Source organism: Bacillus sp. B4EP4a (genome assembly GCF_006680105.1).
GTDB classification, from domain to species: Bacteria; Bacillota; Bacilli; order Bacillales; family DSM-1321; genus Peribacillus; species Peribacillus simplex_E.
Window position 1 is genome coordinate 1 of record NZ_VHIK01000034.1, and the last position, 48,361, is coordinate 48,361.

General features: G+C 38.4%; 39 protein-coding genes and 1 pseudogene. 32 read left to right on the forward strand and 8 right to left on the reverse strand.

What is annotated here, in order from left to right:
- Positions 1-281: 281 nt before the first annotated feature.
- From FNK51_RS17300 to nhaC (FNK51_RS17315), 4 genes are all read left to right on the forward strand, one after another.
- Positions 282-1,064 carry an SDR family NAD(P)-dependent oxidoreductase gene (locus tag FNK51_RS17300; protein ID WP_098372749.1) on the forward strand — a complete coding sequence of 261 codons (783 nt, stop codon included), beginning with the start codon at positions 282-284 and terminating at the stop codon, positions 1,062-1,064.
- Between the two features lie 270 nt (positions 1,065-1,334).
- A complete protein-coding gene (locus tag FNK51_RS17305; RefSeq protein WP_141994118.1) occupies positions 1,335-2,519 on the forward strand; it encodes an acetyl-CoA C-acetyltransferase in 1,185 nt (394 codons plus the stop codon).
- Between the two features lie 1,538 nt (positions 2,520-4,057).
- Positions 4,058-4,375, forward strand: a complete 318-nt coding sequence (locus FNK51_RS17310) for a hypothetical protein (protein ID WP_141994119.1) — start codon at positions 4,058-4,060, stop codon at positions 4,373-4,375.
- Between the two features lie 220 nt (positions 4,376-4,595).
- Positions 4,596-6,017: a Na+/H+ antiporter NhaC gene (gene nhaC, locus FNK51_RS17315; protein ID WP_141994120.1), complete on the forward strand. Its 1,422-nt coding sequence runs from the start codon at positions 4,596-4,598 to the stop codon at positions 6,015-6,017.
- A gap of 95 nt (positions 6,018-6,112) precedes the next feature.
- On the opposite strand, the gene FNK51_RS17320 is transcribed toward nhaC (FNK51_RS17315), so the two are convergent.
- Positions 6,113-7,372, reverse strand: a complete 1,260-nt coding sequence (locus FNK51_RS17320; RefSeq protein ID WP_141994121.1) for a TroA family protein — start codon at positions 7,370-7,372, stop codon at positions 6,113-6,115.
- A 105-nt stretch (positions 7,373-7,477) separates the two neighbouring features.
- On the opposite strand from FNK51_RS17320, the gene FNK51_RS17325 reads away from it, so the two are divergent.
- On the forward strand, positions 7,478-8,587 hold the full coding sequence (locus FNK51_RS17325; protein ID WP_141994122.1) for a mandelate racemase/muconate lactonizing enzyme family protein: 1,110 nt from the start codon (positions 7,478-7,480) through the stop codon (positions 8,585-8,587).
- A gap of 14 nt (positions 8,588-8,601) precedes the next feature.
- Positions 8,602-9,330 (forward strand): GNAT family N-acetyltransferase, encoded by a 729-nt coding sequence (locus FNK51_RS17330; protein ID WP_141994123.1) that lies wholly within the window; start codon positions 8,602-8,604, stop codon positions 9,328-9,330.
- A gap of 544 nt (positions 9,331-9,874) precedes the next feature.
- Here FNK51_RS17330 and FNK51_RS17335 read toward each other — a convergent pair.
- The gene (locus FNK51_RS17335; RefSeq protein ID WP_141994124.1) at positions 9,875-11,062 is read right to left on the reverse strand and encodes a helix-turn-helix domain-containing protein; all 1,188 of its coding nucleotides are present in this window, start codon (positions 11,060-11,062) and stop codon (positions 9,875-9,877) included.
- A gap of 503 nt (positions 11,063-11,565) precedes the next feature.
- Between FNK51_RS17335 and FNK51_RS17340 the strand changes: the two genes are divergently transcribed.
- From FNK51_RS17340 to FNK51_RS17385, 10 genes and pseudogenes are all read left to right on the forward strand, one after another.
- Positions 11,566-12,078: a flavin reductase family protein gene (locus FNK51_RS17340; protein ID WP_098372765.1), complete on the forward strand. Its 513-nt coding sequence runs from the start codon at positions 11,566-11,568 to the stop codon at positions 12,076-12,078.
- 82 nt (positions 12,079-12,160) lie between these two features.
- Positions 12,161-13,624, forward strand: coding sequence for a 4-hydroxyphenylacetate 3-hydroxylase family protein (locus FNK51_RS17345; RefSeq protein ID WP_141994125.1), 1,464 nt, complete (start codon positions 12,161-12,163; stop codon positions 13,622-13,624).
- Between the two features lie 28 nt (positions 13,625-13,652).
- On the forward strand, positions 13,653-14,243 hold the full coding sequence (locus FNK51_RS17350) for an FAD synthetase family protein (protein WP_141994126.1): 591 nt from the start codon (positions 13,653-13,655) through the stop codon (positions 14,241-14,243).
- Between the two features lie 30 nt (positions 14,244-14,273).
- Entirely contained in the window at positions 14,274-14,705 is a 432-nt protein-coding gene (locus FNK51_RS17355; protein ID WP_141994127.1) for a RidA family protein, read from the forward strand.
- Between the two features lie 43 nt (positions 14,706-14,748).
- Positions 14,749-15,489 carry a DUF1028 domain-containing protein gene (locus FNK51_RS17360; protein ID WP_286178754.1) on the forward strand — a complete coding sequence of 247 codons (741 nt, stop codon included), beginning with the start codon at positions 14,749-14,751 and terminating at the stop codon, positions 15,487-15,489.
- A gap of 54 nt (positions 15,490-15,543) precedes the next feature.
- Positions 15,544-16,785 carry a M20 family metallo-hydrolase gene (locus tag FNK51_RS17365; RefSeq protein ID WP_141994128.1) on the forward strand — a complete coding sequence of 414 codons (1,242 nt, stop codon included), beginning with the start codon at positions 15,544-15,546 and terminating at the stop codon, positions 16,783-16,785.
- Between the two features lie 231 nt (positions 16,786-17,016).
- Positions 17,017-17,365 (forward strand): annotated as a pseudogene (gene aspA, locus FNK51_RS17370) (aspartate ammonia-lyase); the annotation flags it as partial.
- Between the two features lie 384 nt (positions 17,366-17,749).
- Positions 17,750-19,210 (forward strand): Na+/H+ antiporter NhaC, encoded by a 1,461-nt coding sequence (gene nhaC / locus FNK51_RS17375; protein WP_098372771.1) that lies wholly within the window; start codon positions 17,750-17,752, stop codon positions 19,208-19,210.
- Positions 19,211-19,381: 171 nt separating this feature from the next.
- A complete protein-coding gene (locus FNK51_RS17380) occupies positions 19,382-20,761 on the forward strand; it encodes an aminotransferase family protein (protein ID WP_141994129.1) in 1,380 nt (459 codons plus the stop codon).
- Positions 20,762-20,850: 89 nt separating this feature from the next.
- On the forward strand, positions 20,851-22,332 hold the full coding sequence (locus FNK51_RS17385) for an aldehyde dehydrogenase family protein (protein WP_141994130.1): 1,482 nt from the start codon (positions 20,851-20,853) through the stop codon (positions 22,330-22,332).
- 275 nt (positions 22,333-22,607) lie between these two features.
- Here the strand turns inward: FNK51_RS17385 and FNK51_RS17390 are convergent, their stop codons facing one another.
- The 4 genes from FNK51_RS17390 to hppD form a co-directional block, all read right to left on the reverse strand.
- On the reverse strand, positions 22,608-23,765 hold the full coding sequence (locus FNK51_RS17390; RefSeq protein ID WP_098372774.1) for a homogentisate 1,2-dioxygenase: 1,158 nt from the start codon (positions 23,763-23,765) through the stop codon (positions 22,608-22,610).
- A gap of 50 nt (positions 23,766-23,815) precedes the next feature.
- On the reverse strand, positions 23,816-25,111 hold the full coding sequence (fahA, locus tag FNK51_RS17395) for a fumarylacetoacetase (RefSeq protein ID WP_141994131.1): 1,296 nt from the start codon (positions 25,109-25,111) through the stop codon (positions 23,816-23,818).
- Complete coding sequence (locus FNK51_RS17400; protein WP_141994132.1) at positions 25,108-26,049, reverse strand: hypothetical protein; 942 nt, start codon at positions 26,047-26,049, stop codon at positions 25,108-25,110. Before FNK51_RS17400 ends, fahA begins: the two co-directional genes overlap by 4 nt.
- A gap of 63 nt (positions 26,050-26,112) precedes the next feature.
- Positions 26,113-27,234 (reverse strand): 4-hydroxyphenylpyruvate dioxygenase, encoded by a 1,122-nt coding sequence (gene hppD, locus FNK51_RS17405; protein ID WP_098372777.1) that lies wholly within the window; start codon positions 27,232-27,234, stop codon positions 26,113-26,115.
- 241 nt (positions 27,235-27,475) lie between these two features.
- Between hppD and FNK51_RS17410 the strand changes: the two genes are divergently transcribed.
- From FNK51_RS17410 to FNK51_RS17465, 12 genes are all read left to right on the forward strand, one after another.
- Entirely contained in the window at positions 27,476-27,721 is a 246-nt protein-coding gene (locus FNK51_RS17410) for a DUF1450 domain-containing protein (RefSeq protein ID WP_179891145.1), read from the forward strand.
- Between the two features lie 182 nt (positions 27,722-27,903).
- The gene (locus FNK51_RS17415) at positions 27,904-28,545 is read left to right on the forward strand and encodes an Ntn hydrolase family protein (protein WP_181762288.1); all 642 of its coding nucleotides are present in this window, start codon (positions 27,904-27,906) and stop codon (positions 28,543-28,545) included.
- A 357-nt stretch (positions 28,546-28,902) separates the two neighbouring features.
- Positions 28,903-29,577, forward strand: a complete 675-nt coding sequence (locus tag FNK51_RS17420) for a GntR family transcriptional regulator (protein WP_098372780.1) — start codon at positions 28,903-28,905, stop codon at positions 29,575-29,577.
- Positions 29,578-29,594: 17 nt separating this feature from the next.
- Positions 29,595-30,479, forward strand: coding sequence for a hydroxymethylglutaryl-CoA lyase (locus FNK51_RS17425; protein WP_098372781.1), 885 nt, complete (start codon positions 29,595-29,597; stop codon positions 30,477-30,479).
- A 129-nt stretch (positions 30,480-30,608) separates the two neighbouring features.
- Positions 30,609-31,772 (forward strand): CaiB/BaiF CoA transferase family protein, encoded by a 1,164-nt coding sequence (locus tag FNK51_RS17430; RefSeq protein ID WP_141994134.1) that lies wholly within the window; start codon positions 30,609-30,611, stop codon positions 31,770-31,772.
- Positions 31,773-31,972: 200 nt separating this feature from the next.
- A complete protein-coding gene (locus FNK51_RS17435) occupies positions 31,973-33,304 on the forward strand; it encodes a CitMHS family transporter (protein WP_141994135.1) in 1,332 nt (443 codons plus the stop codon).
- Positions 33,305-33,525: 221 nt separating this feature from the next.
- Positions 33,526-33,876 carry a gamma carbonic anhydrase family protein gene (locus FNK51_RS17440; protein WP_286178755.1) on the forward strand — a complete coding sequence of 117 codons (351 nt, stop codon included), beginning with the start codon at positions 33,526-33,528 and terminating at the stop codon, positions 33,874-33,876.
- Between the two features lie 497 nt (positions 33,877-34,373).
- Entirely contained in the window at positions 34,374-34,679 is a 306-nt protein-coding gene (locus FNK51_RS17445) for a YerC/YecD family TrpR-related protein (RefSeq protein ID WP_141994136.1), read from the forward strand.
- An 876-nt stretch (positions 34,680-35,555) separates the two neighbouring features.
- A complete protein-coding gene (locus FNK51_RS17450) occupies positions 35,556-37,004 on the forward strand; it encodes an amino acid permease (RefSeq protein ID WP_141994137.1) in 1,449 nt (482 codons plus the stop codon).
- Between the two features lie 147 nt (positions 37,005-37,151).
- Complete coding sequence (locus FNK51_RS17455; protein ID WP_141994138.1) at positions 37,152-37,619, forward strand: RidA family protein; 468 nt, start codon at positions 37,152-37,154, stop codon at positions 37,617-37,619.
- A 544-nt stretch (positions 37,620-38,163) separates the two neighbouring features.
- Positions 38,164-39,573, forward strand: a complete 1,410-nt coding sequence (locus FNK51_RS17460; RefSeq protein ID WP_141994139.1) for a processed acidic surface protein — start codon at positions 38,164-38,166, stop codon at positions 39,571-39,573.
- A gap of 1 nt (position 39,574) precedes the next feature.
- Complete coding sequence (locus FNK51_RS17465; RefSeq protein WP_141994140.1) at positions 39,575-40,210, forward strand: class D sortase; 636 nt, start codon at positions 39,575-39,577, stop codon at positions 40,208-40,210.
- Between the two features lie 77 nt (positions 40,211-40,287).
- On the opposite strand, the gene FNK51_RS17470 is transcribed toward FNK51_RS17465, so the two are convergent.
- A complete protein-coding gene (locus FNK51_RS17470) occupies positions 40,288-40,695 on the reverse strand; it encodes a DoxX family protein (protein ID WP_141994141.1) in 408 nt (135 codons plus the stop codon).
- A gap of 489 nt (positions 40,696-41,184) precedes the next feature.
- Positions 41,185-42,339, reverse strand: a complete 1,155-nt coding sequence (gene xylR, locus FNK51_RS17475; protein ID WP_286178756.1) for a transcriptional repressor XylR — start codon at positions 42,337-42,339, stop codon at positions 41,185-41,187.
- A gap of 241 nt (positions 42,340-42,580) precedes the next feature.
- Here xylR and xylA point away from each other — a divergent pair, with 241 nt between their 5' ends.
- The 4 genes from xylA (at position 42,581) to xylE (ending at position 48,200) form a co-directional block, all read left to right on the forward strand.
- Positions 42,581-43,918: a xylose isomerase gene (xylA, locus tag FNK51_RS17480; RefSeq protein WP_141994143.1), complete on the forward strand. Its 1,338-nt coding sequence runs from the start codon at positions 42,581-42,583 to the stop codon at positions 43,916-43,918.
- Positions 43,919-43,976: 58 nt separating this feature from the next.
- Positions 43,977-45,479: a xylulokinase gene (xylB, locus tag FNK51_RS17485; protein ID WP_141994144.1), complete on the forward strand. Its 1,503-nt coding sequence runs from the start codon at positions 43,977-43,979 to the stop codon at positions 45,477-45,479.
- A 48-nt stretch (positions 45,480-45,527) separates the two neighbouring features.
- Positions 45,528-46,574: an aldose epimerase family protein gene (locus FNK51_RS17490; protein ID WP_141994145.1), complete on the forward strand. Its 1,047-nt coding sequence runs from the start codon at positions 45,528-45,530 to the stop codon at positions 46,572-46,574.
- A gap of 204 nt (positions 46,575-46,778) precedes the next feature.
- On the forward strand, positions 46,779-48,200 hold the full coding sequence (gene xylE, locus FNK51_RS17495; protein ID WP_141994146.1) for a D-xylose transporter XylE: 1,422 nt from the start codon (positions 46,779-46,781) through the stop codon (positions 48,198-48,200).
- The last annotated feature ends 161 nt before the right edge of the window (positions 48,201-48,361 follow it).

Here is a 48,361-nt window from a genome sequence, read left to right on the forward strand (position 1 = left end):
ACTATGAACATTGCGCGGCTGAAGGAATTGAACCTATTGATGTGACTAAATTTTGATAATTTGATTAATAAAAAAAAGAGAAGTCCGGCGTCCACTTGACGAAGAGGCTTCTCTTTTTTCTTGGCTTTTTCATTTTTAATATTAATCATAATAATTTACAAATTAATATTTTTAATTTTATTTTATTAAAACTTATAAGTATAATCATTAACATGATAATGTTTTCAAAATTTTTAATATTCAAATTTAACAGATAATAATGCTGGGAGGGATAATGATTAATGACAGCAAAGACGGTTTTGATTACTGGTGCTACAAAAGGGATCGGATATGAATTCACAAAAGTTTTTGCAGAGCATTGTTATAACTTGGTATTAGTTGCCAGAGATTCGGCGTTGTTGGAACAACAAGCCGAGAGTCTAAAAAAGGAATATGGCGTGCAAGTGAATACTTTTGCCGGCGATTTGAGTAGCCATACAACGGTAGAGAGCTTGCATCGATACTTGAAAAGCGAAAGAATCGACATCGATATATTGATTAATAATGCTGGAGCTGGCGGATTAGGGTTGATGACGGAATTGGATATTCAAAAAGAAATGGAATACCTGCAGCTCAACATGATTTCGCTCACGTATTTAACTAGACTTATTGCGGATGACATGGTGAAACGAAAGCAAGGTAAAATTTTAAACGTGGCTTCAACAGCGGCCTTTCAGCCAACTCCACGGATGTCGATGTATGGGGCCAGCAAATCTTACGTCTTATTCTTTACGGAAGCAATTGCGGAAGAACTTAAAGGAACCGGAGTTCAAGCTTCTGTATTATGTCCCCCTTCTACCAAAACGCCGCTCACGCAAGGCTTGGCCTCAACAAGAACAAAAATTTTCATTAAGAACTTAATTGAACCGCAAGCTGTTGCCAAGTGCGGATTTGAAGGGTTAATGAAGAATAAAACGGTGATCATTCCAGGCTTTAAAAATAAACTCATGGCTAAATCTGTGGGATTGCTGCCAAGGAAATGGGTAACCATCTATACCCGAAAGCTTATCGAACAAAAAGTGTAAATAGCATTAAAGTTCTATCCTTGAAAGGGTTGGAGTTTTTAAAAGTATTATCTTTATAGATTTACGATGGCAAATAGCTTACATAGTTTTTCAGAAGATATTTTGTTTGGAATAACAAAATCAAAAAAGGGGACTAAAGGTTATAGGACTGCACTTTTTCAATCCAGTCCTTATAATGGTATAAAATTAGAGGGTGAAATAAAGAAATGGAAAAGATGTTTTCCATCCATTAAATCGAATCAAACAACCTTCAATAAAGGAGAATGAATTATGAGTCATGTTTACATTTTAGGTGGAGCTAGGACGCCATTCGGAAGTTTTGGAGGGGTATTAAAGGATGTTTCTGCCATCGATCTTGGAGTGATCGCAAGTAAAGGAGCCATTGAAAAAAGTAATATTTCAGTTGAAGAGGTTGAGCATGTTTTTGCAGGGAATGTGATACATACTTCGAAAAATGCCTCCTACTTATCCAGGCATATTGCTTTGAAAGCTGGGATTCCAATCGAGAGCCCCGCTTTAACTCTCAATCGTTTATGCGGTTCTGGATTGCAAGCGGTCGTATCGGCAGCTCAGTCGATCATTTTAAAGGATGCTGAAGTCGCCCTAGCCTTGGGAACCGAAAATATGAGCCAATCTCCTCACGTATTACGAGATGTCCGCTTTGGTACGGGTTTACAGTCTCCACAAATGGACGACATGCTTTGGGCGACTTTGAGCGATGAATATATAGGGTGCGGGATGGGAGTAACAGCGGAAACTCTTGCTGAAAAATATGAACTAACCCGAGACGATCAAGATAGTTTGGCTGTCAAATCACACCAAAAATCAGCAAAGGCCCAACTGACGGGGCGATTTCAACAAGAGATTTCCCCTGTCACGATATTCACCAAAAAAGGAAAGGAAATAACCATTTTAGAAGACGAACATATTCGCCATAATACTTCAATGGAAGGATTAGCGAAACTGAAACCAACCTTTAAAAAGGATGGGACCGTAACGGCAGGTAATGCCAGTGGTATTAATGATGGGGCAGCTGCCTTAATACTTGGAAGTGAATCCTTCCTTCAAACCAATCACAATGTGAAGCCATTGGCAAGAATTATATCCTGGGGGATTGCTGGTGTAGACCCAAATATTATGGGCATTGGACCAGTTCCTGCTAGTCAATTAGCTTTACGGAAAGTAGGACTCAATATTGAAGATATCGATTTGTTCGAAATCAATGAGGCATTCTCTGCCCAGTATCTTGCAGTAGAGAGAGAGCTTGGTTTGAAAAGGGAAAAAGTTAACGTCAATGGTGGAGCAATCGCATTAGGTCATCCAGTTGGGGCTAGTGGAGCTAGAATTATATATTCCTTGGCCCTAGAGTTAAGGAATCGAGGAAAGAAGTATGGACTAGCCTCCCTCTGTATTGGAGGAGGACAAGGAATCTCAGTAATCATTGAGGCTCTTTGAACATGTGTATAAAAAGAAAACGAGGTGATGGTTATGAAGAGTTTACAGCTACCGGTTGTGCAGCTTTCTAAAGAAAATGAATCTTTAAGACGGAAAATCGAAACAAGTTTGCGAATCCTTATGTTGCCGCCTCTCATGGGATGGTGATGACGTGATTGACTAGAGATACAATTACGACTGCAGCTCCGGAGCTCCTGAATTCTCAAATGGATTGTTTTTAGTATCTGGTAACTTAGGGGTAACAACGGGCACGTCAGTAGGTGGATTAGTTATATAAGGAATGGGTACACAGTACGTCGTAATAGGAGGATTCCTATTCTTGATTTGAGTTTAGTATTTATTTTACTGAGATACCACATGTATAATTCCATAAATCAATTTTCTGGATAGGAATTAATTCAATATTCTATAAAAGTTGCCTATCATTATTGATTTATTATCCCTGTCATATTTTCTTTGATAGGAATGCCAGGTGTCATGTGATAACAAGCCAAAAGAAGAACCAAGAAAACGGTAAAGATTGACCATGCTGAAATTTTTTTATGGAAGGTTATATATAATGGCAACTCGCGTTAGAGGTCCAATCCCAGTTCCTACGGTCTATCCTTGACCGTTAAAGTACCTACTGCCAGTGAAGCGAACCTTGTAGAAGCTGGGGCTACATTATCTTGGAACAATGTAGTAGCTTATTCAGCGGCTTTAACTGATGATGGAGCCTAGCAAGATATGGTTGCCAAGCATTCTATTACAGATCCGTTCACTCCGTAGGGAGTCCATGTATTTAATGCAAGTCGTGTAGAGGTTTTTGATAATGTAGGAAAAGTAAAGAACAAATGGAACAGTTATAAAATGGGCAGAATTGTTGGAGTCGAGAATGACCGATATTACATTGTGAGATTTAGCTGTGTAAGAAAAATGTGGATTAGGAAAAATTAGATTTTGTTTTGATATTTAGAAAGGCTCCCTTTGGGGAGTTTTTTATTTTTTATCCTAATCCACCATAAAATTAAATTTAGCGCATGAGTTCTTTAGGAACATCACTATAAGTATATTTCCTTTCAATTTTCTGAAGTTCATCTGAAATTCCAAATAAGGTGTGTAATACGGCCGTTTGAATATATAGATTCATATAATTATCATTGCTTTTCTTCTGAAAAGATAAATCATGTTTTTCGTCAATTATTTGAGTTATACATTCATTGATTTCACTCCACATTTCTTTCTTTTCTTCTTAGTATCTATCTCCATAATCTACCAATATTTTTTATTAGTTTATCCACTCTATTAAAATCTTATACATATTTTCAGAGATTCTAAAAAATATCCCAATAAGGTACTCCAAATGGGACAGTATGAAAATGCCTGTAAAATCTATGATCGCACTGTTCCAAAAGTATAAATGCTTTTGGGTACGTGAGGGGTTTGACCAAAGAACAGAATTTGTAACGGTCAACTGAACAAGCAGGATGCCAAGTTATCTATCGACAAACAAACTGGCGCGAATTTAGATAGGGTAGAATTACAGTAGCTACTTTCACGTGTTTCCTATAAAATCTAAATCTTATCCTGATATCGTGATGGTTTCAAATCAATTAGACTGTAACACAAAGGTAGGATATCTGTATTATGTAGATAATGAAGAAATAGTATCAGTAAAGAGTGCTTTGTCCTATACTTTACCACCAAGATTTAATGAGAAAAATGAGTTAGAAACAATGAATTATTACAATATGGAAGGTTTACCTTGGGTTTTAAATACTTATGAATTGGATTTAAAGAGTAATTCATTGAAATTAATAGTTAAGAAATCTTTGTCGTTTGAGGAAGGACTAGAGATGAAAAATAAATGGCAATGAAATCTTTGAGGAACTACAGTTATTACTGTAGTTTTTTTAGTAACTGTAATGGATTTCTAATGGTTTGTTAAAGAGAGCTAACTTTCAAAATATTAATTGACTGTTATTCGTAGAAATATTATGATAATTCTATTAACGGCTATTTAGCGACATGTCATTCGTTTTTAAATAGTCATCAAAATAATAGAGTCATGAAAATTAATAACAAAGGGGATGCTTTATGAAAAAAGAAATGTCATTCGGTGTTGCAATGATACCGCTCATCGTCATGATTGTAATGATGGCAATGACGGTGGTCTGGCTGGAACAAGGTCCGCATATTCCGCTTATTGTAGGCACATCAGCTGCTGCTATTGTTGCTTGGAGTTCTGGATATAAGTGGAATGAAATTGAAGAGTCCATGTACAAGGGAATACGTCTCGCTCTGCCAGCAGTCGTCATCATTATTCTAGTGGGGATGACAATCGGGGCTTGGATGGGAGGAGGAATTGTTGCGACCATGATATATTATGGTCTTGAAATCCTCACTCCTTCATTTTTTCTTGTTAGCATCTCGGTTATTTGTGCAGTGGTATCATTGGCAATCGGCAGTTCTTGGTCAACGATGGGGACAATCGGTGTTGCTGGGATGGGGATTGGTCTAAGTATGGGAATACCAGCACCAATGATTGCGGGGGCTATTATTTCAGGCTCATATTTTGGTGACAAAATGTCACCGCTTTCAGACACGACCAATCTTGCATCCGGACTGACAGGGACGGATTTATTCGTGCATATTCGCCATATGCTTTACACGACGATTCCAGGATTTATCATTGCCTTGGTTATTTACGCCTTTCTTGGGAAGGATTTTGGTAAAGGAGATATGAATGCTGAGAATATTGAACAAACGATGCGTGTTTTGCAGGATAGCTTTGTCATTTCTCCGTTTCTATTGATCATTCCGTTAATCGTCATTATTCTAGTTGCTAAAAAGGTTCCAGCCATTCCAGCGTTGATTATAGGGGTCCTGCTCGGCTTCTTATCCCAAATTTTCATTCAAGGAGGCAATATGGCTGATGCAATAGCAGCTTTGCAAAGCGGCTTCGTGATTGATACGGGCAATAATATGGTCGACAAGCTGTTTAACGGCGGCGGATTGGATTCAATGATGTACACCGTGTCCATGACGATTGTTGCAATGACATTTGGCGGAATCCTTGAAAACACAGGCATGCTTCAAGCGATCGTAAAGCAAATATTAAAATTCGCAAAAACATCGAGAAGCGTCGTTGCGTCAACAGTTTTATCATGCTTTGCGACGAATGTAACATGCTCAGAACAATATATTTCCATCGTCATTCCTTCACGTATGTATGTAAAAGCTTACCGAGATAAAGGACTTCACTCGAAGAACCTATCCCGTGCACTTGAGGATGGCGGAACATTGACTTCAGTTTTTGTTCCTTGGAATACTTGCGGAGTATTTATCCTTGCAACACTTGGTGTGCATGCATTCGATTATGCACCATATGCGATTCTGAATTTTATCATCCCAGTTATTTCTATCATTTATGCGATGACTGGCTTTACCATTACGAAATTGACAGAAGCCGAAATTCAGAATATCAAGAAAGAAGAGGAAGCAACTTTACCTATATGAAAAACTTGCCAAATTTTAAATATGACCTGCAATAAAGCAAGAGACCTCTAGCGAAGAAAGGTTCCCTCCAAAAGAACCTTTCTTTACATTTAAATCTAGTATACTGGCAAATTAAGTTCATAAACAGCTCTGGGGCGTCCCTTCGAATAGGTCATTTCTTCGCCGACGATGGTGACATGCCCATGATCGGATAGCTTTTTTAAAATTCTTTCTGTAGTACGACGGGTCACCTGTAAATAATCCTCTAGTTCAGCAGCTGTGAATTGGACGGATTGGCGGGAATGACTAAACTGGATGATTTTAGATATGTTTGCAGGACTCAATTTTGTCTGTTTGGCAACCTGAAGTAGTTCGGGATGATCGTTTTTCAAGCGTTGCTGTTTGGTTTGCTGTGGAAACGGTCCAAGCAAATCTTTGTCTTCCGTGAGAATGTATCCGCATTTGTACTCACTATGTTTTTCAGCAAATCCGAGGGCAATCTTTGCATGACGATCTGCATCCATAATGGTTGAACCATATCCGAAACCAACTTTACTTTTCTTCTTGAATTTGTCAAAAAAATAATTCAGGCCGTTTTTCTTTATCAACGATTCGATTTCACCACGAGTGCTGTACAGGATGAAGTGGAAGTCTTCAAGAAGCTGGACCGAGGCTTGTATTTCATGTGCTAAACCATCTACCAGTTCATGAGCGTTCGCTTCATCCGATATGACATAGCAAACGGCAATCTGTGAAGATCTGCTTTTAATTAGTTCTGTATTGGCTTTAATATCCTGCAGCGCTTTAAAGATGGAGCTTCGAGGATCAACCATGCGCATGGCAGGTACCCCAATAAGTTGCAGTTGATCAAATACAGAATGGATGCTTGTTAATGCAAGATCTATGAAACCCTCCTTCCAAAGTTCATGATGGTAAGAAGTGATCAGTGAAATATCAAATGAGTCATTCAGCATCTCCTGATAATCCATGATATAGCTCGGGTCCATCTCGATTTCGAGGTCAGTTAATACGTTCTTTACGATCAAGGCGTTGCTAACATCGACGGAAATTCGATGAGGAGAGATTTTTTTATGATAAAGCACGGATAGTAAGGAAGAAGCGATCGACATTTCATCTTGTGCTAAATAAAAAGAAGGAATTGGAAGGTGCTCATGATATTTTTTTGAAAAGTAGTACGGCAACGCCCCGGAGAACAACACAGCATCACACGGCTTGAGTTTCTTAACAAGCATACCAGCCTCAGTAGGTTTCTCATATACATAGGCGTCGAAATCAATTTCAGCAATTTCGGATGTGATGGATTCAATTCTTTCGATAAATTCAGTGGAACCAATGACAGCAATTCTTGTATTCATTGTTAACCTCCAAGTGAAACAGCTAATGTATTCTTAAATAACGGTTTATTAACGACAACTATATCAAACTCGTACAATCTTGTGAATCGAAAGGGAGTATTAGAAATGAAAATTACAGCGATCCACCTTTATGCAATCCATCTGCCTCTTAAAGAGCCCTTTGTGGTTAGTTATCATACTTACGAATTTATGCCATCGATCATTGTCAAAATAGAGACGGATGAAGGGTTTGTTGGGTACGGGGAAGGTGTGGCAGACGAACATGTGACTGGTGAGATTCTGGAAGGGACCTACCAAGTGTTGAAAAATACGTTGGGACCCATACTGTTAGGCAAGAATCCATTTGAAATCGAAAGGCTTCATGATTTGATGGACAAAGCGATTTATGGAGCTCCTACAGCTAAGGCGGCCATTGACATTGCTTGCTTTGATATCATGGGAAAGAAGCTGGGGCAGCCAGTCTACCAGTTAATCGGGGGACGTTATCATGATGAGTTCCCAATTACCCATGTCTTAAGTATAGCCCCTCCTGAAAAAATGGCCGAAGAAGCGGCAGTTATGGTCGAGCAGGGCTATCAGTCATTTAAAATGAAGGTTGGCACCAATGTCAGTGAAGATGTGGCACGCATTCAAGCTGTCCGAGACCGTGTAGGTGATAATATCGCTATACGTGCAGATGTTAATCAAGGATGGCGGAACAGTGCGGTAACTCTTGTAGCGATTGATCAATTGCGTGAATGCCAGCTTGATTGGCTTGAACAACCGGTAGCTGCCGATGACATCGATGGGATGGTTGAAATAAAATCGAAGTCTACGATTCCGCTGATGATTGATGAGGGATTAAAAGGCCCACGGGAAATGCGCGAAATTATCCAGAAAAGAGCAGCCGATAAAGTGAATATTAAATTGATGAAATGCGGTGGTATATATCCGGCAATAAAGCTAGCCCACCAAGCAGAGCTTGCTGGGTTAGAATGTCAGATTGGCTCGATGGTAGAATCATCCATTGGTTCTGCAGCTGGCTTCCATGTCGCATTTTCAAAAAAGGTGATCACAAGCGTGGAACTCACTGGTCCATTGAAATTCTTCAGGGATGTAGGGAATCTTTATTATGATGTACCATATATTAGGTTGACTGAAAAACCAGGATTAGGTGTAGCGATTAATGAAGAAACGCTAGTTGATTTAACAGTTTTTCAGGATGTCATTCAATAAAAGGGGGAGCAACTTTGGAATTGATTTATGAGGGTACCATCAGTAAGGATAAAAATCATAAATGCTATGAGGTCAGAAAATTAGTGTTGGAGGATTTAACCGATATTTTGCAAGTTCAAGAACAGGTCGTTCACCATTTGACCGATAAAGGTGTACTTCAACCGCTTACTAAGGAAGAGTTTCAATATATTCTAGAAGGAAATGGGCTCATGATTGGAGCATTCGTTGGTGAGGAACTCATTGCATTCCGGGCGTTGCTAGCTCCGCCTATTGATGAGGAACATCTAGGGAGAGATTTCGGAATGATGGAATACGAGCTGTCGGAAGTGATTTATCAGGAAATTTCAAACGTACTGCCTGCATACAGGGGAAACAAACTGCAACAGACACTTGCAACGTTGATCATGAAGGAGTTGAACAAGCAGGAGTCGCCTTACAGATATGTATGCTGTACAGTTGCGCCTTTTAACATTCCCAGTTTAAAAGATAAATTTGCCCAAGGAATGGAGATTGTGGCGTTAAAAGAGAAATATGGAAGGCAATTACGTTATATATTTGTCAAGGAATTGTCTGTAGTGGACGCATCTCCATGGCAGGAAATCCAGATCATTGAGATGAATGATATAGCATCCCAGCAAGGAATTATTGCAAAAGGTTGGCGTGGATTTAAAATGGAAGAACAGGAAGGAAAACAGTTAGTCTTTTATGGTAGTAAGCATAATAGGAAAGCTGCCAATAGCTAGCGATTTATTATAATGTCTTTGAGTCGGAAAGAGCAAATACATTTGCTTTTTCTTATTTTGGACAAACTTTGCGAACATGACATTATTTGGCTACCCTAAACTATCAACTTTAAAAGATAATCGGAATTAGATAGGTGGGGGGATTAAGTTGTTTTTACCTACCAAAACCCAGTAGGTAATTTTAAACGCCCTAAATGGCATTTAAAACTGTAGACAAAAGTGGGTCTATCTAAAAGTTAAAACAAAGTTGATTGGATCGCACGCGGAAAGCGAGTGCCTGGAGGCAACGTTCAAATTGGACAAACCGTTAAAAAACTGTAGACAAACTCGATTTTCATCGAGTTCGCCTACAGGCTGAAACGCTCTAAATGGCGTTTTGTTAATGGTAGGGTTTATCTACAAGATTTCCTGAATCTGTAAAAATACAACACACAAAACTTCCGAATTACCCTTTGAAAGGAGCATTTTGCTCCTAATCTAATTTGAAATGTGAGATGTGGGAATTCCACACTTAGGAATTTAGTGTCCTCTACTTTTAATCGGTCTATTCCGTTTTAGTCTCCAATTCACTATTAACTCGATATATCTTTCTAGGTCTTCCTTTAGCTGTAGGTGCTTCTTCACCAATTATTTCGGCAATCTCCTGCTCGACTAAACCATTAAGAATTCGCCGTGCGTTCCGGGGTGTCATTTTTAACCATTCTGCAAGAATTGATGCTGTTATAGAGTGGTTCCCTGTTCTTTTTTGTACAGACAAAATCTTGTTAAGTGTTGTAATAGTGACGCCACACTGTTTAAGTTTTTCACTTATTTCCTTATTCTCCGTTCGATAGCCAAAAGAAATGCTTTCTTGTTCTTTAAGAGGACCTTCAATAATCCCTCTATCATCAACAAGGAATGCACAAAAAGAATCGTAATTTTGTGCATGATTTAATGCGAGTCTTGCATTTTCCTCCGCAGCCAGTGCAGTTTCTCCATAGCCGATCCCAACGTTCGATGGTAATTCCGAAATTAGAGCTAATTTTTCCAGAAGATCTCCAATTTGTTGCCCTGTTTCTTTTATGGAACCTCTCGTGGAGAAAACCACAAATGTTCCAACCCCAAGAGGTACAAAAGTGCCGAAAATTGATTCGGAAAAGTTTAATACAGCATCTTGTACTTTTAAGTTCAAGCGATGTAGATCGTAGGAAATGGTGTGGTGATTCATGTTTGTATCCATGTTCTCTACTTTGATAAATATAGCAGCAATTTGTGATTGTTTAAAATGAAGGGTTTCCCATTTTTGAATCGCTGTTTTTAGCGTTTCACGTATGTTGCTGCGTGTAGGGGTTACTCGATACACAGGAATCCCTTGTAACCTCAATTGTTCGTATACAAAGTATAGACAGGTAATGCAAATATCAACTTGTCCCTCTTTAAATAGTTTTTGATGAAATGAAAGAAGATCCTGGAGAGAAGTATCATGAAGATATTCATGAACATGAATATCTTCATATGAAATGCCGAGATCATGATATGTCTCATATACATCACTTTCTTTAAGCAAATCAATACTCATCCGATTGAGGCTTTTAGAATCTTTATAACCCACTTCCACCAACGTTTTTGTTAAGCTTGCCCCATCTAAGTTAAGATAAAAAAAAGGTTGTTTGGAACCGCTTTTTTCTACAAAAGGATAGAGGGCTGGGCCTGCAAAAATCCAAAGGTCGACCAACTGTTGATTTTGTTTCACGATATTTGTCGCCTCTTCAGCATTTTGATATCCAAATGGAATCGGGTACAGTCTGTCGGAGTATTCTTTTGCAATATCGCATATAATCTGTACATAGTCACTTGGACCAACAATTCCGGCTTTTATTTTCATAGTCGAACACCACCTAATAGAATAACTTGCAAATTTTCCAAAAACATTATGTATTATTTAGGGAAATATATTAATTAATTGATTAGTTCCTTCAGTTTTGCTTACTAATCTTAAGTTTTCTTTTCGGATATTCTCTAATCGATTATAACAATTATAGTAAACATTAGTATATATGTTGAATGAATTGCTCTATTGCAACAAGCAGTATTTCTTCCTTTAAAAGAAACGGACCTTTAATAGATGATCAAGAAAAATAAAATAATAAGAATTGTTAGAAAATTCAGTTGACAATCCGCTGGATTTTTTTTATGATTTATTTAAGGAACACATTAAGAATAATTCCTTAAATAAAAAAGGGGGATGCATTTTATATGAGTAATATCTCTTCTCGAGATAATCAATCGTTACAGTTAGTGAGTCCTGAATCATTTAGAAATGTAATTAGTCATTTCACCAGTGGAGTATCGATAATTACAGTAAGGGAAAGTGAAATAGATTATGGGATTACTGCCAGTGCAGTTAGTTCCGTGTCTCTTGAGCCTCCAATGCTACTTGTATGTGCCAATAAAAATACAGGTACATGCCATGCTATTTCGAAAGAAGGTTCATTTACTGTAAACATTCTTGCTGAAAACCAGGGGGAGCTTGCGATGCAGTTTGCCAGGTCGAACACTGAGAAGTTCAAAGGTGTGGAAATGTCCTATGGCGAACTTGGTAACCCTGTTTTAAACAACACACTTGCCCAGATTGAATGCCGGGTGGTCGAAGAAGTAACAGGAGGTACTCATTCCGTCTTTCTGGCGGAGGTTCAAAAAGCCCATGCACTCATAGGGGATCCGCTCGTGTATTTCAAAGGAGAATTTGGTTCGTTCAAGAAAGCTTAAAACTGAAGGTAAAACAAGCTGTTTGTCTAAGTCCTTTCAAAATGAAAATTAGATAACAAATCATCTAAAAGGAGGAAATAGTATGGCTTTAATGACTGGTAAGCAATATCGTGAATCATTGAATGACGGCAGGGAAGTATTCATCGATGGGGAAAGGGTCACAAATGTAGCTGAACACCCATCGTTTAAACCGATAGTTGATGTGAAAGCAAGAATGTATGACATGGCCTTTGAACCTGAAAACAAGGAGAAGTTAACAACTCGATTGGAAGATGGCGAAGTCGTTTCCCGAGCGTATAAAGCTCCAAAGACTAAAGAAGATTTAACTGGAATCCGCAATCACGTGGAAACTGTGCTTGATGATCTTGGCGGAGTTGTATACCGTGTTGGTGATGAAACGATAGGTGAAATGTGGTCCTTATATGACGCGCAGGATAAATTAAATGAAATTAACCCTACTTATGCGAAAAATATTGCGAATCATATCGATCGAGTGGCAAGGGAAGACTTGTTCCATGTTTCCGCTAATACGGATCCAAAAGGTGACCGAAGCAAACTTTTTAGCGGAAAAGATGGCGGAACCCTGTTGCATGTTGTTGAAGAAAACGATAAAGGAATTGTCGTAAAAGGTGCGAAGTTTGAAACGGCTGCCGCTTATGCTCACCAGGCATTCGTTAAACCGACTATCTTGAACTGGGAAGCCGGTGAAGAAACAATGGCGCCATTTGCTTGTGGATTCATAGCTGATATGGGAGCTCCTGGATTAAAGCACATTTGCCGTACGTCCCTCGGGACAGGAAAAAATGATACAGATTATCCGATTTCTACAAAATTTGAAGAAATTGATACATTGCTAATATTCGATAACGTACTTATTCCATGGGAAAACGTTTTGTTCCATCGTTCTTTGGCCTCTGCTGCGTACATTCGTTCCACACTGCATCGGTATTCTGCTTTTAACTACGTCCTTAGAGTATTGCGCAGAGCAGATTATTTGCTAGGAACGGCTTTATTGAACGTTGAACAAACAGGTCTGACAAAGCTGCAGGCAGTAAGGGAAAAAATATCTCAGCTTATTAATTATCGTGAAGGAATTAATGCTCATTTAACAGCTGCTGTTGCAAATGCGGAAGTCAGCCCCGGCGGTTTAATGATGCCAAACCAATCTCTTCTTTACACTGGCCGTGTATTTGCACTATCTAATTTCCCGGCGATGGCGCATTTAACAAGGGAACTCGTAGGAGGGCAACTAGCCGTTACACCAGATTCCGAAACGTTTGCAGATCCAGCGATTCAAGAATATGTGGATAAGTACTATTCCGTTGGTGAGTGGAGCGCGAAAGAAAGAGGAAAATTACTATACTTTGCGAGAGACCTCTTGAATTCTTCTTATGCAGGACATAGAACTACCTTTGAATTGTTTGCTCAAAGTCCTCCATTTGCTCAACAGATGTCAGTTTTCAATAGCTTCGATATGGAAGCACAGCGCGAAATGGTTCGTAAAGCAGCGGATTTAAAATCAGCTATTACTGTTACTAATCAGTAATCTTGAATATAGAAAGGGGAAGTTTTCATTGGAAATACATACACAAGGTACTTTACAGCTTTCTGCATCGGTTCTATCGATTGGTGCACTCGACGGCATCCACAGGGGGCATCAAGCATTGCTATTAAAGGCAAAAGAACGGGCCATGAAGCTTGGAGTTCCTTTGGTTGTATATACTTTTGATCCTCCTCCAAAAGTCTTTTTTAAAGGCTGCCAACTGTTAATGTCAGTGGAAGAGAAGCTTCAGCGCCTCGAAATGCTAGGAGTTGACCATGTAATAGTCGGTCCATTTGATGAAGCGTTTACTCAAAAGGAAGTTCCGGTATTCATTGAAGAATTAAAAGAAATAAATCCCATTGAAATCTGGGAAGGCCCTAACTTCTTATTCGGAAAAAATAGAAAGGGCACTATCGAAGTATTACGCCGCTATTTTAAAGTAGAAGTGGTAAAGCCCCTGACATGTGAACGAGGTGAAATGATCTCTTCTTCACGCATTCGCAAGCTTTTGCAACAAGGAAACTACCCTCAGGCAAAAAAGCTGCTAGGGGCCGAGTGTTTTACGATGATTTCAATGTGTGAGAACCCATATGCCAGAAAAAATAGGTTGGAAATTCATTAATATAATAAGAAGCAAGGGAGAATTAAGAAAATGGAAATTAAAAGATACCGTAAATTTGAAACGAATAAATTTTATCCAGCTGATATGGGGGAGGAATCTCATCACGTAGCAAATGAGTTTTCTATGGTTGTTCGTGCTGGAAACCGTATTTTTATGAGAGGGCAAACTGCATTTGATCTGGAAGGTAATTTTCACGGGGAGAATGATGTTACTGAACAGACAGAGAATGCTTGTCGCTGCATCAAGCAGTTGCTTGAAGAAGCAGGGGGGAAAATGGAAGACGTTTGCAAACTCACAACTTATGTTACTGATCGTTCCTATCGAAAAGAAGCCTACGCTGTTATTGCTAAGCATTTTAAAGGCGTATATCCAGTTAGTACAGGACTTGTCGTCAATGGGCTGGCTCTTCCTGAAATGCTGGTGGAAATAGACGTCGAAGCAATTATTAGCAGTAAGGAATAAGGGGATATGACGAATATAAATTAAACGAATGGAGCAACAACTATTGAAAAGAATCATGTTTGTTGCTCCTTATTTTCTCAAGGGAGGATTAAAAATGAACATTACAAGTACGTTTTCCGTGGCAGGACGTTGCTCTTCAACAGGAGCTTTAGGAGCTATTGTCACTTCCAGCAGCCCCGCTGTTGGGGCAAGATGTCCCTGGGTCAAATCAAATATAGGTGTCATCCTGACGCAAAATGTCACAGATCCCAGACTAGCGGACATAGGACTTTCAGCTTTGGAAAAAGGTTACAGCGCCCAAGCGTCAATTCGGACAATGGTTGCTGCCTCAGACTTTCCTGATTTTAGACAGCTGGCTGTTGTCGATGCCAACGGGGAATCAAGCGTGTTTACAGGTGAAAAAGCGCTTGGAGTACACGGGGACTATTATGCAGATAATGTTGCCAGCATAGGTAACCTGTTAAGCAATCCAGAAATCCCAAAAGCAATGGGCCAACATTTTCTTGAACGGAAGGACCTTTCTTTACCTGAGCGGTTAATTTCAGCTCTTGAACTCGGTTTTAACATGGGGGGGGAGCTTGATCAAGAACATTCTATTGCACTCTTGGTCTATCATCCGGATACTCCGTTTGCTTATGTAGATCTGCGTGTTGATTATAGCGATGATCCACTAAATGATTTGAAAAAACTATGGGAGATTTATAGTCCGCAAGCAGAAAATTATAAATCTAGGGCAATTGAGCCGGATCTCGCACCTTCCTATGGGGTAAAAGGTGACGAATAAAAGGTAACGCTAACCAGTTTGGAGTTCCTAGGGGAAAGGTGGCAGTGAACAGCTATGAAAATCAATATTGACCGATTATTGTCGGACATCAAGGAGTATGCTGAATACGGAAAAAATGATCAAGGAGGAGTGACAAGGCCCAGTTTTTCACAAGCCGATCATGAAGTGCGTGCAAGGTTTATTAAGGAATTAGAGGATATGGATTTAAAGGTCACTATTGACGGGGCCGCTAATATTTGGGGAAGGCACAAGGGGAATGGAAAAAAACAAGGCAGTATTGTCATTGGTTCACACCTTGATTCCGTTCCGAATGGAGGCAAGTATGATGGCCCGTTAGGTGTTATTATGGCGAAAGAAATTATTAAAACAATAATTGAAAATAACGTGATTCTTGACCATGACTTGGAGATCGTTTCATTTACGGCTGAAGAATCTAATGATTTTAACTTATCAACGTTCGGAAGCCGTTCTTTCGTCGGCCGCTTGAAAATCGAGATGCTGAAAGATGTCTTTGATTCCACAGGTGCCCGGCTTAGTGATGAACTGATTAAAGCTGGGGGAGGCCTTGATAAATTCCCAATGATGAAGGAAATGGGAAAAGACAAAAGGGCTTTTATTGAACTGCACATTGAGCAGGGACAGCGGTTGGAAAGTAAAAATATATCCATGGCGGTCATCAACAGAGTTGTCGGAACTTATCGAAGTAAAGTAAGGGTTATCGGGCAGTCTAATCACTCCGGTACGACAATGATGGAACATCGGAAGGATGCATTAACTGCTGTAGCTGAAATGATCCTAGAAGTGGAACGTCATTGCCAAGAAAGCAGCAGCAGTGTAGTTGGAACAGTCGGCAAATTGACTGTTTTTCCGAATGCGGCAAATATTATTCCAGGACGAGTTGATTTTATCTATGAAGTCAGAGGAGAAACAGAAGAGGGAATTCAACATAAGATCAACGTAATACAGGGCGCTTGGGAAGAAATCGCCAGGAAAAGAAAGGTGGACATTCAGCATCAGGTTTTTCTTGATCAAAAACCAGTTGTTTTAGATGAGGATATTGTTCATATATTACTAAGCACGGCTCAGGAGATGGAAGAACCTTTTATGACGTTCCCCAGTATGGCAATACATGATGCAGCTCATATGGCAATGATTACAAAATCAGCCATGGTCTTCGTGAAAAGCATTGATGGGAAGAGTCATTGCCCAGAAGAATACAGTCTGCCTAAGGATATTGAAAAAGCCGGTAACTTAATTTTGCAGGGAATTATGAACATTGATCGGGAATTGACGTAGAATTCCACAGTTTATGAGTCCAAGTTTTTAAATAGTATAGCCAGCTTAACATGATGGCTCCAATTTTTCATGAAGGATATTTACATTTTTGAATAAATAAGCTCCTTGCTGTTTTTTTCTAGAAATATTGCTCCGTACGTTACCTTTTACGGAAAATGATAGAGTTTGCCCTCTATTTTTTAATTATGGGACAAGGTGGTATCAGCATGTTTAAGGAATAGCTTCCAGGAAGATCATACCATCTGTCTTGCTTTAGAAGCTGGCCAATTTGAATAAAATGCTCCAATCAATCAGTGTGATGAATAATGGGTTCCGTGTATTTACCGGATATTGTCTTTCAGGTATTGTGGCAAATGAAGATCGCCTTAAAGGGTATGTAGAAAAAAGTGTAGGCATTTTTACCGCAGTAAATCCCCATATTGGATATGAGATTGCAGCACGTATCGCGAAAGAAGCATCGAAAATGGAAAATCCGTTCGTGAATTTTGCTCTAACAGAGTAAGAACCAGATCTGATTTTAAACCCTTTCGAAATGACCGAACCGGGGATTGCTGGTGCTGCACTGATAGATTTAGACTAATCCAGGATTGACATCCATTCATTTCCGAATGATTGCTAACTCTCAGCTGTTCCTATATTTGATGGATAGAGGAATTAACTTATGAAATAAGTATATTTGTCGGTTTATCGATCTTCTTAATTCATGAGAGTGCAAAACAATATGGAAATTTCATAATCGGATAAATAAGTATGGCTTTAGAGATTAAATAGAGTTAAATTCTATTATGGTAGCTTTTTAATTACAAAAGCCAATTTAAAAAAGTCAGGGGGATTGATTAATGGCATTTTTAACTGACAAACGCTCATTTTAACCGCTTAAGATTGTAAGCGCTATCAAATTTTAAAAAATTCTTAGATAGTGATCGAAACTTGGAGTTAAAAAGTAAACGGGGAGTGAAAATGAGTGAAACAGGATAACAATGTGAATGTGGTAAAAACCCCTTCTAAATGGCTTGCTTTAATACCAATCGTGTTTATGGCATGTGCCCTGGCAATTGGAATTGGTGTTTATGGTGCTGATCCACATGTACCCCTTTTAATAAGTACGGTCGTTGCAGTGATCGTCGCTTTGAAGCTTGGTCATAATTGGCATTCAATTGAAGAACACTTAGTAAAAACAATTAGTGTATCAATCAAAGCCTTACTGATACTAGTGATAATTGGGGCCTTCATTGGAGCTTGGATGGCATCTGGAATTGTGCCATCGATGGTTTATTATGGATTAGGGGTTGTATCTCCAACGTATTTTCTTGTTACAGCCTGCATCATTTCTGTTCTTGTCAGCATCGCTGGAAATGCCTGGTTTGCTGCTGGTACGATTGGAGTCGCGTTAATGGGAATTGGGCATGGCTTGGGTGTTCCATTACCGATGGTTGCTGGTGCAGTCGTATCGGGTGTTTATTTTGGTGATAAGATGAGTCCTTTATCGGATGTGACGAACTTCACCTCGGCGGTTGTGGGTGTAGACCTTTTTGAACACATTAGGAACTTAATGAACACTACATTCCCCACACTTATTATATCGCTAATGTTGTATGCATTTCTCGGGTTTAAATTTCGTGGGGAAGGTGCAGATTTGTCACAGGCTGAAAAGATTCAAGGAATTCTTTCAGATCAATTTGTTATCTCGCCGTTTTTATTAATTCCGTTACTATTTATTGCGCTAATTTTCATTTTGAAGATACCGGCCATTCCTGGCTTGACTGTCGGGGTCCTTATTGGTGGGGCTTGTTCCCTATTTGTCCAAAAAACTTCGTTAGGTAATATGATTAACATCATGAATAATGGTTATACTGCCGAAACGGGTTACAAAGTCACGGATGAATTGTTAAACCAAGGTGGGATTCAAGATATGATGTATACGGTTTCTTTAATCCTTATTGCTCTATCATTTGGCGCTATTCTCGAAAAAGCAAAAATATTGGAAACTCTTCTTGGGTCGCTGCTTCGGAAAGTAAAACGGACAGGCAGTTTAATCACAGCGACTGCTGGTACGTGTATCGCTTCAAACATCGTAGGGTGTGACCAATTCATGTCCGTTATTATCCCTGGACGCATGTATTTGAATGAATATAAAAAACGGGGGCTGCATCCGAAATTGCTCGGACGTACATTGGAAGATTGCGGAACAGTGACAGCAAGTCTTATCCCATGGACCACTTGTGGTATTTTTATGTTTTCTGTTCTAGGTGTTTCTCCAATTGAATATGCTCCGTATGCATTCTTTTGCTATATTAGTACTTTTGTAGCTATCGCTTTTGGATATTTAAATATAAAAATTAACCGTTTAGAAGTAGAAGAACTAGTTGGAACAAGAGGTGACAATAAAGGTAAAGATCTCGAATCTTCTTTTCCAATGGAATAAAAATATAAAAAAACAACTAGATTGATTATTCAGATTATTGACAATAGTCTAAGTATGATATATATTTTATTTAAGGAATTATTCCTTATTTATTCTCAATATACTAGGTTAATAGTGAAAGTGTTTCATTTTAGGGATTTTAAATAGTTATTACATTGGGAGGTATGGAACATGGTTGTTTCTAAAACCGAGTCGAAAATCGAAAAATTAATTGAATTAGACAAAAAACATTATCTTCATCCAACGACTGTACCTAAATTGTTTATTGAAAATGGCCCGAAAATAATTTTTCAAGAAGGAAATGGGATCCGTGTAACAGACATTAAAGGTGATACATATATTGATGGCGCTTCCATGCTTTGGAATGTAAATTTAGGACATGGAAACAAGGAACTTGCGCAGGCTTCATATGACCAGATGTCTACTCTTGCTTACAGTTCTTCATTCTATGGCTACTCAAATGAAAAAGCTGTTCGCTTGGCCGAAAAAGTAGTTTCCGTTGCACCTGGTGATTTAAGTGCTATCTTTTTCACATCCGGTGGGTCGGAATCAAACGATACGGCTTTTAAATTAGCACGTTTTTATTGGAATTTAAAAGGTCGTCCAACAAAGAAAAAAATCTTATCGATAAGCCGTAGCTACCATGGTGCAACGGTTTCTGCTGGAACAGCAACTGGCATAGATGCTTTCCATAGTTTTGCAGGTTCAAGAGATGCCGATATGGTGAGGGCAAAATCACATTTGACTAATTGTGAGCTTGGCGATAAAAATGATCCGAACTATGAAGGATGCATTCGTGATGTCATCGAAAAAGAAGGAGCAGAAACCATTGCTGCCCTTATCCTTGAACCAATTCAAGGTGCAGGAGGAGTTCACGTTTCACCTGATGGTTATTTAAAAGCAGTTAAAGCCTTGTGTGAAGAAAATGATATCCTGATGATTTCTGACGAAGTCATTTGTGGATTTGGCCGTACCGGAAAAATGTTCGGTGTCGATAACTGGGACGTTGTGCCTGATATCATGAGTGTAGCAAAAGGGATTACGAGCGGTTATGCCCAGCTTGGCGGCGTGTTGGTTAATAAAGAAATCAGAGATACAATCGTTCAATATGATCAAATTTTAGGTCATGGATTTACGTATAGCGGACATCCAACAGCATGTGCCGTTGGATTGAAAACGATTGAAATTCTCGAACGCGACAACATTCTTGAAAACGTTAACAAAATGGAGAAGGAGCTGAAGAAAGGGTTTGACTACTTAACGGATAAACACCGGTATTTCACGAAATCAAGAGCGGTCGGCTTGCTTGCCGGATTTGAGCTTCAGCAGGACCGTGACTTGGATGTACCATTTGCAGAATCAGTCAAACCAGCTTCGTTTGTTGTTGATCAATGCTTCAAACGCAAATTGATTTTAAGAGCTGCAGACTTTGAAAAGGGCAAGGATATTGTTGCCATTGCTCCGCCGCTTATCATTAATAAACAAGAAATTTCGGAAATGATCAATATCATCGATACAGCAGTGACTGAATTTAATAAAACCATTAAATAAATGATTGGATTCATACAACATGCTAGAGAGCTTGAAGGCTTAGCGGCTCGATCTCTGGCATGTTTATTTTTAGAATGGAGGAACCAAGAATGGCGAACCAAACACTTGAAATGAGCAATAAGGTGAGGGAGTTTTTAAAAGGTACGAAAAAGTTGTACATCGATGGAAAATTTGTGGAATCGTGTTCTTCAAAAACATTTGAAACAATTAATCCAGTTACTGAAGAAATATTGGCAACAGTCTATGAAGCGGAAGAAAAAGATATAGATTTGGCAGTTAAGGCAGCAAGGAAAGCATTTGATGAGGGACCATGGTCAAAGATGAGTGCCGCTGAAAGAGCAAAACTCATCTTGAAATTAGCTGACCTTATTGAAAAACATCAAGAAGAGCTGGCACAATTAGATACTTTGGACAATGGAAAGCCAATAAATGAAACACGGGCCGTCGATGTACCAGGTACGATTGAAACGTTCCGGTATTTTGCTGGTTGGGCGACAAAGAATATGGGGCAAACAATTCCTGTTTCCGGTCCATTCTTAAACTATACTCGTCACGAACCAGTCGGAGTGGTTGGACAAATTATCCCTTGGAACTACCCTATTAATATGGTCTCATGGAAAGTGGCTCCGGCTTTAGCTGCAGGCTGTACGGTTGTTTTGAAGCCCGCTGAACAGACTCCGTTATCGGCACTTTATTTTGCTGAACTTGTTGAAAAAGCAGGGTTTCCTGCAGGTGTTGTTAACATTGTTCCTGGATTCGGTGCGAAAGCCGGTCATGCAATAGTGGATCACCCAGATGTAAATAAAGTTTCGTTTACCGGCTCGACGCCTATCGGGAAGCAAATAATGAAACAAGCCGCAGATTCAATGAAACGGTTGACGCTGGAGCTTGGGGGAAAGTCGCCTAATATTATACTCCCGGATGCGTACCTTTCAAAAGCGATTCCCGGAGTGTTCAACGGCATTATGTTCAACCAAGGGGAAGTTTGCAGTGCTGGGTCGAGAGTATACGTTCATAAGGATCAATTCGATGAAGTCGTTTCCGGTATGGTTTCCCTAGCTGAAAACGTTAAGCTTGGAAATGGATTGGATACAGATACAACGATGGGGCCTCTTGTTTCTAAAAAACAGCAAGACCGCGTGTTTGAATTTATTAACATTGGTAAAGAAGAAGGAGCAAAGGCAGTAACAGGCGGAAGAAAATCGGATAAAGGTTTCTTTGTTGAGCCGACTATTTTTATTGATGTAGAAGAGTATATGACGATTGCAAAAGAGGAAATCTTCGGACCAGTCGTCGTTGTCATGCCTTACAATACGGTGGAAGAAGTAATAGAACGTGCGAATAACTCTCCTTACGGTTTAGGTGCGGGTATCTGGACAGAGAACGTGAAAATGGCACATACAGTTGCTAATCAATTAAAATCAGGAAATATATGGATTAATTGTTATGATGTAATAGATCCAGCCTCTCCTTTTGGGGGATATAAACAGTCTGGATTTGGTAGAGATTTAAGTGCCTATGCTTTAGAAAGTTATACCGAGGTGAAGAGTGTTTGGGTAAATTTGGAGTGAACATAATAAGTTGTGAAATCACGTATCAAGCCGTATTTAAATATATCTATCGATAAGAATAAAGATATAAAAGAAAACCAGTTTACAGATTTGTTTTTTGCCTGAAGATCTATATTTACAGTCATCGGTTTTTTAGAAAAAAAACTAAAGGAAAAATTGCTTATTGCGAAGAACTATTATGACAACAAAGGCGCCGGAGCTAGTGGAATTCTGGCTCCGGCTTTATTTCATAATATAGAGATGAACTGATCTGCCGAGGGGGGAAACCTCAGTTATTATTTTGGCAGCCAGCTGCTCATATACGCATCATCTTCAATAGCGTGTGCTTCTTTTACGATATACAGCGGACGGAATGTATCGACCATGACTGCTAATTCACGCGTTTCTTTTTTACCGATACTTGCTTCAATTTTACCTGGATGCGGTCCATGAGGTAAGCCGCTTGGATGAAGGGTAATAGATCCGGTTTCAATGCCGCGGCGGCTCATGAAGTCTCCGTCCACATAATATAGCACTTCATCACTTTCCACATTGCTGTGGACATAAGGAGCAGGGATGGCTTCCGGATGATAGTCATACATACGTGGTACAAATGAACATACAACATAATTATGTGCTTCAAACGTCTGATGTACTGGCGGTGGCTGATGAACACGTCCGGTTATTGGTTCAAAATCATGAATGCTGAACGCATAAGGGAAGAGGTAACCATCCCATCCAACCGCATCAAGCGGATGAAAATCATACGTATAGGAAGTGATCATGCCTTGTGCCCGCACTCTGATTTCATATTCCCCTTTTTCATCTTTAGGCTCCAATTTTTCTGGTGTCCGGAAATCACGCTCGCAATAAGGTGAGTGCTCAAGAAGTTGGCCAAACTCATTACGATAGCGTTTTGGTGGTACAATTGATGAACTCGATTCAAGGATGAAAAAGCGAGCTTCTTCTGATTCCAAGACGACGCGATAAGTGGTGCCAATCGGAATGATGAGATAGTCACCTGGCCAAAAGCTTAGTTCACCGAAAATACTTTCGATTTTGCCTCTTCCTTCATGGACAAACAACATTTCATCACCTTCACCGTTTCGATAAAAGTAATCCATTTGCTGGTTAGGGCGAGCAACGCCAAGTGCAACATCATCGTTTGCCATGAAAATTTTGCGAGCTTCAAGAAAATCGCCGCCAACTTCCGTATTCCATGTCCGGAAATGACGATGTTTTAATGCATCTTTTTCTTCATATTCATAACGAACATCACGAATTTTTTGTGCTTTTTTTACTTGTGTTGGTTGATTGATATGATAAATGAGTGACTGAATACTCGAGAAACCTTTCGTACCCATCAATTGCTCATAATATAGGTTTCCGTCCTCCTGGCGAAACTGAGTATGACGTTTATGGGGAATGCGGCCCATTTTAACATAATGTGTCATTGCCTAAACTCCTTCCATGTAACTGTCTTTTACATTTAGTATATTAGTTGCTAAATCTTCATTTTTTGATTGCCTAAAATCTGTGCCTCCGAAAGGGCTGGCAAAACTTGACCGCTTACTTGACCAAATCCAATTCGATACCCATCTCCTTGACACCACCCGCTGATAGTCAACTTGTCCCCATCTTCAATCCAGCTTCGTTTACGGCCGTCGTTAAGTTGAAGCGGTTCTGTGCCGCGCCAAGAAAGTTCAAGGAGGCTGCCTCGTTCTTCACGGCTTGGACCGCTGATAGTTCCAGATCCATGCATGTCACCAGGACGTATATTACAGCCTGTAATGGTGTGGTGAGCCACTTGCTGAGCGATTGACCAATACATATAGCTAAAGTTGGTATTCGTAATTCTGGTTGCTTGTTCTGTATTTTCTGGTGTCAAATGAACTTCAAGGTTAATATTAAATGCCCCATCTTTTGTTTGCTGCAAGTAGGGAAACGGCTCTGGATCCTGTTGCGGTCCAGCAGTACGGAAAGGTTCCAGCGCTTCTAGCGGCACAACCCATGGGGAAATGGATGTTGCAAAGTTTTTTGAAAGAAAAGGGCCAAGAGGCTGGTACTCCCATGCTTGGATATCACGTGCACTCCAGTCATTTACGAGAACGAGCCCGAAAACATGATCTTCAGCCTGATTAACTGGAATTGGTTCTCCAAAAGGGTTGCCAGGTCCAATAAACCAGCCCATTTCAAGTTCGAAATCAAGCTGTATAGATGGACCGAATACTGGATAATCTGCATCCTTTGGTTTGCGTTGTCCCGAAGGGCGACGCACATGGGTACCACTTGGAACGATGGAACTGGCCCGTCCATGGTAACCAATCGGCAAGTGTGTCCAGTTTGACATGAGGGCATTGTCTTTCCCTCTGAAAATTGTACCCACATTGGTCGCATGCTCTCTTGAGGCATAGAAATCTGTATAGTCTCCAATATTTGCAGGAAGAAGCATCTCTACATCTGTCAATGGGTGAAACGCTTTCAAACGAAGCTCTTCATTATCTCGTAAATCAGGCGTTTTCGAATCCAAAAGGTATTGAAGTTTGTTACGGACAGCAGTCCAGACCGGACGGCCAAGTGACATAAATTGATTAAGCGAGGAAGAGGAAAAAACTTTTTTTTCTTCTGCACCGGTCCCACTTAGCAATCCAACTTCATCGATTACAGATAAATCAAGAACATAATCACCGATGGCTGTACCGGCACGGGGGCTTTGACCTTTTTTTTGGAAAATGCCGTATGGCAAGTTTTGAATTGGAAAATGTGACTCTGGCGTTGTCTCAATAAAGGAATGTTTCATCGTATTGCCTCCCCATGAAAAATAGTAAGCTCTCCTAGTTCTTCCCGAGGCTCATTAAAGCTGCAGCTTCCATATGAAGCTGCAAAGAAACTGCGCGCTTTGATGATATCGGCCGAACTGACAGTAAAATCGCGCCAGGAAAGCGAGTCTGTTGTAAATGAAAAATTTGTTGGGTCTTCATCAAGCAAAATGGCTTGAATGGTAGCTGTATTGACAGAACGGCTATATGCCATAATAGAAGCGGTAAATACGTTAACAAAACCATGCATGCGTGTTTCCACTTCTGTTCGGTACTGGCGTATCGGATGGTGCAGTCCAGCAGTGAATTTAAGTGGCAGTTCTCGTTTCTGGCATTCGTGAATAACGAATGTTACTTGATTGACAGAAGGAAACAAATTAGCCGTGATCCCACCCATGCGCATTTTGATACCTATACGTTTCGGAGATTTTTGGTTAATCGAATGGATAGTATCCAATGTGTTTAGAAGTTGATCATTCGTTCCTGTCATTTCACAATAAATGGGATAATTCCCTGTTCGTTTTTCTAGATTCTCTAAGAAGGAAGGATTAATCTGTGGTGGAAGCGGGAACTCGATTGCTTCTATCGCTCCCGCGGTTTTATATGTTTCTAAAAAAAGTTGAATAGCTTCCAATTCGGTTGGAATTTCTTCGGATTTCGTTAAAATTACAGATAACCTAAGTGGATATTGATCATTAAACTGGGCTTTAAATTGTTTAAGTTCACCCAATCGTGAAGCAGGAATTACAAACGGGCCGAGCATCCAGCTGTCCGAATCATGGATGTATGCATGAAAATTTGAAATAGCTTCTGGAAGCGGAAGCGCGGCCGGTGGAAATAGACCTGCATAATCAATGAGTTCAGTCATAAAATGACTGACCGCTTCTTCCCTCCACTTAACATTTACTTTAGTTAACAACAACCTCACACCTCCTATTAAAGGAGGCCATACCGCGAGAGACAACGGTATGACCGTTCCAAATCAAATATTTCCGCGAAGTTCTTGCTCGCGTTCAATCGATTCAAACAATGCTTTAAAGTTTCCATCGCCGAATCCAAGTGCACCTTTACGCTGAATGACTTCGATAAACAGCGTCGGACGATCAACAAGTGGTTTAGTAAAGATTTGTAGCAAGTAGCCTTCATCATCACGATCTACCAAAATATTAAGTTCTTGAAGTCGTTTCACATCTTCATCAATATCTCCTACCCGATTGGCGAGTTCTTTATAATAAGTCTCAGGGGTATTTAAAAATTCCACACCATTTTCTTTGAGAGCCGCCACGGTGCCGATGATATCGTTTGTCAACAGGGCAAGATGCTGAACGCCTGGTCCATTATAGTAATCTAGGTATTCTTGAATTTGAGACTTGCGCTTTCCTTCCGCAGGCTCATTAATTGGGAACTTTATGCGTCCTGTTCCATTCATCATGACTTTTGACATTAGAGCAGAGTACTCGGTCGAAATGTCTTCATCATCAAAATGCTTCAGAACTGTAAAACCGAATGCATTTTCATAATAGTTTGTCCATTCTTCCATAACCTCCACATTGCCGACAAGGTGGTCAACACCAATTAAGCCGGTTGGTTGAGAAGCAAGGGTGTTCTCGCGAGATTCAAACCCTGGCATAAATACGCCTTTATAATCGATTGGTTCAACAAGCGTATGAATTGTATCCCCATATGTACCTAGAATCGCTTTTTTCACCTTGCCGTTTTCATCTTCTTCCACCCATGGTTCCCGAAGAGCGATGCCACCTCTTTCAATCGCACCCGCATATGTTTTTTCCAGATCTTTTACGAGGAGGGCAATATCTTTTACACCCTCGCCATGAAGTTTAATAAACTCGGCAACGTCAGTATTGTCTGATAGGGTGCCTGTTAAAATCAATCGGATAGCGCCCTGTTCCATCACGTAAGATACACGGTCACGGGAACCTGTTTCTAATCCTTTATATGCTACAAGTTTGAAACCGAAAGATTTTGCATAGTAATAAGCTGCCTGCTTTGCGTTTCCTGTATAGATTTCTACGTAATGAACACTCTTTACCGGGAACAATTCTTCTTTTTTTACTTTAGGTGATGCTACCATTTTTTCGGCCATTTTAACCTCTCCTTTTTCATCTTAAATTTCTAACAAACAGAATTTTCGAAATTTAGTTTCTGTAATGTTTCACATCTTAATCTATAAAAATCCAACGCGCAAATATGTGTTTTAACGCGTTTAGTATTTATGGCAACAGTCTTTTAAACCGTTAAAGCGAATATGCGTTTGAGTGTACTCTTGCAAGCTTTTGGTTATTCCAATTAAAATGTTGGCAACAAAAAACGAAGGGGAGTTAACCATGAAAATAAACGTAAAGTTCTGTCCATGTAATTTCGAAGACGAGTTGGAAACAATAAAAGGAAAATTAATTGAGTGCAGCGATGTGGAGGTTATTGAGGATAAGTGCTTGTTATATTGTGGTCAATGTTTGATTGACCCATTTGCACTTATAAATGGTGAAAATATTGTTGCGGACGATCCTGATGAACTTTATAAAAAAATTAATCAATATATGGCTAACATTAAACTGGGGGAAACCGTGTAAAAACGAAGAATAAGAAAATGATAATTGATAGATGTTTTGATAGAGAATTATATATTTAGGGTTGTTACCACCCGGAAACTTGAGGACTTCAGAAGGGATCTACATATGATAAAATATAAGTAAGCCCTACTCCAAATTGCATGATAGTAGGGCTTTATTTTTATTCTGAAGGGAAATTAATTATGACTGCATTAATTGGTAAAAATTTTAAAAATGGTGTTTTTATTATGGCTGATAAAAGAATAACCTATAGAGGAACTGAAAACTTTAGTGATGATGAAAAAAAAGTAATAGCATTAAATCAAAATGTGATCTTTGCATTTGCGGGTGTTAAAAATATCATCGATACATGTATAGAAGAATTAAAAATGTTTTCTCTTGGAACAAGTTCAATTGAAGAAATCGAGGCTCAATCACAAAAATTTTTTAGAAATTCATTAGAGATGTTCAAGAAGTTATATCCCGAACAGGAATATGCAACTATATATATTTTGGCAGGGTTTACAGCTGATGGTATACCCCGTGTCACTTACTTCTCTTCAGATGATGATTTTCAAAAGGGCAATCCTCTCGATTTTTTTTATAAAACGTTTCCTAATACAGAAATGATGTATCTTCGGAATTATTTAATAAATGAAGTGGATGACACCAGAACAGATATGAATTATTTTATCATTAAATTTTCTTCAGCCATCCGGCAGATAAACAATGAAAAGGTTAGTAAGGATACGTATTCTTTATTTTTAACCCAAAATGGCTTATTTGAGATAGACGTTGATGAGGACGGAATTATTAAGATTGACCAAAAGAATCTTGATTGTTAAAAGAAAGAGACATGCTGCTCCCCGCAGACTCTTTTATGTGGAGAATCGAGAAAACTATTTAACTTTAACGCGGTGAAAGATAGCTGTTTTGCAGAATGTCCGCTTTAATGTATAATCTTGCAGGAGTGGGAAACTTATAATAATATTTAGAAAAATTGTGAAATTGGTGAGGGAATTGCTCTAATTACACTATTTTCACAGTGAAGGGTAGGTGGAACTAAAAAACGAGTATATGTTATGATGCTGCCAATATAAATATCACACTATAGTCAAAAACAACAAATTGATTTATGATGAGGTAGACATATATTTTTTTGTATACATTATCTGAAAATTATGACTATGGATGTGGTAAAAATGAAGTTAAAAACAGTACAATCGCAAACTCTTCAAAATCAAGTATATGAATATTTACATGAACAAATTGTAAGCGGGAACATACCACCTGGACAACGAATTGTGGAAGGAAAAGTTTCTCAGGAAACGGGTGTCAGTAGAAGTCCAATCCGAGAAGCGATCCGCAGGTTAAACAGTGAAGGATTAGTATCCGTCAGTCCAAGAGGCGGAGTAAGAGTGTACCGCGCAACCTTTTCAGATTTTAAATATCTTTACGAATGCCGGTTAAGCCTGGAACCTACAGCTGCTTTTTATGCAGCTTCACGTATGAATGAAAAACAGCGTAAACAATTGTCAGATTCAGTTGATAAAATGAACCTCATGGTTGATAAGAAAGAGCTTGAAAAATTAAAGGTCCTAAGCAGCCAATTTCACTACCTGATTGTGGAGGCCAGTGGTAATCCTTATTTGATGAAAATGATGAATCAGTTAAATTCCTTAATTTCTTTTTATCGAAATGCTGTATTGAATATCCCTAAGAGAATAGAAGAGGGTGCCGATGAACATAAAGCGATATGGAATGCTATAAAAAATAAGGATGGGAAAGCTGCAGAGGAGTTAATGAAGGCACATATTCAACGTGATTATCAATTTTATGTTTCCATGTACTCAGGTGTTAAGGATGAGGAATATTAATTAAAGGAGAGTGAAAAATGATTTTTCCAGAAAAACTTAAAATTCGAGATGTTACATTGAGAGATGGTCTGCAAAATGAACCTGTTTTTGTAGAAACCGATCAAAAGATAAATAAAATTAAAAATTTAATTGAAGCAGGATTTGATCGCTTGGAAGTCACTTCCTTTGTACATCCAAAGTGGGTTCCTGCGATGCAAGATGCGGATGAATTAGGACAAAATCTGCCAATGACTCGTGGAGTAGAATATGAAGCTTTGGTCCCCAATAGACGGGGATTAGACAGGTTCCTAAATTCAAAGATACACAATGCTCTTTTTTTCCTTTCTGCGAGCACACAACATAACCAGGCAAATTTAAATAAGAGTTCTAACGAGTCTTTAATTGAAATAAAAGATTTAATTGAAGAAACCACTAAGGAGGGTAGAAAAACAATTGGTGCAATTTCAACCGCATTTGTTTGTCCGTTTGCTGGGATCGTACCATACTCTGAGGTGGAAAGGATTGCAGAGTTCCTGGTTAATAATGGGGTTTGTGAATTAGGCCTGGGAGATACAATCGGCAAAGCAACACCGAGACAGGTATATGAATACTGTAGCCGTTTAGCAGAGAAATTTCCGGACATTCCTATTGGACTTCATTTGCATGATACATATGGATACGGTTTGGCAAATGTTATGGCTGGGATACAGGCTGGTGTTCATTTAGTTGATGTAGCCCAAGCCGGACTAGGAGGATGTCCATATGCTCCTGGGTCTCCAGGGAATATTCAGGCAAGTCGTGTAGTGGAATTTTTAGAAAAACAGAATATCAAAACAGGTTTGGATCTGGAACAGGTAAAGGACTTAGATAAAGCATTCCCTGAGCTGTTGAATAATGCTAGAAATTTTAAAAAAACTGTATAAATTGATTAGGAATGGAAAGAGCCCAGTAGTAAATTGTATACGTTATTAGAATATTCAGTTAATTTAAATAAGTATTGTACCTTACTAGGAAACAGTATGAAATGTTAATAATTGAAGGGTGGTAATCCTATGAGAAAACCTTTAGAGGGCATTAAAGTTTTAGAATTAGGTAACTTTGTAGCAGCTCCATTTGCTGGGAAGATTTTTGGTGAATTTGGTGCTGAAGTGATCAAGGTTGAGGACCCTAATAAAGGGGATTCTTTACGAAATTGGCGAGTGATGCATAACGGAACGTCCCTGTGGTGGTACGTGCATGCAAGAAATAAAAAATCTATAACTCTTAACCTTCGTGAAGAAGACGGGCAGGAGATGGTTCGGGAGTTAGCAAAAGATGCGGATGTAATTATTGAAAATTTCCGTCCAGGGACGTTGGAAAAATGGGGAATTGGCTATGAAGATATTAAGAAAATAAATCCAAGTATCATTATGACAAGGATTTCTGGTTATGGTCAAACAGGACCTTACCGAAACAAAGTAGGGTTTGGCAGCGTTGCCGAATCAATGGGTGGTCTCCGATACCTGACAGGATTTCCTGATCGCCCCCCAGTTCGAGTTGGTTTAGCAGTTGGAGATTCCATAGCAGGTTTATATGCAGTGAATGGTACGTTAATGGCATTAAGAGCGAGGGATAACGATCCATTAAAAAGAGGACAATATGTGGATGTTGCTCTAACTGAAGCGGTATTTTCTTTGCTGGAAGGCGTTCTGCCAGAATACGATTTAAAAGGAATAATAAAAGAAAGAACAGGTGCTACCTTGGAAGGAATCGCTCCTTCAAATACCTATATATGTGCAGATGGAAAATATATCGTCATTGCGGCAAATAGCGATAGTATTTTCAAAAGATTTGCGCATGCGATAGGACGACCAGAATTTGCGGAAAATCCGACTTATTTAACCAATAATGGCAGAGCTGAAAATGCGGAATATCTAGATCAAGTAATTGAAGAGTGGACTAGGAAACACTCACAAAAAGAGGTGCAAAAAATATTAGATGAGGCTGGTGTGCCGGTTGGGCCTATTTATAATATTGAAGATATTGTAAGGGATGAACACTATCAAGCACGTGATATGCTTCAGACGGTCACTTTGCCGGATGGTGAACAGGTACTAGTTCCAGGAATTGTACCAAAACTATCTGAAACGCCAGGCAGCATTGAATGGATTGGTCCCGAACTAGGACAACATAACGACGAAGTCCTTGGGGGAAAAAAATTGAATCAGCAAAAATAGTGTACTTTATTATTGCTAGATAAATCTTAAAATTTCATGCCTGTCTGTCGGCCTACAAAGGTAGAAAGGGAATGAAAATCTTAAAGCTATAAGGGGTTATAATGCTCTTATTCTGACTTGAGAAAAAAAGAGATTGTTACAGTAAATTTACAGGTGATTTTTGAAAGCGGTACCAATAACGAACCTTGGGGAGGAAGTTTATGTTATCTATTTTAGGATTTGCAATGATTTGTACCTTCTTATTTTTGATTATGTCAAAACGTATATCTCCGTTTATTGGCCTAACAATTGTACCTATCATTTTTGGTTTAATCGGAGGATTTGGGCCAGAATTAGGAACATTGATAATGGAAGGTATTCAAAATGTTGCGCCTACCGCTATTCTTTTGTTATTTGCCATTTTGTATTTTGGAGTCATGGTAGATACAGGGTTATTTGATCCCTTAACCTCAAAGATTATACAGTTAGCTAAAGGAGATCCACTAAAGATTATCGTAGGAACTGCTGTGTTAGCGGGAATAATAGGATTTGATGGTGATGGATCCACGACGATGATGATTGTTGTAACAGCTTTCCTTCCTCTATATAAAAAAATGGGGATCAGTCCTATCATATTGGCCTCCATTACAATCATGCAAATTGGTATCACAACACTTGTTCCTTGGGGAGGACCTGCTGGCCGCGTAGCGAGTGTGTTAAATCTTAATCCAACGGAATTATATCTTCAAATGTTGCCAGCAATGCTTGTAAGTTTGCTGTATGTTATTGCCGTTGCTTATTTTATCGGTTTGAAAGAACGAGCTAGATACAAAAAGATAAATACAGAATCTTTATCATTGCCTGAAGCCAGAATAATAGATGCTGCAATTGAAAGCGCTACAATAGAAAATATCTCACCAAAAAACACAAACATTAAGCGTCCTAAATTAATTTGGATCAATTTCCTTGTATCAATCGTTATTATGATAGCCATTGTACTAGAATGGTTACCTGCTGCCGTACTCTTTATCATTGGAACCGCTCTAGGACTGCTCATTAATTATCCAGTCTTAAATGATCAACGAGATCGAGTCGCTGCTCATGCACCCAATGCAATAGCAGTGGTTACCATGGTTTTTGCTGCTGGGATTTTCTCAGGGATTTTCAAAGGTACTCCAATCTCTGAATCTATGGCACAATCGATTGTTTCCATTATCCCTACAGACCTTGGTCCATATATGGCGTTAATTACTGCGGTAGTTAGTGCACCTGCCATCTTCTTGATTGGTCCTGATGGATTTTACTTTGGGATTCTGCCAGTCCTGGCTGAAACTGCTTCTACTTACGGCATTGATACTTTATCAATTGGAACAGCTGCATTATACGGAACTCCTTTTGGTATTATGGGTCCACTCGTAGCATCTGTTTATTTATTGATTCACATAACTGGAATCAGCCTAGGTGACCTTCATAAATATGCAGCAAAATGGTCTTTAGGGATTTTTCTAATTTATATCATTGTAGGAGTGATATTAGGGACAATCTCTTTCTAAATGAATTCTAAACAAAATCATTGGAGAGAAGGAAGACAAATTCCATAGGTGGCTGTTAATAGTTAGGTGGAGACATATTAGGGAACAAACTGTGGCAGTTGTATGCAGAGGCCAGATTTAAGATTCTTATTATATTAATAGTGTTTAAGAAAGGTTTCGAATAGTGGTTACTTTGGTTTTATTCTGGAATAATCAACATATTTTAAAAGGAGGAATGAAGAATGATTCATAAATATAAAGGACACTACCCCAATGTACATCCAAGCGCATATATAGCCCCAGGAGCACAGTTAATTGGAAACATAGAACTTAAGGAAGATACGTCCATTTGGTTCAATGCCGTTTTAAGAGGAGATAATGAGAAAATAACGATAGGAAAAGGATCAAATATTCAAGACGGTACAATAGTTCACGTGGATCCAGGTTTTCCAATTAAAGTCGGTGAAAATGTTACTGTCGGGCATAACGTGGTTCTACATGGCTGTACTGTAGAAGGTGGGGCGTTAATTGGTATGGGTGCAACAATTTTAAATGGAGCAGTAATCGGAGAAGGCTCTCTAATCGCTGCGTGAGCACTAGTTCCGGAAGGAAAGATAATTGAACCGGCTGTTTTAGTAGCCGGAGTTCCCGCTAAGGTCATCAGAAAGCTTACACCAGAAAACATAGAGCGGGCAAAAGAGGGAGCATCCCAGTATATCAAAAATGGCGCTCTATATAAGCAAGAGAACATAAGCGAAAAAGAGGAATCATTTAGATAATTTGCATGCACTTGTACGTAAAAAGTGAGAAGGCAGACTGTCCGTAAGATTGGACGAGTCTGCTTAATCATTATTAAAACGGTAGAAAGACTTGGATTAAAAAAGAAAAAATCCTTTCTGTATATTTATTTGTAGAGCCTTTTGAATAGGCATTGCAGGAAACATATGCCCTTCATACCTACTTCAAAGTGTGATCAAAGTGCCAGTCAGTTGTAATTGGTTCCCGGTTTAGAATATGAGCGCATCTCCATTGTGACGATAAATTTTTTTCTAATATATATAATAATTAATAGATATAATGGAGGTAGGTTATGTACAGAAATAAATTGTCTGAGAAAAACATAAAACAATTATTTAAGGCTATCCTTTCATTACAGACCCAAGAAGAGTGTATGGCTTTTTTTGATGATTTGTGCACAATGAATGAAATAAAAGCTTTTACCCAAAGACTAGAAGTTGCTAGAATGCTTCAGGATGGCTTTACATACGAAGGTATTGAGGCAGAAACTGGTGCCGCATCAGCTACTATATCAAGAGTTAATAAACTATTGAATTATGGGAGTAATGGTGGTTATCAGATGTCGTTAGATCGCATGGATAATACTAAAAAATTGTAAGAGTTTCGGCAGTTGGGGACTGATATTTTGGGTCTAGGTCATTCTTTAATTTTTTCTGAAAAAATATCACTATAATATAGAAGAAACTCGTCAATAAATAGCTTTGCGATTTCTTTTAAAACATACAACACTTGGGATTGTAATATACAGTCTCTTTTTTTGTTTGAAAAAGTGTCATAACTTAATAGATAGGGTAACGCTTGTCCAAACACTTGCATAATATATAAATAAGGCGTGAGGAAGCACCTGACGTCACCTTAGACTGACTATAGTCAGTCTTTTTTACGGAAGAAAACTTAAAAGAATAGATAACATTTTCAAATATTATAAAAACAAGGAATTCTTCCACATGAATCCAATCGATTCCCGGTATGTAATTGGATATGTATCGGTTGGTCGAAATAATTCGACTTGTTTAAAAATCGAAAGAGTATGTGGATATATAGAATTGTTGGTTTATTAGATGTTTAGTAGAGTACAATATTATTTTACTGAAAAATTGAGCCACCTAAAATTCTGAATATTCAAAAGATATTGTTGACATTTATAATGATGGCTTGTAATATTTCATTAAAGGAATATATAAGGATATATTCCGAATGTTACCAACTTCATTATGTAAAAATATAAGAGGAGGAACAGAAAATGACTTAAAGAGGGCGTTGAAATGAAGAGAATTTGTAGGTTTGTCACCGAAAACTTTCAGGATGCATTCCCCATTGTGTATAGTACTTAGTGCTCGTAATCGAAGATAACCTTTATAAGTCAGAAAGACACACTTACAGAATATAAGGAGTTAAGTAGAGATGACATTGCTAGTACCGTGAAATGAAAAATCGGCTGAAATTTAACCAATAGTAAAAGGAAGGTGAAACTATGGCGGATAATTACACCAAGCAGGATCCACAGGACAAACTCCAAAACACGTTAAAGAACCGGCACGTAACAATGATAGCACTCGGCGGCATCATCGGAGCCGGGCTCTTCGTTGGAAGCGGTGCGGTCATCAATTCAACAGGGCCAGCGGCTGTTATTAGTTATACTTTGTCAGGAATTCTCATGCTTTTAATCATGCGCATGATAGGTGAAATGGCAGTGGCACAACCATCTGCCGGTTCAATTTCCGAATATGCACGGTCAGGATTAGGGAATTGGGCTGGATTTAGTGTTGGCTGGCTCTATTGGTATATGTGGGTGATCGTAGCTGCAATTGAAGCTGTAGCTGGTGCTGGAATACTTGTGAATTATTTTCCTGATATTCCACCTTGGATATTGTGCTTGGTATTATTAGTGGTGCTTACTTTGACCAACCTTTACTCGGTGCGTTCATTCGCTGAAACTGAGTTTTGGTTCGCATCTATTAAGATATTCGCGATAACCTTCTTCATTGTCTTTGGAGCTATATATACTCTTGGACTATGGCCTGGTGAATCACCCGGTCTCTCGAACCTGTATACAGCAGGCGGCTTCTTTCCAAATGGGATCGTTGCAGCTCTAGTGGGAAGCGTTACTGTACTTTTCTCGATGGGAGGGGCAGAAATTGCCACCATTGCAGCTGCAGAGTCCGATCAGCCTGCAAAATATGCGGCTAAAGCTACCAATCAAGTCATGTATCGAATCTTATTCTTTTATATCTTCTCTGTCTTCTTCATCGTTGCAATCGTGCCATGGAATTTCGAGTTTGCTGGCATTGCTATTCAAAGCCCGTTTGCGATTGCACTAGAACGATTAGGTATCCCTTTCGCTTCTTCGCTAATGCAAGTAGTCGTTCTTACCGCAGTACTCAGTTCCCTTAATTCTTGTCTCTACATTACGTCTAGAAGTTTGTTTACCTTAACCAGACTGGGAGACGCACCAAAATTTCTTATCAAACTTAATAAAAGGGGCGTTCCGGTTAGGGCAATACTGGCAGGGACGGTTTTCGGATACGTAGGCGTTGTTTTAAACTACTTTTTTCCACAGACAGTTTTTTTATTTTTAATCAATTCCGCAGGAGCAATTAGCCTTTTCTACTATTTGGTGCTCGCTTTCGCTCAAATCCGTCTGCGACGAAGGTTAGAACAGGAAGCACCCGAGAAATTAAAGTTGAAAATGTGGTTATTTCCCTATCTGTCTTATGTAGCCATTATCTGGATGTTCGTAGTGCTTATAGCAATGGCATGGATTCCTGGTACACGTTCGCAACTTCTTCTCAGTTTAGCGAGTTTCGGTGTGATTCTTGCAGCCTATTTAGTACGGTCTTGGTACAGTAAACGGAAAAATGGGCAGGTCACTGAAGAGAGTGAGGACTATGTCGATGCTACTGTAGGTGAGTGGAAAAATTAACTTCAATCATATAAGAAATAGTAGCATGTATGTATTATAGATTTGAAAAACGAAATGTAGTTTCGGAAATATTTTCTCCAAGAATAAATCTCGGGAGGACATTATTTAATTAGGTAATAAAATAATGAACTGGAGGTATTGGATGTTATGACAGGACTGGGAGAAGTTGAAAATTCTGGGATTAAGAGATTTAGAAAGTTCAAAACAGATCAGTATTATCCTTCAACGTTGGGAAAGCCGGAGCATCATATTGTAAACGAGTTTAGCATGGCTGTAAGGGCAGGAAATAGAATCTTTTTAAGAGGGCAAACTGGTTTTGATTTAGACGGTAATTTTCATGGGATTGGAGATGTCGTGAAACAAGCGGATCAGGCATGTAAGTGCGTTAGGAAGCTTATTGAAGAAGCGGGCGGTTCAGTCAATGATATTTGTAAGATTACCGTGTACTTGCTTAATCGGGAAGATCGAAGTAAAGTTTATCCCGTAATAGCCGAACATTTTAAAGATGTATATCCTTGCAGTACCGGCTTGATCGTAAGTGGTTTTGCAATGCCGGAAATGCTGATGGAAATAGATGTTGAAGTTATGATTAGTGAAGGAAGGAGTGAAAATTAATAGGTTAACGCTATCTATGAACGAAATCAATCAAAACGCAAACCCTTGAAACGTAAGGGTTTGCGTTTTTTATATTTTCGTAATGGATGTAACATAAGGGGGAGGGGACTTTACGCTAGTGATAAAATACTATAAAAGTGTGTGAATTTCTTGTTATGAAAAGGCAGGAGAACAAGAGAGAGAAAATATTAGAATCCGCAAAAGAACTTGAGTAAGCCCTACAAAAAGCAACTACCCCTCAAACCTTATTTTTCGGAAATTTCACTTTAGTTATGTTTAGTAGGCATACGAAAATAAAAATTCTTTTATCTGGAGGCATAGGATCCGGGGAGTTTTAACCCCCTCTTTTTGTAATCGGTATAATAATAGGAAGAAATACGTCATTATTTGCGCAAACAGAAGTATATGTGGTTAAAAAGTTTCTTAGCAAGGTAATTAAGATAGAAATTTATCCTTATTGGAAAAAATAACTTCATTGTTAAATTATTGTTATTGAATTATAATTTTCTAGAAACATATGAAATGTTATGAATAGGAGAAAAGTATGAAAAAACTGTGGACCATTTTACTTTCATTTACGTTGTTAATTAGCTTATTCCCGCAATTAGCATTGGCAGCACCAAGCAAAAATTTTGACCAAGAACTCACAAAGTATTTAAAAGAGGTAAGCCTTGTCAGGGGTTTTGAAGTGACGAAGGATGATATTGAAACGTCTCTTTCTTTTTACGATGAGAGTATTGAAAACTTTGAATCTATTGGTGATCTTAAAGATGCCTTGGGCGAAGTTATTAAAGCAGATTTAAGTAATTTAGATGCCATTTATGAAGATTATAATCTAACTAATGAGGGCCTAATTAAACTATTGCATGAAAATGGCGAAGAACTAAACGATTATATCTTTATCTGGGACCTCGATGAAGCTGTTTATTTCTATGCAGAAGAGGGCGATTTTGAACGCGATCCAAACTTTGACAAAGAATTTGTCAATTATTTAGCCAAGGTTAGCAAAGTAAGAGGATTTGAAGTAACAAAAGAAGATATCGAAGCGTCATTGGAACTCTATGATTTTAGCACGGAAGAATTCGAATCTGTCGATGAGCTTAGCGAATTCTTAGGTGACGTCATAAAGGCAGACCTAAGCAATTTAGATTATTTTAATGAGAATTATGGATTGGATAAACAAGCGTTGCTTCAATTGTTGGAAGAAAATGGTGAAGATATTAACGATTATATATACATAGATAATCTTGAAGAAACTGTTTGGAACCTTACTGGTGGGGGGATGGATGGTGAAGTTGTCGAAGATCTCCTTCCTATTTTCGAGGAAGATCTCGGTTTAACGGAAGAGGAACTACAGAGGCTTGAAGACCACTTAATGTCTTTGGAAGAGCATCTTTCCAATCCGGAAACAGTCAAGCGACTTGAAGAATTGGGCAACCGCATGATGGCTTTCGAGGAATTTGATGTAGCAACCGAGCTTACAGCTGAACAGATAGCTGAAATGGCATCAATCTATGAAGAATTACTTTCCATCTTTAAGCTTAATGTATCCTATTCACTTGTGAAAAGTGGCTCGGAATCACCTGTATCACTTTTGGATCTAATGAAATTGGAAGAACTGAAGGGTGCTAACCTGAAAATATCAATATACTCTACTGATGGGAAGTTCTTGGCTGATCTTTTAATAACGGGTGAAATGGTCGATTCTGATACTCTTACCAATGCAGGCGGGCAAATAAAGGAATCTGCTAAAGAGGTGCAAAAGACCATTGAAAAGGCACCGGTTGCTAAACCAGTAAAACAAAAGATCAGCACTCATACTAAATCGGAACATCAAACTGTAAAAGGGGCTAAACTGCCAAATACCGCTTCCGATTATATCCCTAATGCCCTTTTAGGACTATGCATTGTCTTGTTAGGAAGCTTGATGTATCGAAAAATTAGGAAAGCTTAATATGAAACAATTAAAGAAAAGGCGGTTGCTTCTGCTTTCTTGTACAATTGCCATCATTTTATTTGGGGTTTGGTTTTCCACATCCAACATGTATAAGTTTGCAAAAGGCTACTTTCTTTACAAGACTCATACTCCAAGTAGCCAAGTGAATGAAACTGTACAGAAACCACCCAGTAGTGAGCCAATAAGTAAAAAAACAACAAAGAAAGAGCTATATCCTGTCAGTCCTAAAACTGGTGAAGAAATCGGGGAACTGTATATACCCAAACTAAAAGCCAAACTCCCTATTTTCCATGGCACAAACGAGGATGAATTGGAAAAAGGCGTTGGTCACTTTGCAGGAAGTGTACTACCAGGGGAAAATGACAATTCCGTTCTTTCCGGTCATAGAGATACGGTATTCCGTAAACTCGGGCAAGTTGGCGAAGGAGATTTGTTGATTGTAAGAACATCGGCAGGCGAGTTCACATACAAAGTCAACAAAGTTCGAATTGTGGATGAGGATGATCGAACCGTAATCGTACCAAAGCCACGGGCAACGCTAACCGTCAGTACCTGTTATCCCTTTGATTATATCGGGGCGGCACCTGAACGCTATATACTTGTCGCTTATTTGTCTTCAAAAAAAGTAAGTTAGTAATAAGCAACTTTTTATGTTCAAAAAAAGAGTCCAGATAAGGTAAACCTTATCTGGACTCTTTTAATTTCCATTTATTATATTGTTAAGCTATCCTTATTGCTCAAAGTGCTCGATGTAGCGGATTTTAATATTTTATGATGGTAAATATAAGAGCCGGCTATCAATATATATCCGATAATGAAAAGCAGCCATCCATTGGCAGGGTCGCCCACTGATATGCTTGAATACATAGCACCCGTCAAATCAAATACAAAACCTGCATAAGCCCATTCCTTAATTCTCGGAAAACCTGGAATGAGTATTGCCACGACACCTAATAATTTGGCTATTCCAATAAAGGGTAGGAGGTAGGTAGGATAACCTAAATGATTAAATAAAGCGACTGCATCGGGAACAGACATTATATCTGGAATAGAACCGAAAACCATTAGTGCCAGCAAAAGCCCTGTGAAAATCCAATATATAATTTTTACTTTTTTCATATATTCTCATTCCCTCCCTTAGATTGACATTTTAATCATATTCCACTTTCCTTTTTTTAATGCACTCTATATTATTGAACTTCAACAGTCGCAGCGCGATTCTTTAATAAGAATCGCGCCACGAATGTAGGCAAACTCGAAGAAAAGCGAGTTTGCCTGCGGTTTTTTCTTAAAAAATATTCAGATGATTTCAGAAATCCGCTCCCTTTCCAATGCCAAAAGCAGTGGTGGTACTTCTTATTTATCTGGAAGAAATTATATCCCCTCTTAGGTTTTAGACGGATATAGAGAACGGAGGAACTATGTCTTGAGCCAAACGATTTACAACAAATTGTCTTACCTTAGAACCTAACTCATTTAATACAATGATCCTTTCATAGATATAGGGACGAAAACAAACAAGAGAGGTCTTACTCTAGGTAGAGAAAGTCCTCTCTTGTTACCTTAGGAAAGATATTCAGACATCTATCATCAATACTCTGATATAAATTAGCTTGTAGAAACATTTAAAAAATGTTCGATCACAATTGAAACAGCTCCTAATGCAGGTGCATTTCTTCCTAATGAAGAGGGCAATAGTTCACACGTACTTTCTAAATGAGAATATACCCTAGAAGAAACCTCATTCTTAATGGTATTTAACACAATCGGGTGAGATTCGATAATGTTATTCCTCAGAATAATAGCCTGTGCGTCAAATGTATTGAGAATATTAGTTAAGCCAATACTGACGTAGAAGCCAAAGTTCTGGAGTGCATTTAAGACTGCTACATCATTTTTATTTGCACGTTCAACAATTTCTTTTCGTAACATGTTCTTTTCGTCTTTAGAAAAAGAATCCAGTAATGCTTTTTCTGAAGCATATAATTCCCAGCAGCCTCGGTTCCCACAGCTGCATTTGGGACCGTTAAAATCTATCGTCATATGACCCATTTCTCCTGAAAAGCCATTTACTCCTTTGTATAATTCATTATTAATAATAATCCCAACTCCAATTCCCACGTTAATACTAATGTAAATGATGTTTTCATAGTTTTTAGTAACCCCAAATACTTTTTCACCGCATGCGCCTGCATTAGCCTCATTTTCAACAAAAACAGGTACATTGAACTCGCTTTCAATTATGAGTTGCAAATCTTCAATATACCATTCCAAGTTAGGCATAAAAATAATTTTTTGATTGCTATCCACAAAACCTGGTACACAAATACCTATTCCCACCAAACCGTAAGGAGAGTCGGGCATATGAATTATAAAATCATGAATAAGTGCAAACAGAATTTCTTTCACTTCACCAGCAGAAGGACTAGACAAGTCAGAAGCCTTCTCAAGGATAACGTTGCCTTCTAAATCGGTTAGAATTCCATTAAGGTAATCAACACCTATATCGATGCCTATTGAATAGCCTGCATTTTTATTAAAAACAAGCATCACAGGTCTTCTGCCACCTCTAGATTGTCCGGCTCCAATTTCAAATATATAATCTTTTTCAAGTAATGTATTTACTTGGGAAGAAACAGTAGATTTATTTAACCCTGTAATCTCAGAAAGGGTTGCTCTTGAGATTGGAGAGTTTTTTAAAATTTCATTTAATATCAACTTTTGATTCATTTTCTTTACTAAAGCTTGATCTGCAATCGGAATGATAATCGCTCCTTTGTTTTACCATTGAACTAAGTGTTTTTTTATTTTTAACTAAAATCCAGTTTAGAAATAGTATATTTCATATTATAACTAAATTTTCTAAAAAACACATTGAAATAAATATTTATTTTGTATATTATGAAATAAAGTTAGTTTATTGGTGCAACAAACTTTCTCGATTGGTATTTTAAAAATATTAATTAGGGAAGTTTTTCACTTTAATTAAAGGGGGAAGTAACACATGATTCAAACTGATACTAATAAAATTAATTATTTTGAAAGCGCAAACAAAGTCTCTTATGAGGGAAAAGATTCTAAAAATCCTTATGCTTTTAAATACTACAACCCAGAAGAAGTAGTAGGCGGTAAAACAATGAAGGAACAACTACGTTTCTCAGTTGCTTACTGGCATACATTTACAGCTGATGGGACAGATCCTTTTGGTGCAGCTACGATGCAAAGATCATGGAATAAATATGATGGAATGGACTTAGCAAAAGCTAGAGTAGAGGCAGCTTTTCAACTTTTTGAAAAATTAGATGTTCCTTTCTTTGCGTTTCATGACCGAGACATCGCACCTGAAGGGATCACATTAAAAGAAACAAATAAAAATCTTGACGTAATCGTTAGCATGATTCAAGAGTATATGAAAACAAGTAAAGTAAAGTTATTGTGGAACACAGCTAATATGTTTACAAATTCTCGCTTCGTTCACGGTGCAGCTACTTCTTGTAATGCAGATGTATTTGCTTATGCAGCAGCTCAAGTAAAGAAAGGGCTCGAAACGGCAAAAGAATTAGGAGCAGAAAACTATGTGTTCTGGGGCGGCCGTGAAGGTTATGAAACACTGCTCAATACAAATTTAAAGTTAGAGTTAGATAACTTGGCTAGATTTATGCATATGGCTGTAGATTATGCTAAGGAAATTGGATATACAGGTCTATTCTTAATTGAGCCAAAACCAAAGGAACCTACAACGCATCAGTATGATACCGATGCAGCTACGACCATTTCGTTCCTAAGACAATACGGGTTAGATAAACATTTTAAACTAAACCTTGAAGCTAACCATGCTACTCTAGCTGGGCATACGTTTGAACATGAATTACGCGTAGCCAGAGTTCAGGGCTTCTTAGGATCAGTTGATGCAAACCAAGGTGATCCTCTTTTAGGATGGGATACCGATGAGTTCCCAACAGATTTATATTCTACAACTTTAGCAATGTATGAGATCCTGCAAAATGGAGGATTAGGTAGTGGGGGATTAAATTTTGATGCTAAAGTGCGCAGAGGTTCCTTTGAACAAGAAGATTTAGTATATGCTCATGTGGCAGGGATGGATGCGTTCGCAAGAGGTTTAAAAGTGGCTCATAAATTATTAGAAGATCGTGTTTTTGAAAACATCATTGATGAACGCTATAGCAGTTTCAAAGAAGGAATTGGTCTTGAGATTGTTGAAGGAAGAGCAAACTTCCATACACTAGAGCAGTATGCATTACAAAATACAAACATTACGAATAAGTCAGGAAGACAGGAACGATTAAAAGCCATCTTAAATCAATATATTTTAGAAGTTTAATGGATAAAAGAGAGTAGAAACAATTTCTGCTCTCTTTTATAAAAGTGGAGGAATCAAGATGAAATATATTATTGGAATTGATCTAGGAACGAGCGCTGTCAAAACTGTTTTAGTTAATACAAATGGTGAGATCTGTGCAGAAGCTTCTAAAAATTACCCTCTTCTGCATGAAAAAACAGGATATAGTGAACAAAATCCTGAGGAGTGGATTCAGCAGACTGCTAGTGCTTTAAATGAGTTAATCTCCAAATCCGATGTAAGACCAGAACATATAGAAGGAATTAGTTATTCTGGACAAATGCACGGTCTAGTACTGTTGGATAAGAATCATAATCTTTTACGTCATTCTATTTTATGGAACGATACAAGGACGACAGCACAATGTCATCAGCTATATGAAATGATTGGAGAAAAGCGTCTTTTAGAAATAACAAAAAATCAAGCTTTGGAAGGGTTTACACTTCCTAAGCTGCTATGGGTTAAAGAGCATGAACCAGAGATATTTGATCAAACAGCTGTATTTATGTTGCCTAAAGACTATTTACGCTTCAAAATGACTGGCTTTATTCATAGTGAATATTCAGATGCTGCCGGCACATTATTGTTGAACGTGAGTGAGAAAAAATGGAGCGAAGAGATTTGTCAATTAGTGGGGATTGATATCAGCATTTGCCCATCGCTAGTGGAATCTAGTGAATGCGTGGGAACAATTAATGAAGAATTCTCTCAAAAATCAGGGATAGCATTATCGACTAAGGTATTCGCGGGTGGAGCTGATAATGCTTGTGGAGCAATTGGAGCTGGCATTCTATCATCAGGAGAAACGTTATGCAGCATCGGAACATCTGGTGTCGTACTTTCTTATGAGGAGCGAAATGATAGAGACTTTGGTGGGAAAGTGCATTATTTCAATCATGGAAAAGAAGATGCTTTTTATACGATGGGAGTTACATTATCTGCTGGCCACAGTTTGAGTTGGTTTAGAGATAATTTTGCTGAAAATGAGTCATTTGAAGAATTACTGGCTGATATAAACAATGTTCCAATTGGCTCAAATGGGCTTTTATTTACTCCATACTTAGTTGGGGAACGAACACCACATGCAGATGCTACTATACGTGGAAGCTTTATAGGAATGGATGCTTCCCATAAAAAGAAGGATTTTACAAGGGCAGTTATTGAAGGAATTACCTTCTCATTAAATGAATCAATTGAAATTTTTCGAGAAAATGGTAAAGAAATTACGTCTATTGTATCAATTGGCGGGGGAGCAAAAAACGATAGTTGGCTTCAGATTCAAGCAGACGTTTTTAACACAAAAATTATAAAGCTATCTACTGAGCAAGGACCGGCGCTAGGGGCAGCTATGTTAGCAGCTTATGGTTGTGGGTGGTACAACTCATTAGAAGAATGCGCAGATATATTCATTGCTTCTTCAAAAACATATCATCCTAATTTAGAAAATGTTCCAGTGTATAAACAACTTTATGCTCTATATAAAGAGGTATATTCCCAAACAAAAGACTTAAGTAAAAAGCTGAATCAATTTAGCAGAAAGTAACAGGTTGCATTCGAATCATGCATCCCTTTCTTCGAAAAGGAGATTAACATGAAAATAGAAGAGGGAATTTTCGGTGAAATAAATAGAGAACTGGTAAAGTCTTATACAATCATGAACAATCAAAACATAAAAGTAACCTGTATTGATTTTGGATGTACGATTACTAGAATCGATGTACCAGACAAGGAAGGGAATATAGAAAATATCGTGTTAGGATTTGATTCTGCAGAAGATTATTTACATTATTCCCCTTATTTTGGTGCAGTAATCGGTCGAGTGGCAGGGAGAGTTAATCCACCAAGCGTTGATATAGAAGGGGTTACTTACCGCCTCCCTGAGAATGAAGGGGGAACTCATTTACACGGTGGACCTGATGGATTCCATAACGTGGTCTGGAAATCTTCTACTAGTGAGAGTGTAGATGAGGCTAGTGTGACATTTACTTATATGAGTCCTGATGGAGAAGCTGGTTATCCTGGAAATCTTGAGGTAAGTGTCGTTTATACTCTCACTAATAATAATGAACTTATAATAACCTATCATGGTATTTCAGATAAAAATACGTTATTAAATTTAACCAATCATACTTACTTTAATCTGAGTGGCAATTTAAAAGAAGATATCTTACAGCATGAATTAACTATGAAAAGTGATAAGTTTTTAGAGCTTGATCCGTCCTTACTCCCTACAGGCAATTTAATAGACGCTGAACATACACCTTTTGATTTTAGAACAGGAAAGCGAATTATTGAAGGAGCAAAATCCACACATCAACAAAATGAAATAGTAGGAAATGGGTATGACCATCCATTCTTATTAAATGAAAATCATCAAAAAGAAATTTGTTTAGTTAATCCTTCTAACGGACGGAAAATGATAGTGGAAACAGATGAGCCATATGTTGTTTTATATACGGGAAATATGCTAGAAGATACTTTTCGAATTAGAGGAATTCCTTGTCAAAAACATCTTGGCTTATGTCTTGAAACTCAACATCCGCCAAATGCCATTCATAATCAGCAATTACCTTCTATTTTATTAGAAAAAGATAAAGAGTATCATTCTAAAACTCGTTTTACTTTTACCGTCGATTAAAAATCTTTGGTTTTCATTGGTTTAATGTTTTTTTAGTGAAATGAAATTATACAATGGAAGGGAGGATAAAAGCAGTTAGTAGAATGGGTGATGGAAGAGAGGTCCTTCTTGTTTATTAATTTTGAAAGCGCAACCAAAAGTATGCGCTGTTATAATAAATAGACTTTCACATAGCCAGTCATTCTTAACTGTTTTTAGTAAAACATGAAGAAAAAACGAAACTCATTATATATCTTTTCTATTACCTTAGTGGCCGCAATTGGAGGATTACTATTTGGATATGATACAGCTGTAATATCTGGAGCAGAAAAATCATTAAAGGTTTATTTTATCGATAGCTTAGGGTTAGGCTCTTTGGCACATGGCGTCACCGTATCAAGTGCTTTAATAGGATGTATTATCGGGGGATTAATATCCGGCTATTTTGGATCAAGACTAGGACGTAAAAAATCACTTATACTTGCAGCGATTCTTTTTATAGTATCAGCATTAGGTGCTGCTTATCCTGAATTTTTATTTTTTACAAAAGGTGAACCAACACTTTCTTTATTACTAGCTTTTAACTTTTATCGAATTATAGGAGGAATTGGTGTTGGATTAGCGTCAGCTATTTGTCCAATCTATATAGGCGAAATTGCTCCGGCAGATATTCGCGGCAGATTGGTATCATTTAATCAGTTTATGATTATTTTTGGTATGTTAGTCGTTTACTTTGTAAACTGGGGTATTGCAAATGGTGAAACGTTAGAATGGATAAATGATGTAGGATGGAGATACATGTTTGCTTCAGGAGCTATACCAGCTTTACTCTTTGCTGTACTTTTGTTTTTAGTTCCTGAAACACCTCGCTATTTGGCAATACAGAATCAAGATCAAAAAGCTTTAGCTATACTTACAAAAATTAATGGATCTTCAGAAGCGAAAGCGATTCTGAGTGATATTAAACAAACGATTGCTATCAATATTTCTTCTGAAAAATTATTCACTTATGGAAAATTGGTTATTATTGTAGGTGTACTGCTTTCTGTATTTCAACAATTTGTAGGTATAAATGTAGCCTTATACTACGCTCCGCGGATCTTTGAAAGCATGGGAGCAGCTAAAGATTCTTCTATGCTGCAAACCATTATTATGGGATTAGTAAATGTTATCTTTACAGTCATCGCCATTTTAACAGTTGATAGATGGGGAAGAAAGCCTTTATTAATAGTAGGTTCTATAGGAATGGCAATTGGAATGTTTGGTGTAGCAAGCATGGCTTTTTCTAATATTATTGGAGTAGGGACGCTTGTGTTTATCATTATTTATACAGCTTCATTTATGATGTCGTGGGGTCCAATCTGCTGGGTGCTAATTTCAGAGATTTTCCCTAATAAAATTCGAGGTCGGGCTGTAGCTATAGCTGTAGCTGCACAATGGGCGGCTAACTATTTTATTTCTTCTACGTATCCTATGATGATGGAATATAGTGGGGGACTAACATACGGTTTCTATGGTTTAATGAGCGTGCTTTCTGCCTTATTTGTTTGGAAAATGGTTCCTGAGACCAAAGGCAAGACTCTTGAACAGCTGGAGAATATATGGAGAAGAGATGTCAAAAATTCAGAAGATAGTCAAATTATATAAATAGTAAAATTCTTGGACACAAAAGTGGATAGGTATAATATAAAAGGATTCTTATTGTTCCACGAGTAAACGTGCGAAATCATGGGTGCAACACGAATTCACGAGTAAAAATGCTGAATTCACGAGTAAATAGCCAAAACTCACGAGTAAAACAGCAAAAC

Coding starts and splice junctions, on each gene's coding strand:
- FNK51_RS17300 (WP_098372749.1), top strand. CDS start 282: ATGACAGCAAAGACGGTTTTGATTACTGGTGCTACAAAAGGGATCGGA.
- FNK51_RS17305 (WP_141994118.1), top strand. CDS start 1,335: ATGAGTCATGTTTACATTTTAGGTGGAGCTAGGACGCCATTCGGAAGT.
- nhaC (WP_141994120.1), top strand. CDS start 4,596: ATGAAAAAAGAAATGTCATTCGGTGTTGCAATGATACCGCTCATCGTC.
- FNK51_RS17320 (WP_141994121.1), bottom strand. CDS start 7,372: ATGAATACAAGAATTGCTGTCATTGGTTCCACTGAATTTATCGAAAGA.
- FNK51_RS17325 (WP_141994122.1), top strand. CDS start 7,478: ATGAAAATTACAGCGATCCACCTTTATGCAATCCATCTGCCTCTTAAA.
- FNK51_RS17340 (WP_098372765.1), top strand. CDS start 11,566: ATGAGTAATATCTCTTCTCGAGATAATCAATCGTTACAGTTAGTGAGT.
- FNK51_RS17345 (WP_141994125.1), top strand. CDS start 12,161: ATGGCTTTAATGACTGGTAAGCAATATCGTGAATCATTGAATGACGGC.
- FNK51_RS17355 (WP_141994127.1), top strand. CDS start 14,274: ATGGAAATTAAAAGATACCGTAAATTTGAAACGAATAAATTTTATCCA.
- FNK51_RS17365 (WP_141994128.1), top strand. CDS start 15,544: ATGAAAATCAATATTGACCGATTATTGTCGGACATCAAGGAGTATGCT.
- FNK51_RS17380 (WP_141994129.1), top strand. CDS start 19,382: ATGGTTGTTTCTAAAACCGAGTCGAAAATCGAAAAATTAATTGAATTA.
- FNK51_RS17385 (WP_141994130.1), top strand. CDS start 20,851: ATGGCGAACCAAACACTTGAAATGAGCAATAAGGTGAGGGAGTTTTTA.
- FNK51_RS17390 (WP_098372774.1), bottom strand. CDS start 23,765: ATGACACATTATGTTAAAATGGGCCGCATTCCCCATAAACGTCATACT.
- fahA (WP_141994131.1), bottom strand. CDS start 25,111: ATGAAACATTCCTTTATTGAGACAACGCCAGAGTCACATTTTCCAATT.
- hppD (WP_098372777.1), bottom strand. CDS start 27,234: ATGGCCGAAAAAATGGTAGCATCACCTAAAGTAAAAAAAGAAGAATTG.
- FNK51_RS17410 (WP_179891145.1), top strand. CDS start 27,476: ATGAAAATAAACGTAAAGTTCTGTCCATGTAATTTCGAAGACGAGTTG.
- FNK51_RS17415 (WP_181762288.1), top strand. CDS start 27,904: ATGACTGCATTAATTGGTAAAAATTTTAAAAATGGTGTTTTTATTATG.
- FNK51_RS17420 (WP_098372780.1), top strand. CDS start 28,903: ATGAAGTTAAAAACAGTACAATCGCAAACTCTTCAAAATCAAGTATAT.
- FNK51_RS17425 (WP_098372781.1), top strand. CDS start 29,595: ATGATTTTTCCAGAAAAACTTAAAATTCGAGATGTTACATTGAGAGAT.
- FNK51_RS17430 (WP_141994134.1), top strand. CDS start 30,609: ATGAGAAAACCTTTAGAGGGCATTAAAGTTTTAGAATTAGGTAACTTT.
- FNK51_RS17435 (WP_141994135.1), top strand. CDS start 31,973: ATGTTATCTATTTTAGGATTTGCAATGATTTGTACCTTCTTATTTTTG.
- FNK51_RS17440 (WP_286178755.1), top strand. CDS start 33,526: ATGATTCATAAATATAAAGGACACTACCCCAATGTACATCCAAGCGCA.
- FNK51_RS17445 (WP_141994136.1), top strand. CDS start 34,374: ATGTACAGAAATAAATTGTCTGAGAAAAACATAAAACAATTATTTAAG.
- FNK51_RS17450 (WP_141994137.1), top strand. CDS start 35,556: ATGGCGGATAATTACACCAAGCAGGATCCACAGGACAAACTCCAAAAC.
- FNK51_RS17455 (WP_141994138.1), top strand. CDS start 37,152: ATGACAGGACTGGGAGAAGTTGAAAATTCTGGGATTAAGAGATTTAGA.
- FNK51_RS17460 (WP_141994139.1), top strand. CDS start 38,164: ATGAAAAAACTGTGGACCATTTTACTTTCATTTACGTTGTTAATTAGC.
- FNK51_RS17465 (WP_141994140.1), top strand. CDS start 39,575: ATGAAACAATTAAAGAAAAGGCGGTTGCTTCTGCTTTCTTGTACAATT.
- FNK51_RS17470 (WP_141994141.1), bottom strand. CDS start 40,695: ATGAAAAAAGTAAAAATTATATATTGGATTTTCACAGGGCTTTTGCTG.
- xylA (WP_141994143.1), top strand. CDS start 42,581: ATGATTCAAACTGATACTAATAAAATTAATTATTTTGAAAGCGCAAAC.
- xylB (WP_141994144.1), top strand. CDS start 43,977: ATGAAATATATTATTGGAATTGATCTAGGAACGAGCGCTGTCAAAACT.
- FNK51_RS17490 (WP_141994145.1), top strand. CDS start 45,528: ATGAAAATAGAAGAGGGAATTTTCGGTGAAATAAATAGAGAACTGGTA.
- xylE (WP_141994146.1), top strand. CDS start 46,779: ATGAAGAAAAAACGAAACTCATTATATATCTTTTCTATTACCTTAGTG.